Origin of the sequence: Burkholderia sp. BCC0506, assembly GCF_902833145.1 — a bacterium.
Lineage (GTDB): Bacteria > Pseudomonadota > Gammaproteobacteria > Burkholderiales > Burkholderiaceae > Burkholderia.
Genome location: NZ_CADFEN010000022.1, coordinates 1 through 54,860 on the forward strand (window position 1 = coordinate 1; position 54,860 = coordinate 54,860).

The 54,860-nt window shown below is 68.4% G+C and carries 45 protein-coding genes; 19 read left to right on the forward strand and 26 right to left on the reverse strand.

Annotated elements, in window-relative coordinates; all coding sequences use genetic code 11:
- Positions 1–159: 159 nt before the first annotated feature.
- The 5 genes from secF to queA form a co-directional block, all read right to left on the reverse strand.
- Positions 160–1,110: a protein translocase subunit SecF gene (gene secF / locus HWX62_RS31930; RefSeq protein ID WP_006482457.1), complete on the reverse strand. Its 951-nt coding sequence runs from the start codon at positions 1,108–1,110 to the stop codon at positions 160–162.
- A gap of 18 nt (positions 1,111–1,128) precedes the next feature.
- Positions 1,129–3,150 (reverse strand): protein translocase subunit SecD, encoded by a 2,022-nt coding sequence (gene secD, locus HWX62_RS31935; RefSeq protein WP_175933031.1) that lies wholly within the window; start codon positions 3,148–3,150, stop codon positions 1,129–1,131.
- Positions 3,151–3,256: 106 nt separating this feature from the next.
- A complete protein-coding gene (yajC, locus tag HWX62_RS31940) occupies positions 3,257–3,580 on the reverse strand; it encodes a preprotein translocase subunit YajC (protein ID WP_006476868.1) in 324 nt (107 codons plus the stop codon).
- 235 nt (positions 3,581–3,815) lie between these two features.
- The gene (tgt, locus tag HWX62_RS31945; RefSeq protein WP_175933030.1) at positions 3,816–5,015 is read right to left on the reverse strand and encodes a tRNA guanosine(34) transglycosylase Tgt; all 1,200 of its coding nucleotides are present in this window, start codon (positions 5,013–5,015) and stop codon (positions 3,816–3,818) included.
- 116 nt (positions 5,016–5,131) lie between these two features.
- Positions 5,132–6,199 carry a tRNA preQ1(34) S-adenosylmethionine ribosyltransferase-isomerase QueA gene (queA, locus tag HWX62_RS31950; RefSeq protein ID WP_175933029.1) on the reverse strand — a complete coding sequence of 356 codons (1,068 nt, stop codon included), beginning with the start codon at positions 6,197–6,199 and terminating at the stop codon, positions 5,132–5,134.
- A 167-nt stretch (positions 6,200–6,366) separates the two neighbouring features.
- Between queA and recG the strand changes: the two genes are divergently transcribed.
- The 7 genes from recG (at position 6,367) to ubiA (ending at position 14,515) form a co-directional block, all read left to right on the forward strand.
- Positions 6,367–8,679: an ATP-dependent DNA helicase RecG gene (recG, locus tag HWX62_RS31955; RefSeq protein ID WP_175985329.1), complete on the forward strand. Its 2,313-nt coding sequence runs from the start codon at positions 6,367–6,369 to the stop codon at positions 8,677–8,679.
- A gap of 128 nt (positions 8,680–8,807) precedes the next feature.
- A complete protein-coding gene (locus tag HWX62_RS31960; protein WP_006754461.1) occupies positions 8,808–9,767 on the forward strand; it encodes a LysR substrate-binding domain-containing protein in 960 nt (319 codons plus the stop codon).
- A 396-nt stretch (positions 9,768–10,163) separates the two neighbouring features.
- A complete protein-coding gene (locus HWX62_RS33255; protein ID WP_279610485.1) occupies positions 10,164–10,292 on the forward strand; it encodes a hypothetical protein in 129 nt (42 codons plus the stop codon).
- A gap of 101 nt (positions 10,293–10,393) precedes the next feature.
- Positions 10,394–12,580, forward strand: a complete 2,187-nt coding sequence (gene katG / locus HWX62_RS31965; RefSeq protein ID WP_175933026.1) for a catalase/peroxidase HPI — start codon at positions 10,394–10,396, stop codon at positions 12,578–12,580.
- Between the two features lie 109 nt (positions 12,581–12,689).
- Entirely contained in the window at positions 12,690–12,836 is a 147-nt protein-coding gene (locus HWX62_RS31970; protein ID WP_175933025.1) for a hypothetical protein, read from the forward strand.
- 119 nt (positions 12,837–12,955) lie between these two features.
- Entirely contained in the window at positions 12,956–13,444 is a 489-nt protein-coding gene (dpsA, locus tag HWX62_RS31975; RefSeq protein ID WP_175933024.1) for a non-specific DNA-binding protein DpsA, read from the forward strand.
- A gap of 207 nt (positions 13,445–13,651) precedes the next feature.
- Complete coding sequence (gene ubiA, locus HWX62_RS31980) at positions 13,652–14,515, forward strand: 4-hydroxybenzoate octaprenyltransferase (RefSeq protein ID WP_175933023.1); 864 nt, start codon at positions 13,652–13,654, stop codon at positions 14,513–14,515.
- A 101-nt stretch (positions 14,516–14,616) separates the two neighbouring features.
- Here the strand turns inward: ubiA and proC are convergent, their stop codons facing one another.
- The 6 genes from proC to HWX62_RS32010 all read right to left on the reverse strand — a co-directional run bounded on the left by proC (position 14,617) and on the right by HWX62_RS32010 (position 21,761).
- Positions 14,617–15,429: a pyrroline-5-carboxylate reductase gene (proC, locus tag HWX62_RS31985; RefSeq protein WP_175933022.1), complete on the reverse strand. Its 813-nt coding sequence runs from the start codon at positions 15,427–15,429 to the stop codon at positions 14,617–14,619.
- A gap of 53 nt (positions 15,430–15,482) precedes the next feature.
- Positions 15,483–16,181, reverse strand: coding sequence for a YggS family pyridoxal phosphate-dependent enzyme (locus HWX62_RS31990; RefSeq protein ID WP_175933021.1), 699 nt, complete (start codon positions 16,179–16,181; stop codon positions 15,483–15,485).
- 130 nt (positions 16,182–16,311) lie between these two features.
- Positions 16,312–17,538, reverse strand: coding sequence for a glycolate oxidase subunit GlcF (gene glcF / locus HWX62_RS31995; protein ID WP_175933020.1), 1,227 nt, complete (start codon positions 17,536–17,538; stop codon positions 16,312–16,314).
- A 7-nt stretch (positions 17,539–17,545) separates the two neighbouring features.
- Positions 17,546–18,634 (reverse strand): glycolate oxidase subunit GlcE, encoded by a 1,089-nt coding sequence (glcE, locus tag HWX62_RS32000; protein ID WP_175985330.1) that lies wholly within the window; start codon positions 18,632–18,634, stop codon positions 17,546–17,548.
- 185 nt (positions 18,635–18,819) lie between these two features.
- Complete coding sequence (locus HWX62_RS32005; protein ID WP_175933018.1) at positions 18,820–20,313, reverse strand: FAD-linked oxidase C-terminal domain-containing protein; 1,494 nt, start codon at positions 20,311–20,313, stop codon at positions 18,820–18,822.
- A gap of 38 nt (positions 20,314–20,351) precedes the next feature.
- Positions 20,352–21,761 carry an FAD-linked oxidase C-terminal domain-containing protein gene (locus tag HWX62_RS32010; protein WP_175933017.1) on the reverse strand — a complete coding sequence of 470 codons (1,410 nt, stop codon included), beginning with the start codon at positions 21,759–21,761 and terminating at the stop codon, positions 20,352–20,354.
- Between the two features lie 136 nt (positions 21,762–21,897).
- Between HWX62_RS32010 and HWX62_RS32015 the strand changes: the two genes are divergently transcribed.
- On the forward strand, positions 21,898–22,449 hold the full coding sequence (locus HWX62_RS32015) for a cob(I)yrinic acid a,c-diamide adenosyltransferase (protein WP_175933016.1): 552 nt from the start codon (positions 21,898–21,900) through the stop codon (positions 22,447–22,449).
- Between the two features lie 96 nt (positions 22,450–22,545).
- Positions 22,546–23,754, forward strand: coding sequence for an NO-inducible flavohemoprotein (gene hmpA / locus HWX62_RS32020; protein WP_175933015.1), 1,209 nt, complete (start codon positions 22,546–22,548; stop codon positions 23,752–23,754).
- 97 nt (positions 23,755–23,851) lie between these two features.
- Here the strand turns inward: hmpA and HWX62_RS32025 are convergent, their stop codons facing one another.
- The 6 genes from HWX62_RS32025 to HWX62_RS32050 all read right to left on the reverse strand — a co-directional run bounded on the left by HWX62_RS32025 (position 23,852) and on the right by HWX62_RS32050 (position 32,746).
- Positions 23,852–24,241: a type II toxin-antitoxin system VapC family toxin gene (locus HWX62_RS32025; protein ID WP_006476852.1), complete on the reverse strand. Its 390-nt coding sequence runs from the start codon at positions 24,239–24,241 to the stop codon at positions 23,852–23,854.
- The gene (locus tag HWX62_RS32030; RefSeq protein WP_059574295.1) at positions 24,238–24,507 is read right to left on the reverse strand and encodes a type II toxin-antitoxin system Phd/YefM family antitoxin; all 270 of its coding nucleotides are present in this window, start codon (positions 24,505–24,507) and stop codon (positions 24,238–24,240) included. The genes HWX62_RS32025 and HWX62_RS32030 overlap by 4 nt, the downstream gene beginning before the upstream one ends.
- A 124-nt stretch (positions 24,508–24,631) precedes the next feature.
- Positions 24,632–25,705: a 3-deoxy-7-phosphoheptulonate synthase AroG gene (gene aroG, locus HWX62_RS32035; protein ID WP_006476851.1), complete on the reverse strand. Its 1,074-nt coding sequence runs from the start codon at positions 25,703–25,705 to the stop codon at positions 24,632–24,634.
- A gap of 397 nt (positions 25,706–26,102) precedes the next feature.
- The gene (gene tldD / locus HWX62_RS32040; protein ID WP_175933013.1) at positions 26,103–27,569 is read right to left on the reverse strand and encodes a metalloprotease TldD; all 1,467 of its coding nucleotides are present in this window, start codon (positions 27,567–27,569) and stop codon (positions 26,103–26,105) included.
- An 87-nt stretch (positions 27,570–27,656) separates the two neighbouring features.
- Positions 27,657–28,484: a carbon-nitrogen hydrolase family protein gene (locus HWX62_RS32045; protein ID WP_175933012.1), complete on the reverse strand. Its 828-nt coding sequence runs from the start codon at positions 28,482–28,484 to the stop codon at positions 27,657–27,659.
- 62 nt (positions 28,485–28,546) lie between these two features.
- Positions 28,547–32,746, reverse strand: coding sequence for an AsmA-like C-terminal region-containing protein (locus tag HWX62_RS32050; protein ID WP_175933011.1), 4,200 nt, complete (start codon positions 32,744–32,746; stop codon positions 28,547–28,549).
- 234 nt (positions 32,747–32,980) lie between these two features.
- On the opposite strand from HWX62_RS32050, the gene glnE reads away from it, so the two are divergent.
- Positions 32,981–35,785, forward strand: coding sequence for a bifunctional [glutamate--ammonia ligase]-adenylyl-L-tyrosine phosphorylase/[glutamate--ammonia-ligase] adenylyltransferase (glnE, locus tag HWX62_RS32055; protein WP_175933010.1), 2,805 nt, complete (start codon positions 32,981–32,983; stop codon positions 35,783–35,785).
- A gap of 141 nt (positions 35,786–35,926) precedes the next feature.
- Here the strand turns inward: glnE and recN are convergent, their stop codons facing one another.
- Both recN and HWX62_RS32065 read right to left on the reverse strand, forming a co-directional pair.
- Positions 35,927–37,576 carry a DNA repair protein RecN gene (recN, locus tag HWX62_RS32060; RefSeq protein ID WP_175933009.1) on the reverse strand — a complete coding sequence of 550 codons (1,650 nt, stop codon included), beginning with the start codon at positions 37,574–37,576 and terminating at the stop codon, positions 35,927–35,929.
- A 19-nt stretch (positions 37,577–37,595) separates the two neighbouring features.
- Positions 37,596–38,498, reverse strand: a complete 903-nt coding sequence (locus HWX62_RS32065; RefSeq protein ID WP_006492558.1) for an NAD kinase — start codon at positions 38,496–38,498, stop codon at positions 37,596–37,598.
- Positions 38,499–38,629: 131 nt separating this feature from the next.
- Here HWX62_RS32065 and hrcA point away from each other — a divergent pair, with 131 nt between their 5' ends.
- The 3 genes from hrcA (at position 38,630) to HWX62_RS32080 (ending at position 41,261) form a co-directional block, all read left to right on the forward strand.
- On the forward strand, positions 38,630–39,652 hold the full coding sequence (hrcA, locus tag HWX62_RS32070; protein ID WP_059451324.1) for a heat-inducible transcriptional repressor HrcA: 1,023 nt from the start codon (positions 38,630–38,632) through the stop codon (positions 39,650–39,652).
- 134 nt (positions 39,653–39,786) lie between these two features.
- A complete protein-coding gene (hemH, locus tag HWX62_RS32075; RefSeq protein WP_175933008.1) occupies positions 39,787–40,851 on the forward strand; it encodes a ferrochelatase in 1,065 nt (354 codons plus the stop codon).
- Positions 40,852–40,853: 2 nt separating this feature from the next.
- Positions 40,854–41,261 (forward strand): RNA-binding S4 domain-containing protein, encoded by a 408-nt coding sequence (locus HWX62_RS32080; protein ID WP_175933007.1) that lies wholly within the window; start codon positions 40,854–40,856, stop codon positions 41,259–41,261.
- Here the strand turns inward: HWX62_RS32080 and HWX62_RS32085 are convergent.
- Entirely contained in the window at positions 41,233–41,394 is a 162-nt protein-coding gene (locus HWX62_RS32085) for a hypothetical protein (RefSeq protein ID WP_175933006.1), read from the reverse strand. The two genes, HWX62_RS32080 and HWX62_RS32085, sit on opposite strands and share 29 nt — an antisense overlap.
- 353 nt (positions 41,395–41,747) lie before the next feature.
- Here HWX62_RS32085 and grpE point away from each other — a divergent pair, with 353 nt between their 5' ends.
- From grpE to HWX62_RS32110, 5 genes are all read left to right on the forward strand, one after another.
- The gene (grpE, locus tag HWX62_RS32090) at positions 41,748–42,293 is read left to right on the forward strand and encodes a nucleotide exchange factor GrpE (RefSeq protein ID WP_175933005.1); all 546 of its coding nucleotides are present in this window, start codon (positions 41,748–41,750) and stop codon (positions 42,291–42,293) included.
- A 10-nt stretch (positions 42,294–42,303) separates the two neighbouring features.
- Positions 42,304–42,735, forward strand: a complete 432-nt coding sequence (locus tag HWX62_RS32095; RefSeq protein WP_175933004.1) for a thioredoxin family protein — start codon at positions 42,304–42,306, stop codon at positions 42,733–42,735.
- A gap of 148 nt (positions 42,736–42,883) precedes the next feature.
- Entirely contained in the window at positions 42,884–44,836 is a 1,953-nt protein-coding gene (gene dnaK, locus HWX62_RS32100; protein ID WP_175933003.1) for a molecular chaperone DnaK, read from the forward strand.
- A 264-nt stretch (positions 44,837–45,100) separates the two neighbouring features.
- Positions 45,101–46,237, forward strand: a complete 1,137-nt coding sequence (gene dnaJ, locus HWX62_RS32105; protein ID WP_175933002.1) for a molecular chaperone DnaJ — start codon at positions 45,101–45,103, stop codon at positions 46,235–46,237.
- Between the two features lie 4 nt (positions 46,238–46,241).
- Entirely contained in the window at positions 46,242–48,152 is a 1,911-nt protein-coding gene (locus tag HWX62_RS32110) for a bifunctional anthranilate synthase component I family protein/class IV aminotransferase (RefSeq protein ID WP_175933001.1), read from the forward strand.
- A 130-nt stretch (positions 48,153–48,282) separates the two neighbouring features.
- Here the strand turns inward: HWX62_RS32110 and panB are convergent, their stop codons facing one another.
- Genes panB through hda form a run of 6 tightly spaced genes read right to left on the reverse strand, consistent with a single transcriptional unit; the run spans position 48,283 to position 53,392 of the window.
- Positions 48,283–49,098, reverse strand: a complete 816-nt coding sequence (gene panB, locus HWX62_RS32115) for a 3-methyl-2-oxobutanoate hydroxymethyltransferase (RefSeq protein WP_175933000.1) — start codon at positions 49,096–49,098, stop codon at positions 48,283–48,285.
- Positions 49,099–49,145: 47 nt separating this feature from the next.
- Positions 49,146–49,832 (reverse strand): deoxynucleoside kinase, encoded by a 687-nt coding sequence (locus HWX62_RS32120; RefSeq protein ID WP_175932999.1) that lies wholly within the window; start codon positions 49,830–49,832, stop codon positions 49,146–49,148.
- Positions 49,829–50,371, reverse strand: a complete 543-nt coding sequence (gene folK, locus HWX62_RS32125; protein ID WP_175932998.1) for a 2-amino-4-hydroxy-6-hydroxymethyldihydropteridine diphosphokinase — start codon at positions 50,369–50,371, stop codon at positions 49,829–49,831. The genes HWX62_RS32120 and folK overlap by 4 nt, the downstream gene beginning before the upstream one ends.
- A 35-nt stretch (positions 50,372–50,406) precedes the next feature.
- Complete coding sequence (gene pcnB / locus HWX62_RS32130) at positions 50,407–51,963, reverse strand: polynucleotide adenylyltransferase PcnB (protein WP_175932997.1); 1,557 nt, start codon at positions 51,961–51,963, stop codon at positions 50,407–50,409.
- A 5-nt stretch (positions 51,964–51,968) separates the two neighbouring features.
- Complete coding sequence (locus tag HWX62_RS32135; protein WP_175932996.1) at positions 51,969–52,646, reverse strand: HAD family hydrolase; 678 nt, start codon at positions 52,644–52,646, stop codon at positions 51,969–51,971.
- 11 nt (positions 52,647–52,657) lie between these two features.
- The gene (gene hda / locus HWX62_RS32140) at positions 52,658–53,392 is read right to left on the reverse strand and encodes a DnaA regulatory inactivator Hda (RefSeq protein WP_012327945.1); all 735 of its coding nucleotides are present in this window, start codon (positions 53,390–53,392) and stop codon (positions 52,658–52,660) included.
- A 250-nt stretch (positions 53,393–53,642) separates the two neighbouring features.
- Between hda and purM the strand changes: the two genes are divergently transcribed.
- A complete protein-coding gene (gene purM / locus HWX62_RS32145; protein WP_175932995.1) occupies positions 53,643–54,698 on the forward strand; it encodes a phosphoribosylformylglycinamidine cyclo-ligase in 1,056 nt (351 codons plus the stop codon).
- The last annotated feature ends 162 nt before the right edge of the window (positions 54,699–54,860 follow it).

A 54,860-nucleotide genomic window follows, 5' to 3' on the forward strand; every position in this document is an offset into this window, starting at 1 on the left:
AACACCATCAAGGTCATCAAGCGTCGAGCTTACGGGTACCGCGACGACGAATACTTCTTCCTCAAGATTCGCGCCGCGTTCCCCGGTAATCCTCGATGAACCTAAAAAAAGCCGGCCCGAACGGGCCGGCTGTGCGTCGATGCCGAAACGGCGTGGCGCTCAGACCTGCGCGCCGGCGTTCGGATCGTCCGGATCGTGCGCGGTCTTCTTTTCCTTGATCAGGTCTTCGCGCTTGATGCCGAGCCACATCGCGAGCGAGCCCGCGACGAACACCGACGAGTAGATGCCGAACATGATGCCGACCGTCAGCGCGAGCGCGAAGTAGTGCAGCGTCGGGCCGCCGAAGAAGAACATCGACAGCACCATCATTTCCGTCGACGTGTGCGTGATGATCGTGCGCGACATCGTGGTCGTGATCGCGTGGTTGATCACTTCCTGCACGCTCATCTTGCGTTCGCGGCGGAACGTTTCGCGGATCCGGTCGAAGATGACGACCGACTCGTTGACCGAGTAGCCGAGCACCGCGAGGATCGCCGCGAGCACCGCCAGCGAGAACTCCCACTGGAAGAACGCGAAGAAGCCGAGAATGATCACGACGTCGTGCAGGTTGGCGATGATGCCCGCCACCGCGTACTTCCATTCGAAGCGGAACGACAGGTAGATCACGATGCCGATCACGACGCACGCGAGCGCGAGCAGGCCGTCGGTCGCGAGCTCGCGGCCGACCTGCGGGCCGACGAACTCGACGCGCTGCAGCGTGACGTCCGGGCTCTGCGCCTTCAGCGCGCCCATCACCTGGTCGCTCTGCTGCGCGGACGTGAGGCCTTCCTTCAACTGCAGGCGGATCAGCACGTTGCGCGACGTGCCGAAGTTCTGCACCTGCGCGTCGGCGTAGCCGAGCTTGCCGAGCGTCGCGCGCACGGGTTCGAGCTCCGCGGCCTGCTGGTACTGGACCTCGATCACCGTACCGCCGGTGAATTCGACGGACAGGTGCAGCCCGCGGTGGAACAGGAAGAACACGGCGGCGAGGAACGTGACCAGCGAGATCACGTTGAACACCAGCGCGTGCCGCATGAACGGAATGTCTTTACGGATGCGGAAAAATTCCATGGCTTCGTCTCCGGGGCCTTATTGGGTCGAGCCCGGTTTCTTCGGCGACACGCCCTGCTGCGCGCGGTTGCGCAGTTGCGGCTTGCCGGCGCGCGGTGCGTTGCCCTTCGCCGGGGCGGCGAGCTTCGCGGCGCGCGCGGTGTCGGTCGATTCGTCCGCGTCGGCGAACGACGCGGCGGCAGCGGCGCCTTCCGGCTTCCACACCTGGCCGATCGCGAGCGACTTCAGCTTCTTGCGGCCGCCGTACCAGAGGTTGACGATCCCGCGCGAGAAGAACACCGCCGAGAACATCGACGTCAGGATACCGAGGCAGTGCACGATCGCGAACGCGCGAACCGGGCCCGAGCCGAACGCGAGCAGCGCGAGGCCGGCGATCAGCGTCGTGACGTTCGAGTCGAGAATCGTCGCCCACGCGTGCGCGTAGCCGGACTGGATCGCGAGCTGCGGCGGCTGGCCGGCGCGCAGTTCTTCACGCACGCGCTCGTTGATCAGCACGTTGGAGTCGATCGCCATGCCGAGCGCGAGCGCGATTGCCGCGATACCGGGCAGCGTGAGCGTCGCCTGCATCAGCGACAGCACCGCGACGAGCAGCAGCAGGTTCACCGACAGGCCGATCACCGAGATCACGCCGAACAGCATGTAGTACGCGATCATGAACACGGCGATCGCGCAGAAGCCCCAGATCACCGAGTGCACGCCCATCTTGATGTTGTCGGCGCCGAGGCTCGGGCCGATCGTGCGTTCCTCGATGATGTCCATCGGCGCCGCGAGCGAGCCGGCGCGCAGCAGCAGCGCGAGGTCGGCCGCGGCCTGCGGCGTCGGCTGGCCCGTGATCTGGAAGCGGTCGCCGAGTTCGGACTGGATCGTCGCGACCGTCAGCACTTCGCCCTTGCCCTTCTCGAACAGCACCATCGCCATCGGCTTGCCGATGTTCTCGCGCGACACCGCGCGCACCGAGCGGCCGCCCGCCGAGTCGAGGCGGATGTTGACCGACGGACGCTGGTGTTCGTCGAAGCCGGCGGACGCGTCGATGATGCGGTCGCCGGTGAAGATCACGTCCTTCTTCAGCAGCACGGGCGCCTGGTTGCCCTGCGTGAACAGCTCCTCGCCCGGCGGCACGGGGTCGTTCGGGTTCGGGTGCGTGTTGATCGGGTCGGCCAGGCGCGCCTCGAGCGTCGCGGTGCGGCCGATGATGTCCTTCGCCTTCGCGGTGTCCTGCACGCCCGGCAGTTCGACGACGATGCGGTCGTTGCCTTGCTGCTGCAGGATCGGCTCGGACACGCCGAGCTCGTTCACGCGGTTGTGGAGCGTCGTCAGGTTCTGCTTGAGCGCGGCGTCCTCGACGGACTTCTGCACGGCCGGCGTGAACGTGCCGACCACCTGCGTGCCGCCGCCGCCGGGCTGCGTCGCCCATTGCAGCTCGGTGATCGACGCGGCGAGCACCTTGCGGGCGTCTTCGGCCGTCTGCGCATCGCTGAAGTTGACGACCACGGATTGCTCGACGCGGCTCACGCCGCCGTCGCGGATGTTCTTGTCGCGCAGCAGCGAGCGCGCGTCGGACGCGTCGGAGTCGAGCTTCTTCGTGAGCGCGCCCGTCATGTCGACCTGGAGCAGGAAGTGCACACCGCCGCGCAGGTCGAGGCCGAGATACATCGGCAGCGCGTGCAGCGCGGTCAGCCAGCGCGGCGACGCGCTCTGCAGGTTCAGTGCGACGACGTACTGCGGATCGTTCGGGTCGGCGTTCAGCGACTTCTGCAGCAGGTCCTTGACGCGCAGCTGCGTATCGGTGTCCTTCAGGCGCACGCGGATGTTCGCGTTGGTCGCCGTGTTCTCGAAGGTGACGTCGTCCGGCTTGATCTGCGCGGCGGCGAGCGCCGATTCGACCTGGGTCAGCGTGGTCGAGTCGAGCTTGACCGTGGCCTTGCCGCTCGACACCTGCACCGCCGGCGCTTCGCCGAAGAAGTTGGGCAATGTGTACAGAAGGCCGATGGCGAGCGCCACGACCATCACGACATATTTCCAGAGTGGATAACGATTCATGAGGGGGCCGAACGGGTGGTTGGCGTGAAAGCGTCGCGTCCGGCGCCGCGGCGGCCCGCTCTCTCAGGCGGGCACGGCGCGGGGAGCCGGACGCTCGGTGAAAGCCTTACAGCGACTTGATCGTGCCCTTCGGCAGAATGGTCGTGACGGCAGCCTTCTGCACGGTGATTTCGGTGCCTTCGGCGATTTCGACGCCGATGTAGCCTTCGGTGACCTTCGTCACCTTGCCGACGAGGCCGCCGCTCGTGACGACTTCGTCGCCCTTCGCCATGGCCGCGAGCATGTTGCGGTGTTCCTTCTGGCGCTTCATCTGCGGACGGATCATGATGAAGTACAGCACCGCGAACATCAGGATGAGCGGCAGGAAGCTCATCAGGCTCGATTCGGCGCCACCGGCACCTTGCGCGAAGGCATTGGAAATGAACGGCACGTTGGTCTCTCCGTAGGGGAAGATCGAAAAATAAGCCGGTTATTCTACCACCGGCCCCATGCGCAAACGGCTCGGCAAATGCGCTTTCGGATCAAGCTGTTAAAGCATGATCCGATACCGTTGCGACTTGTATGGAAAGGCAATTGTAATGTTTGGCGCCGGCAACCGGCACCCGGAACCCGTTTTTTAGTACTCGTCCTATGCGGCCGGCCGCCGCGCGCGGGCTGCCGCCCCGTCAGTCGACCCCGCTCGCGCGATCCTCCGCGAAGCGCTGCCGGAATGCGTCGAACGTGTGCGTTTCGATCGCGTCGCGGATCTCGCTCATCAACTGCAGGTAGTAGTGCAGGTTGTGAATCGTGTTCAACTGCGCGCCGAGGATCTCGCCGACCCGGTGCAGGTGATGCAGGTAGCCGCGCGAGAAGTTCCGGCACGTGTAGCAGGTGCAGGTCGGATCGAGCGGCTTCAGCGAGTTCTTGTGCGTCGCGTTGCGGATCTTCACGTCGCCGAAGCGCGTGAAGAGCCAGCCGTTGCGCGCGTTGCGGGTCGGCATCACGCAGTCGAACATGTCGATGCCGTTCGCGACGCCCTCGACCAGATCCTCCGGCGTGCCGACGCCCATCAGGTAGTGCGGCTTGTCGGCCGGCAGCTTCGGGCCCACGTGGCGCAGCACGCGCATCATGTCTTCCTTCGGCTCGCCGACCGACAGCCCGCCGATCGCGAGGCCGTGGAAACCGAGTTCCGCGAGGCCCGCGAGCGATTCGTCGCGCAGGTCCTCGAACATCCCGCCCTGGACGATCCCGAACAGCGCGTTCGGGTTGCCGAGCCGGTCGAATTCGTCGAGCGAGCGCTTCGCCCAGCGCAGCGACATGCGCATCGAATCGGCCGCTTCCTTGTGCGTCGTCGGCACGCCGTCGGTCGCGTACGGCGTGCATTCGTCGAACTGCATCACGACGTCGGAATTCAGCACCTTCTGGATCTGCATCGACACTTCCGGCGACAGGAACAGCTTGTCACCGTTGATCGGCGACGCGAACGTGACGCCGTCCTCGGTGATCTTGCGCAGGTCGCCGAGCGAGAACACCTGGAAGCCGCCCGAGTCGGTCAGGATCGGCTTGTTCCAGCCCATGAAGCCGTGCAGGCCGCCGTGCGCGTCGATCGTGTCGAGGCCCGGGCGCAGCCACAGGTGGAACGTGTTGCCGAGGATGATCTGGGCCTTGATTTCGTGCAGCTCGCGCGGCTGGATCGCCTTCACGGTGCCGTACGTGCCGACCGGCATGAAGATCGGCGTTTCGACCGTACCGTGGTTGAGCTTCACGCGGCCGCGGCGCGCGTGGCCGTCGGTCGTCAGCAGTTCGAATTCGAGCCCGTTCGCCGGGCGGTCCTGGACGGGGGTGTGCGCATCAGCGTGCGTATCGTGGGATGAACCGTCGGTCATCGCGTCATTCTCCTTGCCACCGGAAAACAGTCCGGCGCATGTTTGAAACGCCGCCGGGAAGCCGGCGGCAGTGAAAAAGCGGGTGACGTGCGCGGCGGACGAGCCGCCTGCCGGGCTTACGCGCCCGCCGCCTCCGGCGTGTCGCGCCGCGTGAGCAGCATCGCGTCGCCGTAGCTGAAGAAGCGGTAGCGTTCGGCGATCGCGTGCCGGTATGCGGCGCGGATCGTCTCGACGCCCGCGAACGCGGACACCAGCATCAGCAGCGTCGATTTCGGCAGGTGGAAGTTCGTCACGAGCCGGTCGACCACGCGGAAACGGTAGCCGGGCGTGATGAAGATGTCGGTCTCGGCCTGCGTCGCCGCGAGCGGGCGGCCCGCTTCGTCGGCCGCGCGCGCGGCGGCTTCGAGCGCGCGCATCGACGTCGTGCCGACCGCGATCACGTTGCCGCCGCGCGCGCGGGTCGCGGCGATCCTGTCGACGAGCGACTGCGGCAGGTCGTACCACTCGCTGTGCATCTTGTGCTCGGCGATGTTCTCGACGCGCACCGGCTGGAACGTGCCGGCGCCCACGTGCAGCGTGAGCGTCGCGCGCTCGACGCCCAGTGCGTCGAGCTTCTCCAGCAGCGGCTCGTCGAAATGCAGCCCGGCCGTCGGTGCCGCGACCGCGCCCGGATGGCTCGCGTAGACGGTCTGGTAGCGCGTTTCGTCGGTCGCATCGGGATCGTGCTCGATATACGGCGGCAGCGGCAGGCGGCCGTACTGTTCGATCAGCTCGAGGCACGGCGCGGGGAAATGCAGCGTGAAGAACGGCTCGACGCGCTCGCCGACCGTCACGTCGAACGCGTCGGCCAGGCGCAGCGTCGTGCCGGCGCCCGGCGACTTGCTCGCGCGGATCTGCGCGAGCGCCGTGTGCGTGCCGGTCACGCGCTCGATCAGCACCTCGATCCTGCCGCCGCTGGCCTTCTGGCCGAAGAAACGCGCCTTCAGCACCTTGGTGTCGTTGAACACGAGCAGGTCGCCGGGCGCGATGCACGACGGCAGTTCGACGAAATGGCGGTCGACGAGGCGGGCGGGCGCGACGCCGCCGTCGACCTCGAGCAGGCGGCTCGCGGTGCGATCGGGCAGCGCGGTCTGGGCAATCAGCTCGGGCGGCAGATTGAAATCGAAATCGGAAAGCGTGAACATGCGGGCTGGTTCGAAGCGGCCGGCGGGCGCCGCCGGCAGGGCGGAAACGCGTAATCGGCGCGCGCGAGCCGCTATGATGACGGGATGCGCGGCCTGGCCGGCGTCGTTCGTTCGGACGACGTGAAAGCCGCTATTGTACTTGCCTTGCGAAGCACCCAGACGATCCGATGCCTGTGTCACCACGCCGTTCCCCCGCTGCCGTTGCCGATTCCGCCGATCCGTTCGACGCGGACGATGCCGCCACGCCCGCGCCGTCCGCGGCTGGCCCCGGCGTGCGCCGCGCCGGCCCGAAGCGCGGCGCCGACGGACGGCTCGCGCAGCCCGCGGCCGCCGCGCCCGAGGCCGACGGCGCCGCCGCGAGCGACGAAGCAGGTGCACCGGGCACGAAACGCAAGAAGAAGCCGGCCGCCGACAAACCGGTGAAAACCGCCGACAAGCTCGCGAAGCTCGGCCTCACGCGTTCGATCGATCTCGTGCTGCATCTGCCGATGCGCTACGAGGACGAAACCACGCTCACGCCGATCGGCGAGCTGCTGCCGGGCGGCATCGCGCAGACCGAAGGCGTCGTGTTCGACAACGAGGTCGCGTACCGGCCGCGCCGCCAGCTCGTCGTGAAGATCCGGGACGACGACGGCGAGCAGCTCGTGTTGCGCTTCCTGAATTTCTACGGGTCGCAGGTCAAGCAGATGGCCGTCGGCCAGCGGCTGCGCGTGCGCGGCGACGTGCGCGGCGGCTTCTTCGGGATGGAGATGGTGCATCCGGCCGTGCGCGTCGTCGAGGCCGACGCGCCGCTGCCGCAGGTGCTCACGCCGGTCTACCCGAGCACGGCCGGCGTGTCGCAGGCGTATCTGCGCAAGGCGATCGAGAACGCGGTCGAGCGCACGTCGCTGCCCGAACTGCTGCCGCCCGAGATCCAGCGCGATTACCTGAAGCCGCTCGACGTGCCGTCGCTCGAGCAGGCCGTGCGCATCCTGCACCACCCGGGCGTCGATTCCGACGAAGCCGCGTTGATGGACGGCTCGCATCCGGCGTGGACGCGCATCAAGTTCGAGGAGCTGCTCGCGCAGCAACTGTCGCTCAAGCGGGCGCACGAGGAGCGCCGCACGCGCGCGGCGCCCGCGATGCCGCGCCGCGCCGCGAGCGACGCCGACGCGCTGACCACGCGCCTTTACGCGGCGCTGCCGTTCACGCTGACGGGCGCGCAGGCGCGCGTCGTCGACGAGATCGCGCACGACCTCACGCTCGCGCACCCGATGCAGCGCCTGCTGCAGGGCGACGTCGGCAGCGGCAAGACGGTCGTCGCGGCGCTGGCCGCCACGCAGGCGATCGACGCCGGCTACCAGGCCGCGCTGATGGCGCCGACCGAAATCCTCGCGGAACAGCACGCGCGCAAGCTGCGCGCGTGGCTCGAGCCGCTCGGCGTCACGGTCGCGTGGCTCGCCGGCAGCCTGAAGGCGAAGGAGAAGCGCGCGGCGATCGAGGCGGCCGCGCTCGGTACCGCGCAGCTCGTGATCGGCACGCACGCGATCATCCAGGACACGGTCGAATTCGCACGGCTCGGCCTCGTGATCGTCGACGAGCAGCATCGCTTCGGCGTCGAGCAGCGTCTCGCGCTGCGCGCGAAGGCCGCGAACGCGGCCAACGGCGCGCGCGACTTTCAGCCGCACCAGTTGATGATGTCGGCCACGCCGATCCCGCGCACGCTCGCGATGACGTACTACGCGGATCTCGAAGTGTCGACGATCGACGAACTGCCGCCCGGCCGCACGCCCGTGCTGACGCGCCTCGTCGGCGACGCGCGGCGCGACGAGGTGATCGCCCGCGTGCGCGAGGCCGCGCTGACCGGGCGCCAGGTGTACTGGGTGTGCCCGCTGATCGAGGAGAGCGAGACGCTGCAGCTGCAGACGGCCGTCGAAACCTACGAGACGCTCGCCGCGGCGCTCCCCGAGCTGAAGGTCGGCCTCGTGCACGGCCGGCTGTCGCCGGCCGACAAGGCGGCCGTGATGGACGCGTTCACGCGCAACGAAGTGCAACTGCTCGTCGCGACGACCGTGATCGAGGTCGGCGTCGACGTGCCGAACGCATCGCTGATGGTGATCGAGCACGCGGAGCGTTTCGGCCTCGCGCAGTTGCACCAGCTGCGCGGCCGCGTCGGGCGCGGCACCGCCGCGTCGGTGTGCGTGCTGCTGTACACCGGGCCGCTGTCGATCGCCGGCCGCGAGCGGCTGAAAACGATGCGCGAGACGACCGACGGCTTCGAGATCGCGCGGCGCGACCTCGAGATCCGCGGCCCCGGCGAATTTCTCGGCGCGCGCCAGTCGGGCGCGGCGATGCTGCGCTTTGCGAACCTCGAGACCGACGGCTGGCTGATCGAGCCGGCCCGCGAGGCCGCGGCGCGGCTGATTGCCGCGTATCCGGAGGTGGTCACGCAGCATCTGGCGCGCTGGCTCGGCGCGCGCGAGCAGTACCTGAAGGCGTGATCCGACCCATATGGGGCCGGATCGAAGAACCGCCGGTCGATGCAGCGCGATGCAGAGAAAGTTGGCGAACCGGGGCCAACAGGTGTATAAATTAAACCTATCGCCTGTATATCTCTGATTGACCCACAATGACGCTGACTGAACTGAAATACATCGTCGCGGTTGCGCGCGAGCGGCATTTCGGCCGCGCGGCGGAAGCGTGCTTCGTGAGCCAGCCGACGCTGTCGGTGGCGATCAAGAAGCTCGAAGACGAGCTCAACGTGCAGATTTTCGAGCGCGGTGCGAGCGAAGTGAGCGTGACGCCGATCGGCGACCAGATCGTGACCCAGGCGCAGCGCGTGCTCGAGCAGACCTTCGCGATCAAGGAGATCGCGAAGCAGGGCAAGGATCCGCTCGTCGGCCCGTTCCGCCTCGGCGTGATCTACACGATCGGGCCGTACCTGCTGCCCACGCTCGTCAAGCAGATGATCCAGCGGGTTCCGCAGATGCCGCTGATGCTGCAGGAGAACTACACGCTGAAGCTACTCGAACTGCTGAAGCAGGGCGAGATCGACGCCGCGATCATGGCGCTGCCGTTCCCCGAAACCGGCCTGATGGTGCGGCCGCTGTACGACGAGCCGTTCGTCGTCGCGCTGCCGGCCGGCCATCCGTGGGAGAAGCGTGACGAAATCGACGCCGAGGACCTGAAGCAGGAAACCATGCTGCTGCTCGGCAACGGCCACTGCTTCCGCGATCACGTGCTCGGCGTGTGTCCGGAACTGATGCGTTTCTCGCAGACGGCCGACGGCATCCAGAAGACCTTCGAGGGCTCGTCGCTCGAAACCATCCGCCACATGGTCGCGAGCGGCGTCGGCATCACCGTGCTGCCGCGGATGTCCGTTGCCGAGATCGGCCCGCGCGCGAACGGCCCCGATGCCGAGCTGCTGTCGTACGTGCCGTTCAACGAACCGGTGCCCGATCGCCGCGTGGTGCTCGTGTGGCGCAAGAGCTTCACGCGCATGCCCGCGATCGACGCGATCAGCGACGCGATCGCCGCGTGCGAACTGCCGGGTGTCGCGAAGCTCGACATGCCGGCCACGATGAACTGACACGGGCACGCCCGAGCACGCCTGGTGGCAGCGTAATGAACGGGGTCTTGCGACCCCGTTTATTTTTCCCTATCGCATAGATGAAATTTATCAAATTCAAATAATTGATAGATATAGATAGAATCCTCTACATGGATCGGCGTCGAGCCGACGTGCGGGATGCACGGTGAATGCAAGCGTCAAAGGAGGATGTTATGATGCGGTCGGTATGGCAGCACGCGCAGCGGAACATCCCGTCGCGCGACACGGTCGTACATCGCGCCAGGGCCGCGGTTCGCAGCCTGCGCCCGATTGCGTTCGCGTACCTGGCGGACCGTGTGCATGGCGGATGAGTGCCGCCGCACCGGCCCGGTGTTCCCCCGATTCACCTGTCGTCGAGCCATGAGCGAGCATTGCATGTCCGATCCCCGACAAACCGCCCGCCTCGCCGGCACGATGCTCGCCGGTAGCCGCTTGCGCGAGCGCCCCGCCTGCGGCGCGTTGCGTCGGGAATGCGTGCCGCAGGCCGCGCACGACCACCCCTAGTACGACAGGAGGACCCGCCTGTTCCGTTTCTTACCCCCCGCAATGCACCACGAACCGCGCCCGGCACGTGGGGGCCTACGAGCAAGTAAAGGAGAAAAAGCATGTCGAACGAAACGAAGTGCCCGTTCAACCACACCGCAGGCAGCGGCACGACGAACAAGGACTGGTGGCCGAATCAGCTGAACCTCAACGTCCTGCATCGGCATTCGGCGCTGTCCGATCCGATGGACCCGGATTTCGACTATGCCGAGGCATTCAAGAAGCTGGATCTCGCCGCGGTGAAGCGGGACCTGCACGCGCTGATGACGACGTCGCAGGACTGGTGGCCGGCCGACTTCGGCCACTACGGCGGCCTGTTCGTGCGCATGGCGTGGCACAGCGCCGGCACGTACCGCACGGCCGACGGCCGCGGCGGCGCGGGCGGCGGGCAGCAGCGCTTCGCGCCGCTCAACAGCTGGCCGGACAACGTGAGCCTCGACAAGGCGCGCCGCCTGCTGTGGCCGATCAAGCAGAAGTACGGCCGCAACATCTCGTGGGCCGACCTGCTGATCCTGACCGGCAACGTGGCGCTCGAATCGATGGGCTTCAAGACGTTCGGCTATGCCGGCGGCCGCGTCGACACGTGGGAACCGGACGACGTCTACTGGGGCTCGGAAAAGATCTGGCTGGAACTGAGCGGCGGCCCGAACAGCCGCTACACGGGCAAGCGCGAGCTCGAAAGCCCGCTCGCCGCGGTGCAGATGGGCCTCATCTACGTGAACCCGGAAGGCCCGGACGGCAACCCCGACCCGGTCGCCGCCGCGCACGACATCCGCGAGACGTTCGCGCGGATGGCGATGAACGACGAGGAAACGGTCGCGCTGATCGCGGGCGGCCACACGTTCGGCAAGACGCACGGCGCCGGTCCGGCCTCGAACGTCGGCCCCGAGCCGGAAGCCGCGGGCCTCGAAGAGCAGGGCCTCGGCTGGAAGAGCACGTTCGGCACGGGCAAGGGCAAGGACACGATCACGAGCGGCCTCGAAGTCACGTGGACGTCGACGCCGACGAAGTGGAGCAACGACTTCTTCAAGCACCTGTTCAGCTACGAGTGGGAGCTCACGAAGAGCCCGGCCGGCGCGCACCAGTGGGTCGCGAAGGATGCCGACGAAGTGATTCCCGATGCGTACGACGCGTCGAAGAAGCATCGCCCGACGATGCTGACGACCGACCTGTCGCTGCGTTTCGACCCGGCCTACGAAAAGATCTCGCGCCGCTTCTACGAGAACCCGGCCGAATTCGCCGACGCATTCGCGCGCGCGTGGTTCAAGCTCACGCACCGCGACATGGGCCCGCGTGCACGCTATCTCGGCCCGGAAGTGCCGGCCGAGGAACTGCTGTGGCAGGACCCGATCCCGGCCGTCGATCACCCGCTGATCGACGAGGCCGACGTCGCCGCGCTGAAGGCGAAGGTGCTGGCAACGGGGCTGAGCGTGTCGCAGCTCGTGTCGACCGCATGGGCGTCCGCATCGACGTTCCGCGGGTCGGACAAGCGCGGCGGCGCGAACGGCGCGCGCATCCGCCTGGCCCCGCAGAAGGACTGGGAAGTGAACCAGCCGGCGGCGCTCGCGGCGGTGCTCGAAACGCTCGAAGGCGTGCAGAAGGCGTTCAACGATGCGCAGACGGGCGGCAAGAAGGTGTCGCTGGCCGATCTGATCGTGCTGGCCGGTGCCGCCGGCGTCGAGCAGGCCGCGAAAAACGCGGGTGTCGCGATCACGGTACCGTTCGCACCGGGCCGGATGGATGCGTCGCAGGAGCAGACCGACGTCGACGCGATGGCCGTGCTCGAGCCGCTCGCCGACGGGTTCCGCAATTACCTGAAGCGCGCGTACAAGACGCCGGCCGAGGCGCTGCTGGTCGACAAGGCGCAACTGCTGACGTTGACGGCGCCGGAGATGACCGTGCTGGTCGGCGGCCTGCGCGTGCTCGGCGCGAACGTCGGCGACTCGAAGCACGGCGTGTTCACCGATCGTCCGGGCTCGCTGACGAACGACTTCTTCGCGAACCTGCTCGACATGGGTACGGAGTGGAAGCCGGTGTCGGCCGCGAACGACGTGTTCGAGGGGCGCGACCGCGCGACGGGCCAGGTCAAGTGGACCGGCACGCGCGTCGACCTGATCTTCGGCTCGCACTCGCAGTTGCGCGCGCTGGCCGAGGTGTACGGCAGCGCGGATGCGCAGGAGAAGTTCGTGCGCGATTTCGTCGCCGCGTGGAACAAGGTGATGAACCTCGATCGCTTCGACCTCGCATGAACCCGGCCGCAGGCTGATGCAGTAGCGCAGTAACGCAGTACGTGAAGCGGCCGGCCGAACGACCGGCCGCTTCTTTTCTGAACGATGTCTTGTCCAAGGAGTGACGACCATGACGCAAATGATGCTCAACATGCGTGCCGCAGCGTCGCCCATTCTGCGATCGCCGCTCGAGCTGGCGCGCTACGCCGTCGGCTTCGCGATCGTCGCCGGCGGGGCGGCGGAGCTGCTCTCGCAGGCGCTGCACGCGCTCGCGTAGGGCGACGACGGCTTCGCGACGCTCGACTGGCGAGTCGCGAACGGATGCCGGACGATGCGGCATGCGGATTGCTCGACACATTTTCGCCGGTTCAACATTTCGAATGAGGAGTCCCGAAGATGGCCAAGAAAGGCAACGCCACGCAGATCAACATCGGTATCAGCGACAAGGACCGCAAGAACATCGCGGACGGCCTGTCGCGCCTGCTCGCCGATACGTTTTCGCTGTACCTGAAGACCCACAATTTCCACTGGAACGTGACCGGACCGATGTTCAACACGCTGCACCTGATGTTCGAGGAGCAGTACAACGAACTGTGGCTCGCGGTCGATTCCGTCGCCGAGCGCATTCGCACGCTGGGCGTCGTCGCGCCCGGCACGTTCGCCGATTTCGCGAAACTGTCGTCGGTGCCGGAAGCGAAGGGCGTGCCGGCCGCCGAGGAGATGATCCGCCAGCTCGTCGAAGGGCACGAGACGGTCGTGCGCACCGCGCGCGAAATCTTCCCGATCGCCGACGCGGCGAGCGACGAGCCGACCGCGGACCTGCTGACCCAGCGCCTGCAGACGCACGAAAAGACCGCATGGATGCTGCGGTCGCTACTGGCGTAAGCCCGGGCGCGGCGAAGCCGGCAGGCTGGCTCGCACCGGCCCGTATTTGACCCTGTCCCCCGATTGATGCGCGTCGCCGTGCAGCCGCGTGCAGCGGGCCGCCGCGGCTGCACGGCCCGCCGCGGCCACCGGCCGCGGGTCGCACCGACATGACGCGGAGCGCCGCTCGGCTCTAAAATGCCGGGATTCCGTTCCCGGTGCTTCGCCATGCTTGCCCGCTTTCCCCTGTATCTGCGGCTCGTCCGGATGGACAAGCCGATCGGCAGCCTGCTGCTGCTGTGGCCGACGCTCAACGCGCTGTGGATCGCGTCGGACGGCCACCCGCGCTGGCCGCTCGTCGTGATCTTCATGCTCGGCACGCTGCTGATGCGCTCGGCCGGCTGCGCGATGAACGACTACGCCGACCGCGATTTCGACCGCCACGTAAAGCGCACGGCCGACCGGCCGCTGACGTCGGGCAAGATCCGCGCATGGGAAGCCGTCGCGATCGCGGTCGGGCTGTCGTTCATCGCGTTCCTGCTGATCCTGCCGCTCAATACGCTGACGAAGGAACTGTCGGTGGTCGCGCTGTTCGTCGCCGGGTCCTATCCGTTCATGAAGCGCTTCTTCGCGATTCCGCAGGCGTATCTGGGCATCGCGTTCGGCTTCGGCATCCCGATGGCGTTCGCGGCCGTGCAGGACACGGTGCCGGCGCTCGCCTGGGTGATGCTGGTCGCGAACATCTTCTGGTCGGTCGCGTACGACACCGAATATGCGATGGTCGATCGCGACGACGACATCAAGATCGGCATCCGCACGTCCGCGCTGACGTTCGGCCGGTTCGACGTCGCGGCCGTGATGGCGTGCTACGCGGTGACGCTCGGCATCTACGTGTGGATCGGCGTGACGCTCGGCTTCGGCCTCGCGTACTGGGCGGGCTGGGCGGCGGCGGTCGGCTGCGCGCTGTATCACTACACGCTGATCAAGGATCGCGAACGGATGCCGTGCTTCGCGGCGTTCCGCCACAACAACTGGCTCGGCGGCGTGCTGTTCGCGGGCATCGCCGCGCATTACCTGCTGGCGGGCAGTTGAACGACACCCCGCGCGTTCTTGCGCGCGGCGCCAACGACAAAGCGACCTGACGGTCGCTTTTTTTACGTCCGGCGCCGGTTGTGCCGGCGCCGCTGCCGCGCTTACGCGCGGCCGAGCTCGTCGCCCATCTCCTTCGCGCGCGCTTCGGCCGCGAGCGCGCCGCGCACGATCGCTTCCTTCACGCCTTGCGCATCGAACGCCGCGAGCGCGGCGGCCGTCGTGCCGCCCTTCGACGTCACGCGTTCGCGCAGCACGCTCGCCGGTTCGCCCGACTGCGCGGCGAGTTGCGCGGCGCCCGCGAACGTCGCGACGGCGAGCGCGCGGCCCTGCTCGTCGTTCATGCCGAGGCGGCGTGCGGCCTCCTGCAGCGCTTCGATGAAATAGAACACGTACGCGGGGCCGCTGCCCGAAATCGCGGTGACCGCGTCGAGCTGCGATTCGTCGTCGAACCAGACGATCTCGCCGACCGCGCCGAGCACGCTCGACGCGAGTTCGCGGCCTGCGGCGTCGACGCCCGGCAGCGCGGCGAGGCCCGTCACGCCCATGCCGACCAGCGCGGGCGTGTTCGGCATCGTGCGCACGACGCGCGCGTAACCGCCGAGCCAGCGGGCGAGATCCGTGCCGCGGATGCCGGCCGCGATGCTGACCACGAGCTGCGACGTCAGGTGCGGCGCGAGCGCCCGCGCGACGTCGTGCAGCACCTGCGGCTTCACCGCGAGCACGATCGCGTCGTAATCGGCGAGCGTCGCGTCGATCGCCGCGCCGGTGCGCACGCCGAATTGCTGCGCCGCGCGCGTGCGGACCTCTTCGTTGACGTCGATGGCATACAGGCCGTCCGCGGCGACGCCGCGCTTGATCAGGCCGCCGATCAGGGCCGCGGCCATGTTGCCGCCGCCGATGAATGCGATTTTCATGATGTCGGGAATGAGCGAGTGAGTGAACGGAAAGGCGGAACAGGGCGCGGTGGTCAGTGCGCGTAATCGCGCGCGCCGAAGATCGCGGTGCCGACGCGCACGATCGTCGCGCCTTCGAGCACGGCCGCCTCGAGATCGGCGGACATGCCCATCGACAGCGTGTCGAGCGGCAGGCCGCCGGCGCGCAACGTGTCGAACAACGCACGCAGCGCGCGATGCGGCGCGCGTTGCGCGTCGGTGTCGTCGGCCGGTTCGGGAATCGCCATCAGGCCGCGAAAGCGCAGCGACGGCAGTGCGGCGACCGCACGCGCGACCTCGGCCACGTCGGCCGGCGCGACGCCGCTCTTCGACGCCTCGCCGCTGATGTTTACCTGCACGCACACGTTGAGCGGCGGCAGGTGCGCGGGGCGCTGTTCCGACAGGCGCTGGGCGATCTTCAGCCGGTCGACCGAATGGACCCAGTCGAAGCGCTCGGCGACGGGGCGCGTCTTGTTCGATTGCAGCGGGCCGATGAAATGCCATTCGAGGCTCGCGCGCAGGTCGGCGAGCGCGTCGATCTTGTCGACCGACTCCTGCACGTAGTTCTCGCCGAACGCACGCTGCCCGGCCGCATGCGCGGCGCGCACGTCGTCGGCCGGAAACGTCTTCGACACGGCGAGCAGCGAGACGGTGGCGGGATCGCGGCCGGCCGCGCGGGCGGCGTCGGCGATGCGGCGATGAACGGAGTCGAGGCGGGCGGCGAGATCGGACATGACGGGCACGAAAGCAGGCACGGAAGCAGCACGGAAGCGGGCATGAAACCGATGCGCCGCGATACGCGGCGCATCGATCCGCTCATTATACGGACGCCGCGCGCCCGCCCGTTGTTAGCGGGAACCGGCGCTAGCCGTACAGCAAATGCTCGACGAGCTGGACCCAGTGGGCGACCGGCACCTGCGTGCCGCTTTGCAGGTGCGCGATGCAGCCGATGTTGCCGGACACGATCATCTGCGGCTCGAGCGCCTGCAGCTTCAGCAGCTTCTGCTTGCGCAACCGGTACGACAGCGACGGCTGCGTCAGCGAGTAGGTGCCGGCCGAGCCGCAGCACAGGTGGCTGTCGGCCGGCAACCGCACGTCGATGCCGAGCGTCTCCAGCAGGCGCTCGACCTTGCCGCGCGACTGCTGGCCGTGCTGCAGCGTGCACGGCGGGTGGTAGGCGACCGTATGGATCGCGCGGCGCCGTGCGATCGTCGCGAGTTCGGCCTCGAACGCGAGCAGCACGTCGGAGATGTCGCGCGTCAGCGACACGATGCGCTGCGCCTTCTCCGCGTAGGCCGGATCGTCGCGCAGCAGGTGCGCGTACTCGAGCACCGTCGCGCCGCAGCCCGACGCGTTCATCACGATCGCCTCGACGCCCTGTTCGACGTGCGGCCACCACGCGTCGATGTTGCGGCGCGCATCGTCGAGCGCTTCGTCGTGATAGTTCAGGTGCAGGCGGATCGCGCCGCAGCAGCCCGCGTCGGGTGCGACGACCGTCTCGATGCCGAGCGCGTCGAGCACGCGTGCGGTCGCGATGTTGATGTTCGGCAGCATCGACGGCTGCACGCAGCCGCCGAGCATCAGCATCTTGCGCGTATGCGTGCGGTGCGGCCATTCGAGCAGCCGCGTGCGCGGCGGCACCTTGTCGCGCAGCCGCTTCGGCAGCAGCGGCCGCACGTGCTGGCCGAGCCGCATCATCGGCGAGAACAGCGCGGCGTTCGGCACGAGGCTCGCGAGCACGCGGCGCATCAGCCGCTGCTGCGCGGGGCGCTGCACCTGCGCCTCGACGTGCTTGCGGCCGATCTCGACGAGCCGGCCGTACTGGACGCCGGACGGGCAGGTCGTCTCGCAACTGCGGCACGTGAGGCAGCGGTCGAGATGCTGTTGCGTGCTGCGCGTGACGGCCGCGCCCTCGACCATCTGCTTGATCAGGTAGATGCGGCCGCGCGGGCCGTCGAGTTCGTCGCCGAGCAGTTGATAGGTCGGGCAGGTCGCGGTGCAGAACCCGCAGTGCACGCACTTGCGCAGGATCGCGTCGGCCTCGTCGCCGTCGGGCGTGTTGCGGATGAAATCGGCGAGGTTCGTTTGCATCCTGCCCTCAGAGCTCGGGGTAAAGCCAGCCGCGGTTGAAGATGCGCGCGGGATCGAACGCGCTCTTCAGCCCGCGATGGATCTTCATCATCGGCGCGGGCAGCGGCGTGAACACGCCCGCGCTCCGGTCGTAGGTGTCGCCCGCGCGGAACAGCGTCGCATGGCCGCCGGCCTGCTTCGCGCTCATGCGCACGGTTTGCGCGTCGGCGTCGGTGATCCACCAGCGCTGCGCGCCGCCCCATTCCATCAACTGGGTGCCGGGCAGGTGCATCGGTTCGGTGATCGACGGCAGCGACAGACGCCACAGCGCATAGCCGGGCGGGATGCCGTTGAAGAACGGATCGGTGTGCTCGCGCAGGCCGGACCAGAAGCGCTCGGCCTCGACCGCGTCGACGACTTCGCCGCCGAGCAGCGTTTTCGCGGATTTGACGGCGGCTTCCGCGCCCGACAGGCGCAGCACGAGCGTGCCGTTGCGCCACGCGCTCGCGCTGAGCGGCAGCGGATGGCCGCCCCATTCGTTGAGCTTGCGTACCGCGTCGGTCGCGCTCATCTCGAACTTCAGCGTGACTTCGGCGACGGGCATCGGCAGCACCTTGATCGACAGGTCGAGCATCAGCCCGAGCGTGCCGAGCGCGCCGGCCATCAACCGCGACACGTCGTAGCCGGCGACGTTCTTCACGACCTGCCCGCCGAAGCGCAGCATTTCGCCGCGGCCGTTCATCAGCGTCGTGCCGAGCACGAAATCGCGCGGTGCGCCGCAAGTGGCGCGGCGCGGGCCCGCGAGGCCGGCCGCGATGCAGCCGCCGACGGTGGCCGCCCGGCCGAAATGCGGCGGCTCGAACGGCAGCATCTGGCCGCACTCGGCGAGGACGGTTTCAAGCTGCGCGAGCGGCGTGCCCGCGCGGACCGTGACGACGAGTTCGGCCGGGTCGTACGACACGACGCCCTGAAACGCGCGCGTGTCGAGTATTTCGCCCTCGAGCGCCTGGCCGTACCAGTCCTTGGTGCCGCCACCCCGAATCCGCAGCGGCCGGCCGTCGGCACTGGCGGCACGGATGCGCTCGGCCCATCCGGCGACGATGTCGTCCTCTTCCATGTTCCGTTGCTTTCTCGTTTCGTTGTCCGGTCGATTGTACCGGGGTGGCGCGATTCCACATCGCGACTATCCCTAAGCCCGGTATCGCGGGCGGCAAGCGCGCCCGGCGTCCGGCACGCGCCGCGCAGGCACGGCCGACCCGCCGCCCCGCGGCGGCCGGTGCGGGGCGCGACCCGCCGCGCCGCTCAGAAGCGCGGCAGGTCGGGGTGCGGCAGCAGCCCGCCGCGCACGTGCTGGCGGCCGTATTCGGCGCAGCGCGCGCGCGTCGGGATGCCCTTGTCCGGGTTCAGCAGCCCGGCCGGATCGAACGCGCGCTTGACCGCGAAGAACGCATCGCGCTCCTGCGGCGAGAACTGCACGCACATCGAATTGAGTTTTTCGATGCCCACGCCGTGTTCGCCCGTCACGCTGCCGCCGAATTCCACGCAGCATTCGAGGATTTCCGCGCCGAACTGCTCGGCGCGGTGCAACTCGTCCGGATCGTTCGCGTTGTACAGGATCAGCGGATGCATGTTGCCGTCGCCCGCATGGAACACGTTGATGCAGCGCAGCCCGTAGCGCGTTTCGAGCTGCTCGATGCGCGCGAGCAGCGGCCCGATCGCGCGGCGCGGCACGGTGCCGTCCATGCAGTAGTAATCGGCGGAAATGCGCCCGGCGGCCGGAAACGCGTTCTTGCGGCCGGACCAGAAGCGCAGCCGCTCGTGTTCGTTGCGCGACACCTGGATGCGCGTCGCGCCGTGTTCGCGCAGCACGGCCGTCATCCGCACGATTTCCTCGGCGACTTCTTCCGGCGTGCCGTCCGATTCGCACAGCAGGATCGCCTTCGCATCGAGGTCGTAGCCCGCGTGCGTGAACGCCTCGACCGCCTGCGTGGCCGGCTTGTCCATCATCTCGAGCCCGGCCGGGATGATGCCCGACGCGATGATCGCGGCCACCGCCTCGCCGCCTTTCACGACGTCGTCGAAGCTCGCCATCACGAGCTGCGCGGTCTGCGGCTTCGGGATCAGCCGCACCGTGACCTCGGTGACGATCGCGAACATCCCTTCGCTGCCGATCATCACGGCGAGCAGGTCGAGGCCCGGCATGTCGAGCGCGAGCGAGCCGAATTCGACGATCTCGCCGTCGATCGTCACCGCGCGCACGCGCATCACGTTGTGCACGGTCAGCCCGTATTTCAGGCAGTGGACGCCGCCGGAATTTTCCGCGACGTTGCCGCCGATCGTGCAGGCGATCTGCGACGACGGATCGGGCGCGTAATACAGGCCGTACGGCGCGGCCGCCTCGGAGATCGCGAGGTTGCGCACGCCGGGCTGCACGGTGGCCGTGCGCGCGTACGGGTCGACTTCGACGATGCGCGTGAAGCGCGCGAGCGACAGCACGACGCCGAGCGCGATCGGCAGCGCGCCGCCCGACAGGCTCGTGCCGGCGCCGCGCGGCACGATCGGCACTTCCATGCGGTGGCAGATCTGCACGATCCGCTGCACCTGCGATTCCGTCTCGGGCAGCGCGACCGCGAGCGGCAGCCGGCGGTACGCGGACAGGCCGTCGCATTCGTACGGCGCCGTGTCCTCGTCGCGGTACAGCAGGCAGTGCGTCGGCAGCACGGCCATCAGCGCCTGCACGACTTCGCGCTGGCGCTGCGCGCGGGCCGCGCTCGACAGTTCGACGGGAGCGTTCATGAGGTCTGTCTCCTGCGCGAGGCGCGACGTCCGCCGGGTCAGCACGTGAAAATCTTGCCGGGATTCATCAGGTTGCGCGGATCGAGCGCGAGCTTGATCGCGCGCATCGTGTCGATCGCGTTGTCGCCGTGCTCCTTCGGCAGGAAGCGCATCTTGTGCAGCCCGACGCCGTGTTCGCCGGTGCAGGTGCCGCCCAGGCGCAGCGCGCGCTCGACGATCCGGTCGTTGATGTGTTCGGCCTCGGCGAGCTCCTCGGGCTGGTCGGGATCGATCAGGATCGCGACGTGGAAATTGCCGTCGCCGACGTGGCCGACGATCGGGCAGGGCAGCGACGACGCGCGCAGGTCGGCCTCGGTTTCCTCGACGCATGCGGCGAGTTGCGAGATCGGCACGCACACGTCGGTGGTCACCGCGCGGCAGCCGGGTTTCAGCTGCAGCATCGCGAAATACGCGTTGTGGCGCGCGGACCAGAGCCGGCTGCGGTCCTCGGGGCGTGTCGCCCATTCGAAGCCCTGGCCGGCGTTCTGGGCGGCCAGCGCCTGCACGAGTTCGGCCTGCTCCTTCACGCCGGCGTCGGTGCCGTGGAATTCGAAGAACAGCGTCGGCGCTTCGGTCAGCGTCAGGTTCGAGTGGCGGTTGATCGAGCGCACCGCGAGCGCATCGACGAATTCGACGCGCGCGATCGGCACGCCGATCTGGATCGTCTCGATCACGGTGCGCACCGCGTCGCCCATCGTCGGGAACGTGCAGATCGCGGCCGACACGGCCTCGGGCAGCGGGTGCAGGCGCAGCGTGATCTCGGTGATCACGCCGAGCGTGCCTTCGGAGCCGACGAACAGGCGCGTGAGGTCGTAGCCGGCCGACGACTTGCGCGCGCGCGAGCCGGTCTTGACCACGCGGCCGTCCGCGAGCACCGCGGTCAGGCCGAGCACGTTCTCGCGCATCGTGCCGTAGCGCACGGCGTTGGTGCCCGATGCGCGGGTCGCGGTCATCCCGCCGATGCTGGCGTCGGCGCCCGGATCGATCGGGAAGAACAGGCCGGTGTCGCGCAGCGCTTCGTTGAGCGCCTTGCGCGTGATGCCCGGCTCGACCGTCACGGTCAGGTCTTCGGCGTTGATCGACAGCACGCGGTTCATTTCCGACAGGTCGAGCGACACGCCGCCGCGCACCGCGAGCAGGTGGCCTTCGAGCGACGAGCCGGCGCCGTACGGGATCAGCGGCACGCTGTAGAGCGAGCACAGCGACACGACTTCGCGCACCTCGTCGGTGTTGTGCGCGAACACGACGGCGTCGGGCAGTTGCGGATCGAACGGGGATTCGTCGCGGCCGTGATGGGCGCGGATCGCGTCGGCGGTCGACACGCGCTCGCCGAAGGCGGCGCGCAGCGCATCGAGCATGGCGGGGGGCAGCGGGCGGCGCATGGCGGCCGGCGGGGCAGGGTGATTCACGAATGTCTCCTGACTGCTTGTCGAACTGTCGGCTCATTCTACGCCGTAACGTCCGCTGCGCCTTGCGCCGCGGGCTGCGATAATCGCGTTCCAGCCAACCGGGCCGCGCGGCGGCCGCGCACGAGAGGACATTCGCATGGGCAACCGCTTGAGCAAGATCGCGACGCGCACGGGCGACGACGGCACCACGGGCCTCGGCGACGGGCGGCGCATCGGCAAGGACGACGCGCGGATCGCCGCGATCGGCGACGTCGACGAACTGAATTCGAATCTCGGCGTGCTGCTGGCCGAGACGCTGCCGGACGACGTGCGCACGGCGCTCGTGACGATCCAGCACGACCTGTTCGATCTCGGCGGCGAACTGTGCATTCCCGGCCATACGGTGATCGACGACACGCATCTTGCCCGCCTCGACCAGTGGCTCGCCGACTACAACGCGACGCTGCCGCCGCTGAAGGAATTCATCCTGCCGGCCGGCTCGCGCGCGGCGTCGCTCGCGCACGTCTGCCGGACCGTGTGCCGCCGCGCGGAGCGCGCGATCGTCGCGCTCGGGCGCGGCGACACGCTCAATGATGCGCCGCGGCGGTACGTGAACCGGCTCTCCGACCTGCTGTTCGTGCTGGCGCGCGTGCTGAACCGCGCCGACGGCGGCGCCGATGTGCTGTGGGAGCGCGGGCGCGTCCGCTAGGGCCTGCCGTCGCGTTTTTGCGCACTGCGACAATTTGCCCGGCAGGTGCGCGCGTTTAAACATGTATCGTATGTGCATGTTTAACGGAGAACGAACATGACCCACCTCACCGCTGACCAGATGGCCCGTGTGAAGGCCACCGCCCCCGTCCTCGCCGAGCACGGCGCGACGATCACGAAGCACTTCTATCAGCGCATGTTCGCGCGTCATCCGGAACTGAAGAACCTGTTCAACCAGACGCACCAGCAGACCGGCAGCCAGCCCGAGACGCTCGCGAAGGCCGTCTATGCGTATGCGGCGAACATCGACAACCTCGGCGCGCTGGGCGGCGCGGTGTCGCGCATCGCGCACAAGCACGCGAGCCTGAACATCCGTCCCGAGCATTACCCGATCGTCGGCGAGAACCTGCTCGCGTCGATCGTCGAAGTGCTCGGCGACGCGGTGGATGCCGACACGCTGGAAGCCTGGCGCGTCGCGTACGGCCAGCTCGCGCAGATCATGATCGGCGCGGAGGCCGACCTGTACGCGAACGCCGCGTGGAGCGGCTACCGCCCGTTCAAGGTCGCACGCAAGGTGCGTGAAAGCGACGAGATCACGTCGTTCTACCTGACGCCCGCCGACGGCGGACAAGCACCGACGTTCGAGCCGGGCCAGTACGTCACGGTGAAGCGCTTCGTCGGCGATCTCGGCGTCGACCAGCCGCGCCAGTACAGCCTGTCCGATGCACCGCACGGCAAGTGGCTGCGCATTTCGGTGAAGCGCGAAGCCGGCAAGCCGGAAGCGATCCCGGCCGGCAAGGTGTCGACGCTGATGCACGACGGGGTGGAAGAGGGCGCGATCGTCGAGGTGACCGCGCCAATGGGCGACTTCGCGCTGAAGCGCGATGCCGATACGCCGGTCGTGCTGATTTCGGGCGGCGTCGGCATCACGCCGATGATGTCGATGGCGTCGACGCTGATCGCCGAAGGCAGCAAGCGCGACGTGCGATTCGTCCATGCGTGCCGTTCGGGCGCGGTGCACGCGTTTCGCGACTGGCTGAACGACGCGGCGCGCGAGCACGCGAACGTCAAGCGTACGGTGCTGTACGAAGTGGTCGGCCCGGACGATCGCGTCGGCATCGACCACGACCTCGAAGGGCGCCTCACGTCGGAACGCGTGCAGCAGTACGCACTGGTGCCGGAAGCCGATTACTACATCTGCGGGCCGGTCGCGTTCATGAAGGCGCAGCGCGACGCGCTCGTCGCGCTCGGCGTCGCGCCGGAACGCGTGCACACCGAGATCTTCGGGTCGGGTGCGATCGAGTGATGTGCTGACGGCCGGTCCCTGCCAGTGCAACGACGCAAGCAAAAAGCCCGGCGCGAGCCGGGCTTTTTGCTTGCTTGCGGCGCCGTGGGGGGCGACTTCAGGCGCGCAACATCAGCGTTGCGTGGTAGCGCCACACCTTCGGATCGGCACTGACGAGCGGCATGCCTTCATGCAGTGCCTGCGCGACCATCATGCGGTCGAACGGATCGGCATGGTCCGGGAAATCCGGCAACGCGGCGACTGCCTCGGCGTGATCGCTGCTGATCGGCAACTCCGCAAAACCTGCAAGCCGAAATGCCGAACGCGCATCTCTCGGATGGACGGGCAGATTGCCTTTGCGGTATTTGATCGCGATTTCCCAAATCGACGCGGCGCTGACGTACAGCGTGTTTTGGGGATGTTCGATCAATGCGGCCGCGGTTGCCGAAAGTTGCGGCGCGCCTTCAGCCGCCCAGAGCGCGATGTGCGTATCGAGCAGCAGCTTCACGGTGCAAGCCCTTGGTCCGAGCTGGCATCGAAGTCGGCGGCGATCGATTCATCGCCGGCATTGAATGCCTCGACGCTTGTCGGAATGTTCAGTCCGGCAAGCAATTGACGGGCTGCGCCGATCCGCTTCGGCGCGGTGTACGGAACGATCCGGGCGACCGGATGACCATTGCGGGCGATCACGACTTCGGCTTCGCGCCCCGACTCAAGCGCTTCCACGAGGCTGGAAAGCCGCGACTTGGCATCGTGCATGTTGACGGTCGACATGGTCGATCCCCTGGTTAGCTAGATGATGTTAGCTAGTCTAGCAGAGCGACACGCCGACCGCAGGCTGGCCGCATGGCCATTTCGCCGCCAGGCGGGGCCATACGGTCAGCCTGTTGACGTTCGATCAGTTACCGCTGCCGCGCGCGACGCGGCGCGCCTTCACCGATTCCGCGAGGCCTTCGAGCACCTTCACGCTGTCGTCCCACGCGATGCACGCGTCGGTGATGCTCTGGCCGTAAGTCAGCGCGCAGCCTTCCTTCAGGTCCTGGCGGCCCTCGACGAGGTGCGACTCGATCATCACGCCGACGATGCGCTCGTCGCCGGCCGCGATCTGGCGGCCGATGTCGGCGCACACGGGAATCTGGTTCTCGTGCTTCTTCGAGCTGTTCGCGTGGCTCGCGTCGATCATCAGGCGCGCGGCGAGGCCGGCCTTGCCGATGTCCGCGCAGGCGGCGTTCACGCTGTCCGCGTCGTAGTTCGGCGCCTTGCCGCCGCGCAGGATCACGTGGCAGTCCTCGTTGCCGGCCGTCGACACGATCGCCGAATGGCCGCCCTTCGTCACCGACAGGAAATGGTGCGGCTGCGACGCGGCCTTGATCGCGTCGACCGCGATCTTCACGTTGCCGTCGGTGCCGTTCTTGAAGCCGACCGGGCACGACAGCCCCGACGCGAGTTCGCGGTGCACCTGCGACTCGGTCGTGCGCGCGCCGATCGCGCCCCACGAGATCAGGTCGGCGATGTACTGCGGGCTGATCATGTCGAGGTATTCGGTCGCGGCCGGCAGCCCCATTTCGTTGATCTGCAGCAGCAGCTCGCGCGCGGTGCGCAGCCCTTCGTTGATCTTGAAGCTGTTGTCGAGGTGCGGATCGTTGATGAGCCCCTTCCAGCCGACCGTCGTGCGCGGCTTCTCGAAGTACACGCGCATCACGATTTCCAGTTCGCCCTTGAAGCGCTCGCGCTCCTTGACGAGCCGGCCCGCGTATTCGATCGCCGCCTTCGTGTCGTGGATCGAGCACGGCCCGATCACGACGATCAGCCGGTCGTCCATCCCGTGCAGGATGCGGTGCATCGACTGACGCGAGTGATAGATCAGCTCGGACGCGGCTTCGGAGCACGCGAATTCGCGGATCAGGTGGGCGGGCGGCGTCAGTTCCTTGAGTTCGCGAATGCGGACGTCGTCGGTATTGTGCGGGGGCATGCTGTTTCTCCTTGGTTCCGGGCGCCGTTCGGTCAGCGGGCGTGCGGCAGATGCATCGATTCAGGTCGTTCAGTGGTGTCGGTCGGGGCTGCGGTGCGGCTTGCGGCGTCGACCGGCTGGCGAAGGGCGAAAAAAAACCGCCGGGTTCGCCGGCGGTTTTTTCGGGAATTTCGGTTGCGCTTTGCGCGCCATCAACCCTCTCGATCCGCCAGCGGTCTGAGATACCAAAAAAAGTAAAAGTAAAACTTGGCGGACATGACGGAAATTCGGCTCGTCAAAAAAGTTGATTCGGAATTTATACCGCGTCCCCGCACGGCTGGCAACCGGGGGCGGTCAAAAATGCGGACAATCCGCGCGTTTTAGTCGAAATGCGCGGATTGTCTGCGCTGCGATGCGGTTATGCCGTACCGCCGACCGTCATCTTGTCGATCCGCAGGGTCGGCTGGCCGACGCCGACCGGCACGCTCTGGCCCTCTTTGCCGCATACGCCGACGCCCGTGTCGAGCGACATGTCGTTGCCGATCATGCTCACGTACTTCAGCGATTCCGGGCCGCTGCCGATCAGCGTCGCGCCCTTCACCGGGTAGGTGACCTTGCCGTTCTCGATCATGTAGGCCTCGGACGCCGAGAACACGAACTTGCCGTTCGTGATGTCGACCTGGCCGCCGCCGAAGTTCACCGCGTACAGGCCGTTCTTCACCGATGCGATGATTTCCTGCGGATCCTTGTCGCCGTTCAGCATGTACGTGTTCGTCATGCGCGGCATCGGCAGCGCCGCGTACGACTCGCGCCGCGCGTTGCCCGTGACCGGCATCTTCATCAGGCGCGCGTTCAGCGTGTCCTGGATGTAGCCCTTCAGGATGCCGTCCTCGATCAGCGTCGTGCACTGCGTCGGGTTGCCTTCGTCGTCGATGTTCAGCGAGCCGCGGCGGTTCGGCAGCGTGCCGTCGTCGACGACGGTCACGCCCTTCGCGGCGACCTGCTCGCCGATCCGGCCCGCGAACGCGGACGAGCCCTTGCGGTTGAAGTCGCCTTCGAGGCCGTGGCCGATCGCCTCGTGCAGCAGCACGCCCGGCCAGCCCGGCCCGAGCACGACCGTCATCGCGCCGGCCGGCGCGGGGCGCGCGTCGAGGTTGACGAGCGCCGCGTGCACGGCGTCGTCGACATAGCGCGCCAGCACTTCGTCGGTGAAGTAGCCGTAGTCGAAGCGGCCGCCGCCGCCGCCCGAGCCGATCTCGCGGCGGCCGTTCTGCTCGGCGATCACCGTGACCGACACGCGCACGAGCGGGCGGATGTCGGCCGCGAGCGCACCGTCGCTGCGCGCGACCAGCACGACGTCGTATTCGCCGGCGAGGCCCGCCATCACCTGCGTGACGCGCGGGTCGCGCCCGCGCGCCATCTGCTCGATGCGTTCGAGCAGCTTGACCTTGGCCGTCGCGTCGAGCGACGCGAGCGGATCGGACGGCAGGTACAGGTCGCGGCCCGAGATGCCCGTCAGCGACGTGGCTGCCTTGATCTTCTGGCGGCCGCCGCCGGCCGCCGCGATCGCCTTGGTCGCGGCGGCGGCTTGCGCGATCGCTTCGGGCGACAGGTCGTCCGAGTACGCGAACGCGGTGCGGTCGCCCGCGACCGCGCGCACGCCGACGCCCTGGTCGATGCTGAAGCTGCCCGATTTGACGATGCCTTCCTCGAGGCTCCACGCTTCGCTGCGGGTCGCCTGGAAGTACAGGTCCGCGTAGTCGACGCGATGCGTGAAGATGTCGGCGATCGTGCGCGTGAGCAGGCTTTCGTCGAGGCCGTACGGCGTGAGCAGGATGTCCTTCGCCAGCGCGAGGTTGCGGATGCCGGGTTCGATGATGTTCATGCGGATATCGGGGGTTCTCAAAAGGTTGTCGGGTGCTGCCGCGCAGATGGGTGGGCCGCGCGGCGTTTCAAGCGGTTCGGGGCGGATTCAGGTCAGCACGCGGTGCCGCCACGCGGGCAGGCTCTGGCGTACGTCGGCGATGCGTTGCGGATCGATCGTGCCGAGCACGACGCTCGCGCCCTCGTCGCGCACCGCGACGATGTCGCCCCACGGGTCGATCAGCATGCTGTGGCCCCACGTGCGCCGGCCGTTCTCGTGCTTGCCGCCCTGCGCGGCCGCGAGCACGTAGCACTGGTTCTCGACGGCCCGCGCGCGCAGCAGCATGTCCCAGTGCGCGCGGCCCGTCGTATACGTAAACGCCGACGGCACGACCATCAGCGCGCAGTCGCCCATGCGGCGATACAGCTCCGGAAAGCGCAGATCGTAACAGACCGACAGGCCGACCCGCCCGAACGGCGCGTCGAACGCGACGACCGTGTCGCCCGCGCGGATCGTGCGCGCCTCGTCGAACGATTCGTCGCCTTTCTCGAAGTTGAACAGGTGGATCTTGTCGTAGCGGGCGGCCTCTTGGCCGGACGGATCGAACACGAGCGTCGTGTTCAGCACGCGATCGGGTTCCGGCGCCTTCAGCGGCAGCGTGCCGCCGATCACCCAGATGCCGTGGCGGCGCGCGGCGTCGGCGAGGCACTGCTGGATCGGGCCGTCCCGGTACGGTTCGGCGAGCGCGAGCTTGTCGGTGTCGCGGTGGCCCATGAAGCAGAAATACTCGGGCAGCAGCACGAGCTGCGCGCCTTCGCCGGCGGCCTCCGCGATCAGGCGGCGCGCTTCGGCGAGATTGCGGGTGACGTCCGGCGTGCTCACCATCTGCAGCGCGGCGACCTGGAAGGGCGTGGCGGATCGGGCGTGGTCGGTCATCGCGGAATCGGTTGCGTCATAAATGGGGTGCGGCCCGGCGCCTTGCACGGTTCGATGCGCGCTCAATGGCTCGATGCATCGGCCGGACCGTGATCCATCTTACCCTGATCGCCCCGCACCCGCTTGATGTGCGGGTGCGCCCACGAGCCGGTGATCGCGTAGTCGAGCGCGAACGCGTGCGACAGCGTCTCGGACAGCGCGTAGTTCGCCGCCAGCACGCCGACGCCGAGCAGCGGGTTGATGATGGCCGCGCCGATCGCGGCCGCGCCCGCGCTGATTTTCGGCGCGACGTGCGCATGCAGGTCCTGCGTCTCGGCGCCGAGATCGACCGCGCCGCGCACGGTGACGTTCGCGGGGCCCGTCATCATCGAGAAGTCGTCGGTGCGCGCGATCCCGTTCGAAATCCGGCCGGTCCCGGTGATCTTGTCGAACGGCAACCCCTTGCCGACCACGTCGCGGAAGTTCAGCGTCAGGAAGCGCGCGAGGCTCTGCAGGCTCAGCACGCCGAGCAGTTTCGCCGCGCCCGGGTCGACCTTCAGGATCTTGCCGTGCTCGAGGTCGAGCGCGACCTGGCCGCCGAGCGACGGGAAGTCGAGCGCGGTCGGGCCGCCGCGCCAGCCGACCTTGCCCGTGACCGAGCCGTGCCCGTCCGCGAGCGTGCGCGGCAGGCCGACGCGATCGAGCAGCGCGCCCGCGTTGTCGATGTCGAGCTTGAAGTCGAACACGGTGCGGCGCGGCGCGTCGCTTTCGTCGGCGCCGCGGGCGAGCGCGCGGCGCGACGTGCGCCAGTTGCCGGTCGCCGTCAGCTTCGCGGCCGGGTTCGACAGCTCCAGCTTGTCCAACTGCCACACGGGCGTGCCGTCTTCGTCGATGTTGCGCGCGTTGACGACGAGCCGGCCGATGTCGTGATCGCGCGCGACGACCTGGTCGACGATCAGGTCGATCGACGGCATCGGGCGGTCGGTCGGCGTCGGCAGGTTCATCGCGCGGCCGACGAGATCGTGCTGCGCACTCTGCGGCACGACGAGTTTCGCGAGCCGTGCATTCAGCACGCCCGCGCCGTTGTGACCGCCGCCCGGCGCCCACGACAGGTAGCCCGACACCTGGTTCGACGCGATGTTCGCCTGCCAGAGATCGTCGACGTGCGATGCGCCGACGATCACGTTCTCCCAGTTGCGCTTGAGCAGCTTCAGCGTGCCGAAATGGAACGCGAAGCGCTTCGGCGCGAAGCTCGCGAAATCGACGCGCGGCGCGGCCGGCGGCGCGGGCGCGCGCGGCGTGTCGGGCTGCAGCGTGCGGGCGAGGGCGAGCCACGCGTCGGCGTCCAGCTCGGCGACGTCGACGGCCGCGCTCACGCCGTCCTGCGGCATGTCGGGCATCCGGTGGATGCCCATCGCGCCGCGCACCGCGCGCAGCGGCTGGCCGGGCGTCGCGTCGAGCAGGTAGGTCGCGGCCACCGGGCCGAGCGTCAGGTCGGCGTGTTCGAGGCGCTTGCCGTCCGCCTGCGGCGCCGGCTGCAGCGTGAAGCGGAACGGCATCGGCGTGCCGGCCGCTTTCGCGAACGGCGCCGGGAAGTTCAGCGCGACGCCCGTCAGGTCGGATTGCGCGCTGACGTCGGGCAGGTGGCCCGGCGCGCCGCGCACCGCGACCGTGTACGGCGCGTCGCCGACCACGTGCTCGAGCAGCGCGGCGGCCGTGCCGTGCAGGTTCAGGCCGCGCGCCGCGTCGAGCGCGAGCCGGCCGTCGACGTCCACCGCGTACGGGCCGTGCGACTGGAAGGTGCCGTTCGCGCGCACCGGGCCGCCGAGGAAGCGCCCCGACAGCGCGTGCAGCGACGCGCCGGCCTCGGTGAAGCGGACGCTGCCGCGCAGGGCCGACAGCGGCGGCACGCCGCTCGTCGACAGCGTGTTGCCGCCGAATGCGAGCGTGCCTTCGACGTGGGTGTGCGGATGGGCGACGTGCTGCGGAATCGTGATCTTGAGCGCGAGCGACGCGGGGCCCTGCGCATCGATCCGCTCGCCGATGTGGTGGCTCATCGTGCCGAGCGAGCTGTTGTCCGCGTAGTCGATCAGGTCGGCGAGCGGGCCCTGCGCATGGCCGTCGATGATCAGCGGCGAGTGCGACGGATTGCCGAGATCGTCGATGCGGCCCGCGACCTTCGTCACCGCGACGCGCTTGTAGTGCCCGCGCTCGATGTCGAAGCGCAGCTTGTTCTGCGCGAGCTCGAACACGCCGTCGATCCCGTCGAGCGCCGGCCAGACGCTCGGCGTGCCGTTCGCGAGCTTGCGCGGCGGGTACGGCGTCGGCTCGAAGCGCCCGCCGGTGAACGGCGCGACGATGTGGAACACGCCGGCGTCCGGCTCGTGCTCGAACGGGAATTTCTCGAGCGGGCCGCGCGCGACGATCGACGCGCCCTTGGTCACCTTGCCGTCCTGCAGCGCGTGGCCCAGATAGTCGCGCAGGTGCTCGGACATCCCGGTCGGCAGGTAGCGCGGAATGCGCGCGACCGACGCGCGCGCGAAATCGGCGCGCAGGTCGAGCGAGCCGCGGCCGTGGCCGGGGTTCGTGTACGAGCCCGACACCGCGATTTCGGCATCGGGGTTCGACACGAGCAGGTCGGGCAGCGACACGTCGACGCGCGCATGCTTGTCGCCGGGCGCGGGCGTGATCGTCCATCTGGCGTTGCCGCGCAGCCGGTCGAACGTCAGGCGCGGCTCGTCGAATTCGCCGGGCACGGTGACGGCCGCGTTCACGGTGTCGATATGCGCGGCGCCGCCCGTCTCGGTCGCATCGACGCGGCCCCACAGGTTCTCGACGCCCGGCCAGCCGGCGCGCGGGTGGCCGCGCGGCGAGAGCCCGGGCGGCGGCTCCTGCGCGGCGAAGCTGATGCCTTGCAGATCGCCGAGGAAGCGGTAGCGGACGATCGGCGCGGCGCCCATGCGCCGCTCCTCGTCGGCGAGATCGGCGTGCGCGGGCTTCGCGCGCTCGACCTCGATGTGATAGTTCGACACCATCCCGCGCGGGTCGAGCTTGACCAGTTCGTTGCGCAGCCGCGCCGGCAGCGGCAGCCCGCGGATGAATTCGCTGAGGATGCCGAGGTCGACGCGGTCGCCGACGACGCTCAGCAGTTGCCCCTGGTTCGCGGTCGGCACGCGGTAGCGGGCCGTCAGCGTCGACAGCGCGAGCGAGCGGGCGAGCGGCGTGCCGTCCGGCAGCGGCGGCTGGCCGAGCTCCGCGTTGAAGCGCGTCAGGTGCAGCGTGTAGTCGTGGCCCGCGTCGAGCACCATGTCCCAGCCGAAGCCGACCGTCGGCACGTCGAGCCGCGGCTGCGTCGGGCGCACGCGCAGCGCGACGTCGGCGCCTTGCAGGTCGCCGCCCGCCGAGCGCAGGTGGCCGTCGCCGAAGGTCGCCCAGATCGCGTTGTCGATCCGGCCCGCGTGGATCGTGAGCGGCACGTCGAGATAGCGCGTGAGCGTCTGCAGGTCGACGGGGCCGGTCGACAGGTACGCGTCGCCGGTCCAGTTCGCCGGCTTGCCGATCGGCGCGAGCGGCTTGTGCCGGAAGTGCGTGCGGAAATCGAGCGGGCCGAGCAGCAGCGTGCCGTTCGCGGGCGCCTGCAGCGCGGCCTTGTGCACGCGGCCGTCGTTGAGCACCGCGAGCCGGATGCCCGACAGCACGAGCTCCGGCGCATCGTGCTGCGCGTCGCGCCAGCGCAGCGTGCCGCCGCGCAGCACGATCGCCTCCTGCTTCAGCAGCCAGGTGCCGAACGTGTCGTTGCCGCCGTGGGTGGTGGCGACGCCGACGCCCGCGACGCTCAGCGAGCCGTCGGCCGCCCGCGCGACGACGAGGTCGGGCTGGTCGACGATCAGGCTCGACAGCGCGGGCGATAGCCGCAGCAGCGACATCCACGACAGCGCGGCCGTCGCATGCGGCACCGACAGCGCGACCTTGCCGTCACGGCCGCGGATCGTCAGGTTCGTGAGCTCGACGCCCGGCTGCATGCCGGACCAGTTCGGGGAAAGCTTGCCGATCGAAAGCTGCGCATGGAGCTTGTCGGACACGGTGCGCTCGATGCGCGGGCGGAATTCGTCGATGCGGGGCAGCAGCACGTAGCGCAGCCCGAGGAGGGCGCCGGACGCGACGAAGTAGGTGCCGATCCCGACTGCCAGCGTCACCCTGAACACGCGACGCAGGACCGGATGATCGTGCTTCGGAGGTCCCGCTTCGGGCGCAGCTACGGCGGATTCCTGACGGTCGGACATGCGGCGGACGGGCGGCGATATGGTAGTTTTGCAGACTGACGTTGAAATGTATCACACGGGTCCGTGCCGGCGGCCGTCGCGGCTGTACGGCACGGGCTTTCCGGCGCGCGGCGTCGCGACGGGCGCACGGGCGTCCGGCGACGCCGCGCCGAGTCCATGAGGCCGGTCGGCCGCGGGGGTGCGCGCACGTGCCGGCCCGCTGCCGGCCAGCCTTTCCGCCAGGCCCGCTTCTCGATGACCGACGCTTCCGCCCTGATCAGCACGTCCTATTCCCGATATCTTGCCCGCGCGGCAGCCGCGCGGCCCGCGCTGGCTGAGCAGGTCGCCGCGTGGGCGGCCGCGCCGCTCGGCCGCGCGCAGCTCGATGCGCGCCTCACCGAGCTGCTCGCGACGCCGGCCGGCGCGGCCGCGCCGAGCGAGGAGCAACTGAAGCGCGCGCTGCGGCAATTGCGCACCGAGGCGTTCGGCGCGGTCGCGGAGCGCGACCTGCGCGGGCTGGCGGACGTCGCCGAGGTCACGGGCGCGATGACCGACCTCGCCGAGGTGGCCGTGCAGCGCTCGCTCGCGCTGCTGTCGGCCGAACTCGAGGCGCTGTACGGCGAGCCGCGCGGCGCCGACGGCCAGCGCGTCGTGCTCGGCGTGGTCGGGATGGGCAAGCTCGGCGGCCGCGAGCTGAACGTGTCGTCGGACATCGACCTGATCTTCGTCTACGAGGACGACGGCGAGACCACCGGCGGCACGCGTTCGCCGCTGTCCACGCAGGAATACTTCACGCGGCTCGGCCGGCGCCTGATCGGCGTGCTGTCCGAGGTCACCGCCGACGGCTACGTGTTTCGCGTCGACATGCGGCTGCGCCCGAACGGCGATTCGGGGCCGCTCGTCTGCAGCATCGGGATGCTCGAGGAATATTTCTACGTGCAGGGGCGCGAGTGGGAGCGCTATGCGTGGATCAAGGGGCGGCTCGTGTCGGAAGGCGACAGCGACGCGGCGCAGCGGCTCGCGGCGCAGCTGGAGTCGATCGTCAAGCCGTTCGTCTACCGTCGCTATCTCGATTTCGGCGTGATCGGCGCGATTCGTTCGCTGCACCAGCAGATCCGGCACGAAGCCGCGCGGCGCGCGTCGATGCGGCCCGACAAGGCCGACGACATCAAGCTCGGGCGCGGCGGGATCCGCGAGATCGAGTTCAGCGCGCAGGTGTTCCAGTTGATCCGCGGCGGCCAGGATGCGGAGTTTCGCGTACGGCCGACGCTCGCGGTGCTGCGGCATGCGCAGGCGCGCGGGCTGATCGGCGACGACGTGTGCGCGCGCCTGACCGCTGCCTACCATTTCCTGCGCACGCTCGAGCACCGGCTGCAGTACCGCAACGACGCGCAGACCCACGCGATGCCGGTCGAGCCCGATGACCGCGCGGCGCTGGCCGCGTCGCTCGGGTTTGCCGACTACGCGGCGCTGATGGCGGTGCTGGACGAGCACCGGAACTTCGTCGAGGCGCAGTTCGACCAGATCTTCGCGGACAAGGTGAAGGGCGGCGGCCCTTGCACGGCGGGCGACGACACGGCGGCCGCGTGGATCTGGAGCGGCGCGCTGGCCGACGACGGCGAGGACGATGCGCTGGTCGCGCGCCTCGACGGCCTGGGCTTCGCCGATCCGGCCGCCGTGCTCGCGCGGCTGCGCGCGATCTGGCAATCGTCGCGCTACACCGGGCTGCCGGAAAAGAGCCGGCAGCGCTTCGACAGTGTCGCGCAGCGCGCGCTCGACGCCGCGCCGACGATCGACGCCGCGCGCCGCGACGACACGATCGTGCGCCTGTTCGACCTGCTGGAGACGGTGAGCCGGCGCGGCGTCTATCTCGCGCTGCTGACCGAATATCCGGCCGCGCTCGACCGCGTGCTGTCGGTGCTCGGCGCGACGCGCTGGGGCGGCGGCTACCTGATCCGCCACCCGCAGCTGCTCGACGAGCTGCTCGACGACGAGGCGATCGCGAGCCCGTTCGACTGGCCTGCGTTCAAGGATGCGCTGCGCGCGCGGCTCGCGGCGGCCGACGGCCCCGAACAGCAGATGGACCTGCTGCGCCATGCGCAGCACGCGGAGGTGTTCCGGATCCTGCTGATCGATCTGGCCGGCCAACTGTCGGTCGAGCATGTCAGCGACCGGCTGTCGGAGCTCGCCGATGCGGTGCTCGACGTGACGATCGAAGTCGTCTGGTCGCAGCTCGCGAAGCGCCATCGCGACGTGCCGAAATTCGCGGTGATCGCGTACGGCAAGCTGGGCGGCAAGGAGCTCGGCTATGCGTCGGATCTCGACCTGATCTTCCTGTACGACGACCCGGACGAGCGTTCGGCGGACGTCTACACGACCTTCACGCGGCGCCTGATCACGTGGCTCACGACGGCGACCGGTGCGGGCGCGCTGTTCGACATCGACCTGCGGCTGCGGCCGAACGGCGAGGCCGGGCTGCTCGTCACCGATCTCGACGCGTTCCGCCGCTATCAGCTGCGCGAGGGCGACGCCGCGAACACCGCGTGGGTGTGGGAACACCAGGCGCTGACGCGCGCCCGCTACAGCGCGGGCGACGCGCAGATCGGCGCGGCGTTCGAGGCGATCCGCCGGCAGGTGCTGACGACGCCGCGCGACGCGGCGGTACTCGCGAAGGAGATCGTCGACATGCGCGGCAAGGTGTTCGCCGGCCACCCGAACCAGACCGCGCTGTTCGACCTGAAGCACGATCGCGGCGGGATGGTCGACATCGAGTTCATCGTCCAGTACTGGGTGCTGCTGCATGCGTCGAGCGACGCCGAGCTGATCCGCAATACCGGCAACATCGCGCTCTTGCGCGAGGTCGCGCGCTTCGGGCTGATGGGCGCGGACGAGGCCGAGCGCGTCGGCGCGGCCTACCGCCAGTACCGGAAGCTGCAGCACAAGCTGCGGCTCGACGGGATGGAGAAGGCGCGTGTGGACCCCGCGGTGGTCGCCGACGAGCGGGCGGCCGTGACGGCGCTGTGGGAGCGCGTGTTCGGCGCGGTCGAAACGGGCGTTTGAGTCGCCCGTTCGAATCCGGCCGTACGATCCGGCGGCGCGGGGCGGGTGCGAGCGAGCGGCCGTGCGTCCGTAACAAAAAAGACCGGCGCATGCGCCGGTCTTCTTGCATTCGGCCAACGTGCGGTCAATGCGGTGCCGGCGTCAGGCCGCCAGCATTTCCTTCGCGTGCTTGCGTGTGGTGGCGGTGATTTCGAGCCCGCCGAGCATCCGCGCGACTTCCTCGACGCGGCTCGCCTTGTCGAGCGCGACGACCGACGACACGGTGCCGCCGCGCTCGTCGGCCCCCTTCGCCACCTGGAAATGATGGTCGCCGCGCGCGGCGACCTGCGGCAGGTGCGTCACGCACAGCACCTGGCGTTCGCGCCCGAGCTGGTGCAGCAGGCGGCCGACCACTTCGGCGACGCCGCCGCCGATCCCCGTGTCGACTTCGTCGAAGATCAGCGTCGGCGTCGGGCTCGCGGCGCTCGCGATCACCGCGAGCGCGAGACTGATCCGGGCGAGTTCGCCGCCCGACGCGACTTTCGCGAGCGGCCGCAGCGGCACGCCCGGGTGCCCGGCCACGCGGAATTCGACCTGCTCGAGCCCGTGCGGGCCGCCGTCGGCGAGCGGCACGAGCGCGACTTCGAAGCTCCCGCCCGCCATCGACAGTTCCTGCATGCCGGCCGTGACGGCCGTGCCGAGCGCCTTGGCGGCCTGCGCACGCGCCTTCGACAGGTGTTTCGCGTCGGCGAGATACGCGTCCCATGCCTTCGCCTGCGCGGCTTCGAGCGCGCCGAGGTCGGCCGCCGCGTCGAGCGCGGCGAGCTGGGCGCGCCGCGCCGCGTGTTCCTCGTGCAGCGTGTCGGGCGGCAGCCGGAACTTGCGGGCGGTCGAATGCAGCGCGTCGAGACGCGCCTCGACCTGCGCGAGTCGCGCGGGGTCGAGATCGAGGCGCTGCGCGTAGTGCGACAGCGAATAGACGGCTTCCTGCAACTGGATCTCGGCCGGCTCCAGCGACGCGAGCGCGTCGCCGAGCCCGGCGTCGTAATCGGCCAGGCTGCGCAGCTTGGACACGATCGCGCCCAACTGCGGCAGCATCGCATCGTCGGCCTCGGACAGCGCGTTGAGCGCGCCCTGCACGCCGGCGATCAGGTTCGCCGAATGCGACAGCCGCTTGTGCTCGCTGCCGATTTCGTCCCATTCGCCGGGTTGCGGCGCGAGCTTGTCGAGTTCGGCGAGCTGCCACGCGAGCTTTTCGCGTTCGAGCTGCAACTCGCGCTCGTGCGCCTTCGCGGCGTCGATCGCCTGCGTCGCGTCGCGCCACACGCGCCACGCGCGCGCGACGTTCGCGGCGTCGGCGACGAGCCCCGCGTGCGTGTCGAACAGCTCGCGCTGCGCGTCGGGCCGCATCAGCAGCTGGTGCGCATGCTGGCCGTGGATGTCGACGAGCATCTCGCCGAGCTCGCGCAGTTGCGCGAGCGTCGCGCTGGTGCCGTTGATGAAGGCGCGCGAGCGGCCGTTCGCGTCGATCACGCGGCGCAGCATCACGGTGTCCTCGGCGTCGAACGCATGTTCGTCGAGCCAGCGCGCGACGCGGTCGTGCGGCGTGAATTCGGCCGTGATGTCGGCGCGGCCGCAGCCGGTGCGCACGACGCTCGCGTCGGCGCGCTCGCCGAGCGCGAGCGCGAGCGCGTCGATCAGGATCGATTTGCCGGCGCCGGTTTCGCCGGAAAAGACGGAAAAGCCGCTGTCGAATTCGAGATCGAGCGCGGCGACGATGACGAAGTCGCGGATCGAGAGGTGGCGGAGCATGGTGTCGGGGGCAGCGGTGTCAGGACGCCTTGTCGTCTTCGTTCGATGCGTGTTCGTTCCAGTGCAGCTTCTTGCGCAGCGTCGTGTAGTAGCTGTAGCCGATCGGGTGCAGGAACGGCACCGTGTGCTTCGAGCGGCGCACCTCGATCGTATCGTTCAGTTCGAGCGACGTGAACGACTGCATGTCGAAGTTCACGTTGACGTCGCGGCCGCCGACGATCTGGATCGCGATCTTCGAATCGTCGGGCAGCACGATCGGCCGGTTCGACAGTGCGTGCGGCGCGATCGGCACGAGCACGATGCCCGCCAGCTGCGGATGGAGGATCGGGCCGGCCGACGACAGCGCATAGGCGGTCGAGCCGGTGGGCGTCGCGACGATCAGGCCGTCCGAGCGCTGGTTGTACATGTAGCGGCCGTCGACCGACGCGCGCAGCTCGACCATCCCGGAGAAGCCGCTGCGGTTCACGACGACGTCGTTGAACGCGAGCGCGTGGTAGATCGGTTCGCCGTCGCGCACGATCCGCGCCTCCAGCAGCGAGCGCTCCTCGCGCTCGAACTTGCCGGCCAGCATCACGGGCACGAGCGCCTGCATGTCGGATGCCGCGATGTCGGTGATGAAGCCGAGCCGCCCGTGGTTGATCCCGATCAGCGGTGTCCGGTACGGCGCAAGCTGGCGGCCGATGCCGAGCATCGTGCCGTCGCCGCCGAGCACGATCGCCACGTCCGCTCGCGCCCCGATTTCGGCCGGGGTGAGCGCCGGGTAGCCGGCGATGCCGATTTCCCGCGCGGTATCGCCTTCGAACACGACCTCGAAGCCGAGCGTGGCGATGCTGTCCGCCAGCGTGGCGAGCGGCTCGGCGATGCCGGGCGTGTTGCTCCGGCCGACGAGCGCGACAGTATTGAACTGATTACCGGTTTTCATGCCGGCATTACACCATAGCTCGTTGACGAAAAGAACCGGCTGTGCGCCGACGGGGCCGGATCGGGCCGGCCCGTGCAACGGTGGCGGACGCCACTCGCCGTGCTCGCACGGTTGCGCTAAAATTTTCCACCATGCTAGATCCTCGCGCACGAACCCTCCTGAAAACCCTGATCGAACGGTATATCGCCGACGGTCAGCCGGTCGGATCGCGCACGTTGTCCCGTTACTCCGGGCTCGAGTTGAGCCCGGCGACGATCCGCAACGTGATGTCCGACCTGGAGGAGCTCGGCCTCGTGTCGAGCCCGCACACGTCGGCCGGCCGCGTGCCGACGCCGCGCGGCTACCGGCTGTTCGTCGATACGATGCTGACGGTCGAGGCGCCGATCGACGCCGAGGCCGTCGCGCGCCAGGTACAGAACACGCTGCAGGCCGGCGAGCCGCAGCAGCGGGTGGTCGCGGCCGCCGCGAGCGTGCTGTCGAACCTGTCGCAGTTCGCGGGCGTCGTGCTGACGCCGCGCCGCAGCCACGTGTTCAAGCAGATCGAGTTCATGCGGCTGTCCGACAAGCGGATCCTGCTGATCATCGTCACGCCCGAGGGCGACGTGCAGAACCGCATGCTCGCGACGCCGCGCGACTATTCGCCGTCGCAGCTCACCGAGGCGTCCAACTACATCAATGCGCATTTCGCCGGCCTGTCGTTCGACGAGGTGCGCCGCCGCCTGCGCGACGAGATCGACCAGCTGCGCGGCGACATGACGACGCTGATGCACGCGGCCGTGACGGCCAGCACCGAGGTGCCCGACACCGAGGACACCGTGCTGATTTCCGGCGAGCGCAACCTGCTCGAAGTGGCGGATCTCTCGTCCGACATGGCGCGGCTGCGCAAGCTGTTCGACGTATTCGACCAAAAGACGGGCCTCCTGCAACTGCTCGACGTATCGAGCCACGCCCAGGGCGTGCAGATCTTCATCGGCGGCGAATCGACGCTCGTGCCGATCGAGGAAATGAGCGTCGTGACCGCACCATACGAGGTGAACGGCAAGATCGTCGGCACGCTCGGCGTGATCGGCCCGACCCGCATGGCGTACAACCGCGTGATACCGATCGTCGACATCACCGCGCGCTTGCTGTCGCTCACGCTGAGCCAGCAATAGCCCGCGTCGCCAGCCCGATCCCGCCCCGCTATCGTGCCGCGTCGCCGCGCGCGGCGACAGTCGGCCGAACGGCACGGGGCGGCCCGCTATAATTGAGGGCCGTCCGGTCCCGTGCCCCGAGCACGTTCTTGCCCATGCGTTTCGATCTTGAGCCGCCTTCGAGCGTCGCGGCCGCCCATCGCATCGGCGTGCTGCTGATCAACCTCGGCACGCCCGACGCCCCGACACCGCGCGCGGTGCGGCGCTATCTGGCCGAATTCCTGTCGGATCCGCGCGTCGTCGAAATCCCGCAGGCCGTCTGGCAGGTGCTGCTGCGCACGCTGATCCTGCCGCTGCGCGGCCGCGCGTCCGCGAAGAAATACGCGGCCGTCTGGATGCCCGAGGGTTCGCCGCTGCGCGTGTACACCGAGCGCCAGACCGACAGCGTGCGGCATCTGCTCACGTCGAACGGTTATCACGTGATGGTCGACTACGCGATGCGCTACGGTAGCCCGAACATTGCCCAGGCACTCGCGCAGTTCAAGCGCGCGGGCGTCGAACGCGTGCTGCTGATGCCGATGTATCCGCAGTATTCGGCATCGACCACGGCCACCGCGTTCGATGCCGCATTCGACGCGCTCGCGCGCATGCGCAATCAGCCGGAAGTACGCACGGTGCGGCACTACGCCGACCATCCGGCCTATATCCACGCGCTGGCCGAACAGGTGCGCCAGTACTGGGCGCAGCACGGCCGCCCGGATTTCGCGGCCGGCGACAAGCTCGTGCTGAGTTTCCACGGCGTGCCGAAGCGCACGCTCGACCTCGGCGACCCGTACCACGACCAGTGCCAGCAGACGGGCGCCTTGCTGATGGCCGCGCTCGGGCTGTCGGCCACCGAGTGCCGCGTCACGTTCCAGTCGCGTTTCGGCAAGGCCGAATGGCTGCAGCCGTACACCGCGCCGACGCTGCGCGAATTCGGCGAGGCCGGCGTGCGGCGGGCCGACGTGTTCTGTCCCGGCTTCACGGCCGATTGCCTGGAGACGATCGAGGAAATCGGCATGGAAGTGCGCGACGAATTCCTCGCCGGCGGCGGCAAGACCTTCCACCGGATTCCGTGCCTGAACGGCGCGTCCGCGTGGATCGGCGCGCTCGGCGAGATCGTCGCGGAGAATCTGCAGGGCTGGCCCGTCAAGGCCGCGCAGCCCGAACCGGTAAACTGATCATGAACTACAGGATTTCGACCGAGCCGGGCGCGAAGCTGCGCATCGACAAGTGGCTGTGGGCGGCCCGGTTCTTCAAGACGCGCTCGCTCGCGGCCGACGCGGTCGACAAGGGGCACGTGAAGATCGGCGGCGCGGCGGTCAAGCCGGCGAAGGACGTGCGGGTGGGCGACGAGGTCGAGATTGCGATCGACGGCATCGTCTGGCACATTGCCGTGCTGGGCGTGTGCGACGTGCGCGGGCCCGCGAGCGTCGCGCAGACGCTCTACGCGGAAACGGAAGCGGGGCGGGCCGCGCGGCTCGCCGAACTGGAGCGGCGCCGCACGTATCGCGAGCCGGCGGCCGAACTGCACGGCCGGCCGACGAAGCGCGACCGGCGCATCATCGACAGATTTTCTGGTGGGCGCTGAACATCTGGTCGAACGTCGCGCGCGCGCTGCCGTATTCGGTCGTGCGGTCGGTGACGGCTCCCGACAGGCAGATGGTGGTGGTGCCGGCAATGAGTACCAGCGCGACCACCGATATCGCAAAGGTCAGTTTCACGGTACTCCCCTCGAGAACAAGGGTGAAAACGGCGCCAGGTGGATGTCGGGCGACGGTCAGCTAGGGGTAAACACGCTTTTCCGACGCGTGAGTGGAGTGTAGTGCAGCGGGCCCGCGCGGAGCTAGTCTCTGCCCGGTAAGCGTTGTTACAGGCCGTTTCGCGCGAACCGGCCAACTATGCGGCGCCCGCACCGGAAAACGCGCGGTTGTTTCGCGGCATTGGCGAATGCCGGCGAATGACCCTCTTGAAATCGTAGTTTTCGCCCTTATTTGCACCAGTAATGTGCGGTGCCGCCGGGTATACGTCCGGCGGTTGCCGATTTGGCTTCAACCTCTAATCGACTTTCAGCGACATGGAAAACACGCAAGAGAACCCGGCTACCCAATCGGCCGACGACATCGGCAGCGAAAAGCAGGCGGCGCAAGGCGCCGCACCCGCTGCCGAAGCTGCCGACGCGGCGCTCGCGGAGGCTCAAGCCAAGGTCGCCGAGCTCCAGGAAAGCTTCCTGCGGGCGAAGGCCGAGACCGAGAACGTGCGCCGGCGCGCGCAGGACGACGTGTCGAAGGCGCACAAGTTCGCGATCGAGAGCTTCGCGGAACACCTGCTGCCGGTGCTGGACAGCCTGGAAGCGGCCGTCAGCGATACCTCCGGCGACATCGCGAAGGTGCGCGAAGGCGTCGAGCTGACGCTGCGTCAGCTGACGAGCGCGCTCGAGAAGGGCCGTGTCGTCGCGATCAACCCGGTCGGCGAGAAGTTCGATCCGCACCAGCACCAGGCCATTTCGATGGTCCCGGCCGAGCAGGAGCCGAACACCGTCGTCACGGTGCTGCAAAAGGGTTACATGATCGCCGACCGCGTGCTGCGCCCGGCGCTCGTCACCGTCGCGCAGCCGAAGTAAGGCGGCCGCCATGGTGCCCGCCGGCATCGATCCGGCCGCGTTCGACGCGTTCGACATGCAGGCGCTCGACGCCGGCACGTTCGACGCGGCCGTCGACGGTGCGGGCGACGCGCTGGCCGTGGTGTTCTTCTGGGGCGTCGACTGCTTCAACTGCGAGATCGCGAAGAAGGCGATGCTCGCGCAGCCCGACGCGATCCGCGCGCTGGGCCTGAAGTGGTTCCATTGCAACGTGTACGAACACCGCGAGCTGGGGCGCCGCTTCGGGCTGCACGGCGTGCCGACGTGGTTCTTCTTCCATCGCGGCAAGCGGCTGGGCCGCGCGACCGGCTGGCATGGCCTCGCGCAGTTCCAGGCCGCCGTCGCGGCGGCGCGCGCGAAGATCGCCGCGGCGGCCGGTGCGCCGTCCGGCGGCGCGCACGATCCGCTGGCCGGCGGCGATTGAAAAAATTTAATATCCGCATCGCTCGTCGGGTCTTGAAAACGGATCGGGCGGACGCATTTCGGGAACAGCGTTGAATTCTGGCGTGCGAAACCGCCCAAAAACGTGGCGTTTCGTGCAGCAAACAAGCATTTCTGGAGATTAGGAAAAAATGGGAAAGATCATCGGTATTGACCTCGGCACCACGAACTCGTGCGTCGCCATCATGGAAGGCAACCAGGTCAAGGTCATCGAGAACTCGGAAGGCGCGCGCACCACGCCGTCGATCATCGCGTACATGGACGACAACGAAGTGCTCGTCGGTGCGCCGGCCAAGCGCCAGTCGGTGACCAACCCGAAGAACACGCTGTTCGCCGTGAAGCGCCTGATCGGCCGCCGCTTCGAAGAGAAGGAAGTCCAGAAGGACATCGGCCTGATGCCGTACTCGATCATCAAGGCCGACAACGGCGATGCATGGGTCGAAGCGCACGGCGAGAAGCTCGCGCCGCCGCAAGTGTCGGCCGAAGTGCTGCGCAAGATGAAGAAGACCGCCGAAGACTACCTCGGCGAGCCGGTCACGGAAGCCGTGATCACGGTGCCGGCGTACTTCAACGACAGCCAGCGCCAGGCGACCAAGGACGCCGGCCGCATCGCGGGCCTCGAAGTCAAGCGGATCATCAACGAGCCGACCGCGGCCGCGCTCGCCTTCGGCCTCGACAAGGCCGAGAAGGGCGACCGCAAGATCGCCGTGTATGACCTCGGCGGCGGTACGTTCGACGTGTCGATCATCGAGATCGCGGACGTCGACGGCGAAATGCAGTTCGAAGTGCTGTCGACCAACGGCGACACGTTCCTCGGCGGCGAAGACTTCGACCAGCGCATCATCGATTACATCATCGGCGAGTTCAAGAAGGAACAGGGCGTCGACCTGTCGAAGGACGTGCTCGCGCTGCAGCGCCTGAAGGAAGCCGCGGAAAAGGCGAAGATCGAGCTGTCGTCGAGCCAGCAGACCGAAATCAACCTGCCGTACATCACGGCGGACGCGTCGGGCCCGAAGCACTTGAACCTGAAGATCACCCGCGCGAAGCTGGAAGCGCTGGTGGAAGACCTCGTCGAGCGCACGATCGAACCGTGCCGCATCGCGATCAAGGACGCCGGCGTCAAGGTGTCGGACATCGACGACGTGATCCTGGTCGGCGGCCAGACGCGCATGCCGAAGGTCATGGAGAAGGTGAAGGAATTCTTCGGCAAGGATCCGCGCCGTGACGTGAACCCGGACGAAGCCGTCGCGGTCGGCGCGGCGATCCAGGGCCAGGTGCTGTCGGGCGACCGCAAGGACGTGCTGCTGCTCGACGTGACCCCGCTGTCGCTCGGCATCGAGACGCTCGGCGGCGTGATGACGAAGATGATCAGCAAGAACACGACGATCCCGACGAAGCACTCGCAGGTGTATTCGACGGCGGACGACAACCAGTCGGCCGTGACGATCAAGGTGTTCCAGGGCGAACGCGAAATGGCAGCGGGCAACAAGCTGCTCGGCGAGTTCAACCTCGAAGGCATCCCGCCCGCACCGCGCGGCGTGCCGCAGATCGAAGTGACCTTCGACATCGACGCGAACGGCATCCTGCACGTCGGCGCGAAGGACAAGGCGACCGGCAAGGAAAACAAGATCACGATCAAGGCGAACTCGGGCCTGTCCGAGGCTGAAATCGACCAGATGATCAAGGACGCGGAAGCGAACGCAGCGGAAGACCACAAGCTGCGCGAGCTGGCCGATTCGCGCAACCAGGGCGACGCGCTGGTCCACAGCACGAAGAAGGCGCTGACCGAGTACGGCGACAAGCTCGACGCCGGCGAGAAGGAAGCGATCGAAGCGGCGCTGAAGTCGCTCGAGGACGTGCTGAAGGATACGTCGGCCGACAAGGCTGCGATCGACGCGAAGGTCGAGGAGCTCGGCAAGGTCTCGCAGAAGCTCGGCGAGAAGATGTACGCCGACATGCAGGCCCAGCAGGCGGGTGCGGCCGGCGCGGCCGGTGCGGCGGAAGGCGCGGCCCACGCGGGCGGTGCGCAACAGACGGCCGACGACGTCGTCGACGCCGAGTTCAAGGAAGTGAAGAAGGACTAAGCCAGGTTGCAATGGCACCGCATGCCGCGCGCGAAACGCGCGCGGCGCGACTGACCAGCGGCTGAAAAGCGGTCTGTCTTTCCTTCCGGATGGCCGGATCGACTCCACGCCTGGCGGGCCTTGCGGCCCTCCGGGCACATTTGTTTTTTGGCGGGTGCTGCGCGAGCCGTCCGCGGACGGTGCAGCGCCAGACGAGTCGAGAGACTTTACTGCGGGCGAAAGGAGCCGCCGCGTGCGCGATGCGTGGCGGCACAGTGAATCGATATGGCGAAACGGGATTACTACGAGGTTCTGGGCGTCGCGAAGAATGCGAGCGACGACGAAATCAAGAAGGCATATCGCAAGCTTGCGATGAAGTATCACCCTGACCGCAATCCGGACAACAAGGATGCGGAAGAGCATTTCAAGGAGGCGAAGGAAGCCTATGAAATGCTGTCGGACGGTCAGAAGCGGGCGGCGTACGACCAGTACGGCCACGCGGGCGTCGATCCGAACATGGGCGGTGCGGGCGCACAGGGCTTCGGCGGCTTCGCGGATGCATTCGGCGACATCTTCGGCGACATCTTCGGCCAGGCCGCGGGCGGTGCCGCGCGCGGCGGCCGCGGCGGCCCGCAGGTGTACCGCGGCGCCGACCTGCGCTACAGCATGGAAATCACGCTCGAGCAGGCCGCGCACGGCTACGACACGCAGATCCGCGTGCCGAGCTGGGTGTCGTGCGAAGTCTGCCACGGGTCGGGCGCGAAGCCCGGCACGAAGCCGGAAACCTGCCCGACCTGTCACGGCCAGGGCACGGTGCGCATGTCGCAGGGCTTCTTCAGCATCCAGCAGACCTGCCCGAAGTGCCACGGCACCGGCACCTACATCCCCGAGCCGTGCGTGCATTGCCACGGGTCGGGCAAGGTGAAGGAAACCAAGACGCTCGAAGTGAAGATCCCGGCCGGGATCGACGACGGGATGCGGATCCGCTCGGCCGGCAACGGCGAGCCGGGCATCAACGGCGGGCCGCCGGGCGACCTGTACGTCGAGATCCACATCAAGCCGCACGCGGTGTTCGAGCGCGACGGCGACGATCTCCACTGCCAGATGCCGATCCCGTTCACGACCGCCGCACTCGGCGGCGAGATCGAGGTGCCGACGCTGGCCGGCCGTGCGTCGTTCCCGGTGCCGGAAGGCACGCAGTCGGGCAAGACGTTCCGCCTGCGCGGCAAGGGCATCAAGGGGCTGCGTTCGAGCATCGCGGGCGATCTGTACGTGCACGTGCAGGTCGAGACGCCCGTGAAGCTGACCGACCAGCAGCGCGACCTGCTCAAGCAGTTCGAGAAGTCGCTGGCCGAAGGCGGCGCGCGTCACAGCCCGCAGAGCAAGAGCTGGTTCGACCGGGTGAAGAGCTTCTTCGAGTAACGGCATGACTGAAGGCAACGAGAGCGCGTCGTTCGCGCTCTTGGACGATTGCGACTCGACCGCGTCCGCGCGGTCGAGTCGTTTGTATTCGGGCTTCGTGCGCGAACGCGTGTGCACGGACCCGGTGCAGCTCGACGCCGTCGATGCGGCGCTCGCGCAGGACCTGCGCGACGGGCTGCATGCGGTCGTCGTCGGCGATTACGAATTCGGACGCAACCTGCAACGGGCGCAGCCGGGCGATGCCCCGCTGCGCTTTTTGCTGTATGCGCGCTGCGAGCGCCTGTCGCGCGACGAAGTCGACGCGTGGCTCGCGCGGCAGGACGGCGGCGGCCCGCCGTCGATCGCGGGTGTCGCGCATGTCGCGAAGAGCGTGTCGCGCGACGCGTTCGACGCGGCGATCGGCGCGGTGCACGACGCGCTGCGCGCCGGCGATTCGTATCAGGTCAACTACACGTACCGGCTGAATTTCGACGTGTTCGGCACGCCGCTCGCGCTGTACCGGCGGCTGCGCGCGCGTCAGCCGGTGCGCTACGGCGCGCTGATCGCGCTGCCCGGCGGCGTGTGGGTCGTCTCGTGCTCGCCCGAGCTGTTCGTCGAGAAGCACGGCGACGTGCTGCGCGCACGGCCGATGAAGGGCACCGCGCCGCGTTCGGCCGACCCGCGCGACGACGCGGCGGCCGCCGCGTTCCTCGCGAGCGATCCGAAGAACCGCGCGGAAAACGTGATGATCGTCGATCTGCTGCGCAACGACGTGTCGCGGATCGCGCGCACGGGCACCGTCAAGGTGCCGGCGCTGTTCTCCGTCGAGCCGTATGCGTCCGTGTGGCAGATGACGTCGACGGTCGAGGCCGGCTGGCGCGACGGCACGACGTTCGCGCAGATGCTGCGCGCGCTGTTTCCGTGCGGATCGATCACCGGCGCGCCGAAGCACAAGACGATGGAATTGATCGACGCGATCGAATCGACGCCGCGCGGGCTCTATACGGGCGCGATCGGCTGGCTCGATGCGCCGAAGGCGGCGGCCGCGCACGCCGGTGCGGCCGCGCCCGGCGCCGCGGCCGGTTGCGGCGATTTCTGCCTGTCGGTCGCGATCCGGACGCTGACGCTCGATCCGGCCGGCGTCGACAACGACGCGGACGGCACGCATACCGCCACCGCCGGCCGGCGACGCGGTACGATGGGCGTCGGCGCGGGCATCGTGCTCGACAGCGTCGCGGCCGACGAATATGCGGAGTGCGAATTGAAAGCGCGATTCCTGACGGACGCCGACCCCGGCTTCCAGTTGTTCGAAACGACGGCCGCCACGCGGGCGGACGGCATCCGCCATCTCGATCGCCACCTCGCGCGGCTGCAGCGCAGCGCCGATGCATTCGGTTTTCGCTTCGACGCCGACGCGCTGCGCCGCGAGATCGATGCGCGCTGCGCGGCGCTCGACGGCGACGGCGCGTACCGGATGAAGCTCGCATTGGCGAAGGACGGCACGGTCGAGATCGTCGCGGCGCCGCTCAAGCCGCTGCCGGCGGGGCCGGTCGGCGTGCTGCTGGCCGCCGGGCACGGCTTCGCGCCGACCCGCGCGAGCGATGCGCTGTTGCTGCACAAGACCACGCGCCGCGCCGAATACGACCGTGCGTGGCAGGCGGCGGAGGCGCTCGGCGGGTTCGACATGCTGTTCGTCAACGAGCGCGGCGAGGTGACGGAAGGCGGGCGCTCGAACCTGTTCGTGAAGCTCGATGGTCAGTGGGTGACGCCGCCGCTGGCGTCCGGCGTGCTGCCGGGCGTGATGCGCGGCGTGCTGCTCGACGATCCGGCATTCGGGGCCGTGGAGCGCGTCGTGACCCGCGACGATCTGGCCCGCGCGCAGGGGCTGCTGCTGACCAATGCGCTGCGCGGTGCACTCGACGCGGTGCTGAAGTGACGGTGTGACGGAGCCGGCGCCCGTATGCTTGCTCCGGTGCTGCAAACCCGGTCATTCCACGCGGAGACCCCACAAAAAAGCGCGGCGCCCCGCACAGGGCGCCGCGCTTTTTTACATCCGGCGTTCTACGTCAGAACGAATGCTCCGGCCCCGGGAACGAGCCGTCCTTCACCGCACGCACGTACGCTTCGACGGCCGCCTGAATGTTCGGCTGTCCCTGCATGAAATCCTTCACGAAACGCGGCCGCTTGCCCGGGAAAATGCCGAGCATGTCGTGCAGCACGAGCACCTGCCCCGAGCAGTCGGCGCCCGCGCCGATGCCGATCGTCGGAATCTTCAGCATGTGCGTGACTTCGGACGCGACGAGCGTCGGCACGGCTTCGAGCACGACGAGCTGCGCACCGGCATCCTCGATCGCGCGCGCATCGCGCAGCAGTTGCGCGGCGCCGGCTTCGGTCTTGCCCTGGACCTTGAAGCCGCCGAACGCATGCACCGACTGCGGCGTGAGGCCGAGGTGCGCGCAGACGGGCACCGAGCGTTCGACGAGGAAGCGGATCGTATCGGCGAGCCATTCGCCGCCTTCGAGCTTGACCATCTGCGCGCCCGCGCGCATCAGCTTGACCGCATTCGCGAACGCGTCGACCGGCGTTCCGTACGTGCCGAACGGCAGATCGGCGACGACGAGCGCGCGCGGCTGGGCCCGTGCGACACAGGCGGTGTGGTACGCGATGTCGTCGAGCGACACGGGCAGCGTGGTCGTGTGGCCCTGCAGCACGTTGCCGAGCGAATCGCCGATCAGCAGCACGTCGGTGCCGGCGCGATCGAGCAGCGCGGAAAAGCTCGCGTCGTAGCAGGTGAGCATCGCGATCTTCTCGCCGGCGTCGCGCATCGCCTGCAGCTTGGGTACCGTCACGGCAGGCCGGCTCGATTCCTGGAGATAGGTCATGGGAAATCCGGGTCGATGGGTGAGGAACGACAGGCGAGGAGGACGCGTCAGCGCGTCGTCTCGCCCTTGACGAAGAATTCCTTGCGGCCGCGCATCGTCTCGATGCGCTCGACCAGCAGGGCGAGATCTTCGGGGGAATCCAGCGGGTTCAGGTGTTCGGCTGCGACCGTCAGCACCGGCGTGCGGTCGTAGTGGTAGAAGAATTCGTTGTACGCGTCGACGAGCGAGCGCAGGTACGCGTCGCTGATCTGCAGCTCCATCGGCAGCCCGCGCTTCTGGATGCGCGAGAACAGCACTTCGGGGCTCGCCTGCAGGTAGACGACGAGGTCGGGCGACGGCGCCTGCGGCACGTCGACGTGCGCGGCGACCGAGCGGTACAGCTGCCACTCGTCTTCCGGCAGGTTCAGCCGCGCGAAGATGTCGTTCTTCTGCGTCATGAAATCGGCGATGACGGGGCGGCCCGTGTCGAGCGCGCCGATCAGTTCGCGCGCCTGCTGCGCGCGCTGCAGCGCGAACGACAGCTGGACCGGCAGCGCGTAGCGCGCGGTGTCGCGGTAGAAGCGTTCGAGAAACGGGTTGTCCTGCGGACGCTCGAGCAGCATCTGCATCGACCAGCGCTCGCCGAGCAGCCGTGCGAGCGTCGTCTTGCCGACGCCGATCGGGCCTTCGATCACGAGATAGCGGTGCGGGGCGCGCAGGTCGGGCGCGGTGACGGTCAGCGGAGTCGAGTTCATCGGCAGCGGGTCTTGTCGGCGTCTTCGCCGGCAGCGAGCGCCTTCTGCATCAGGCACTGGCAGGTCTGCACCTTTTCGACGCGCTGATCCGCGACGGCGGCGAGAAAGGCGTCGGCCCGGCCGCGCGCGGGGATGTCGAGCGTCGGCTCGATCTCGACGAGCGGCACGAGCGCGAATGCGCGGTCGGTGAGGCGCGGGTGCGGGACGATCAGGTCGGGTTCGTCGATCGAATCGGCGCCGTACAGCAGGATGTCGAGGTCGAGCGTGCGCGGCGCATTGCGATACGGGCGCTCGCGGCCGAAGTGATGTTCGATCTTCTGGCAGAGCGCGAGCAGCTCGCGGGCCGACAGCGTCGTGTCGAGCTTGACGACGCAGTTGTAGTAGTCGTCGCCGCCCGCTTCGAAAGGCGCCGTGCGATACAGGCTCGACTTGCCGAGGATCGAGATGGTGCGCTGCTGCGCGAGGCACACCACCGCGTCCTTCAGCGTCTGGCGCGCATCGCCGAGATTCGCCCCCAGTCCGATATATGCAACCGTCATGGCATCACTTCCTACGTCGTTCGCCGGCGCGCGCGTCAGTCGTCGGAACCGCTCGCGGTATCGCTCGCGGTATCCGGCGCCTGCTCGGCGGCACCTTCACCCGGCTTGCGGTTTCGCGCACCGCCGCGGCGGCGCCGTTTGCGGGGCGATTTTTCCTTCGAGCCGCCCTGCGTGAGCAAGGCCTCGCGAGCGGCCGCGTCGCCTTCGATGAAATCCGTCCACCACTGTCCGACTTCCGCATCGAGCTCGCCGGATTCGCAGCGTAACAGGAGGAAATCATACCCCGCTCTAAACCTTTGGTGTTCCAGCAGCCGCATCGCGCTGCGGCCCGAGCGTTTCTCGAGGCGCAGCTGCAGGCCCCAGATCTCGCGCATGTCGGCCGAATAACGCTTGTGGATCGCGAGTTTCTCGGTCTGCATGTCGAGCACGTCGTCCATCGCGCGATGGAGCGCCGGCACCGGGATTTCGCCCGCGGCCGTGTATTGCTCGAAGCGCTGGCGCATGTCGTGCCACAGCAGCGTCGCGAACAGGAAGCCCGGCGACACCGGCTTGCCGGCGCGCACGCGCGCGTCGGTGTTGTTCAGCGCGAGCGTGATGAACTTCTCGCCCTGCGGCTGTTCGAGCACGACGTCGAGCAGCGGCAGCAGCCCGTGGTGCAGCCCTTCCTTGCGCAGCCGCTGCAGGCACGCGAGCGCGTGGCCCGACAGCAGCAGCTTCAGCATTTCGTCGAACAGGCGTGCGGCCGGCACGTTGTTGATCAGGTCGGCGAGCGCGTGGATCGGCTCGCGCGTATGCGGCTCGATCTCGAAGCCGAGCTTCGCCGCGAAACGCACGACGCGCAGCATCCGCACCGGATCCTCGCGAAAGCGCGTGGCCGGATCGCCGATCATCCGCAACAGGCGGGCGCGCACGTCGGCCATCCCGTCGTGATAGTCGAGCACCGTCTGCGTCGACGGGTCGTAGTACATCGCGTTGATCGTGAAGTCGCGGCGCGCGGCGTCCTCGTGCTGCTCGCCCCACACGTTGTCGCGCAGCACGCGGCCGCTCGCGTCGACCGCGTGCGTGCGGCGATCGAGCTCGTCGCGCTTCAGGCGACGCGGCGGCTCGGCCGTGGCCGCGGCCGCCTCGGGCGGCGCGTCGACCAGCGCGCGGAACGTCGACACCTCGATCAGCTCCTGGCCGAACTGCACGTGGACGATCTGGAAGCGGCGGCCGATCAGGCGCGCGCGGCGGAACAGGCGCTGCACCTCGGTCGGCGTCGCGTCGGTCGCGACGTCGAAGTCCTTCGGCGCGATGCCGAGCAGCAGGTCGCGCACCGCGCCGCCGACGATGAACGCGCGAAAGCCCGCCTGCTGCAGCGTGTCGGTCACGCGCACCGCGTTCTTCGAGATCAGCGCCGGGTTGATGCCGTGCACGCTGGCCGGCACGACGGTCGGCTCATGGTTGCTGCGCGGTTTCTTCGCGCCGCCGCCGCGGGCGCCCTTCGGCGCGCGCGGGGCAGCAGGGGCCGCTTCGTCGGCGAGGGCCGCGGCGGGAGGCGTTTGCTCGGTTTCGTCCTGGCCGAGCAGCTTGCGGATGAATTTTTTGATCACGACGTTCAGAAGAGATCGAGGATGCGCCAGCCGCGCGCGTTTGCATGCGCGCGCAGCGTGTCGTCGGGGTTGGTCGCGATCGGGTCGGTGACTTTCTCGAGCAGCGGGATGTCGTTGTGCGAGTCGCTGTAGAAGTAGCTGTGTTCGAAGTCGTCCCAGTGCTTGCCGAGCGACGCGAGCCATGCTTCGGTGCGCACGATCTTGCCTTCGCGATAGCTCGGCGTGCCGGTCGGCCGGCCCGTGTACGGCGAATCGGGATGCCCGTCGGTCGTTTCGACCTCGCACGCGATCAGCGTGTCGACGCCGAACGCGGTCGCGATCGGACGCGTGATGAATTCGTTGGTGGCCGTCACGACGCAGCACAGGTCGCCCGCATCGAGGTGCTTGCGCACGAGTTCGAGCGCCGCGGGCGTCATCGCGGGGCGGATCACCTCGTGCATGTACTGCTCGTGCCATTCGGCCAGTTGCGCGCGCGAATACTTCGCGAGCGGCGTGAGCATCGCGCACAGGTACGCGTGGATGTCGAGCTTGCCGGCCTTGTAGTCGGCGAAGAACTGGTCGTTCTGACGCGAGAAGCTTTCCGCGTCGACGATGCCGAGCTTCACCATGAAGCGGCCCCATTCGTGGTCGCTATCGGTCGGGATCAGCGTGTGATCGAGGTCAAAGAGTGCCAGATTAGTCATGGAAGCGCATTTTACTCGAAGCGGTTCGGGCCCGTGCCCGGTGGGGTGATGTCGTCGCCCGGACGCGCGAGCATCCGGCGCAGCAGCGGCAGCGTGACCGCGCGTTTCTGCTCGAGCGAGAAGCGGTCGAGTGCGTCGAGCAAGGCCATCAGGCTCGGCATGTCGCGGCGGAAATGGGTCAGCAGGTACGCGGCGATGTCGTCGGTGAGCGCGATCCCGCGCTCCTTCGCCGCGAGCTTGAGCACCGCGATCTTGCCGGCGTCGGACGGCGGCGACAGGTGGAACACGAGCCCCCAGCCGAGGCGCGTGCGCAGATCCTCGCGCACGTCGAGCGCGAGCGGCGCCGCCGGGCCCGCCGCGACGAACGCGCTCGACGGGTGCGCGCGCACTTCGTTGAACAGGTTGAACAGCGCGACCTGCTGCGTGTCGCTCATCCGGTCGCAGTCGTCGATCGCATAGATGCCGATGCGCGGGTCGAACGTGAACGCGCCGAGCGGGCTCTGCGGCGTCAGGTAGCGCGCATAGCCGTACGACGCGTCGCTCACGAGCGCCTGCAGCAAGTGGGTGCGGCCGCTGCCGGGCTCGCCCCAGATATAGAACGACCGGTCCGGCACCGGGCCGGCCGCGAGCGCGAGATCGAGCTTCTGCAGGCGCGTGACGAGCTCGTCGTTCTCGTCGCTCATGATGAAGTTGTCGAACGTGGCGGGCGGCGGCGTGCCGAGATCGAGCGTCAGTTGACGGGACACAGCAGTCACAATGCGGATCGGTTGAAAAAACGCGTGCCGTACGCCGGGCACGCGCGGGGGACGGCGCCTCGGCGGGCTTCACGCGCGACCGTACGCACGGCGCGGCGCGGGTTTCGGCGCGCCTCGCCCGGCGATGAAAACGGGGACGTGTTGACCAAGATGCAATCCCTGACGATTCGGTGCTGGGAATTCCGGCCAACGGGCCGGCTTCGGGTAAAATCGCATTTTACCGACCTTCTCGCATTCCCCCATGAATCCTCCGAAATCCGCTCCCGACGCTCAGGGTCTGTCCTATCGCGACGCAGGCGTCGACATCGACGCAGGCGACGCGCTCATCGACAAGATCAAGCCTTTTGCGAAGAAAACCCTGCGCGACGGCGTGCTCGGCGGCATCGGCGGGTTCGGCGCGCTGTTCGAAGTGCCGAAGAAGTACCAGGAGCCCGTGCTCGTGTCGGGCACCGACGGCGTGGGCACCAAGCTCAAGCTCGCGTTTCATCTGAACAAACACGACACCGTCGGCCAGGATCTCGTCGCGATGAGCGTGAACGACATCCTCGTGCAGGGCGCCGAGCCGCTGTTCTTCCTCGACTACTTCGCGTGCGGCAAGCTCGACGTCGACACGGCCGCCACCGTCGTCAAGGGCATCGCGCAGGGCTGCGAACTGTCGGGCTGCGCGCTGATCGGCGGCGAAACGGCCGAAATGCCGGGCATGTACCCGGACGGCGAATACGACCTGGCCGGCTTCGCGGTCGGCGCGGTCGAGAAGAGGAAGATCATCGACGGCAGCACGATCGCCGAGGGCGACGTGGTGCTGGGCCTCGCATCGAGCGGCATCCACTCGAACGGCTTCTCGCTCGTGCGCAAGATCATCGAGCGCGCGAACCCGGACCTGTCGGCCGATTTCCACGGCCGCTCGCTTGCCGACGCGCTGATGGCGCCGACGCGCATCTACGTGAAGCCGCTGCTCGCGCTGATGCAGAAGCTGACGGTGAAGGGCATGGCGCACATCACCGGCGGCGGGCTCGTCGAGAACATTCCGCGCGTGCTGCGCGAAGGCCTCACCGCCGAGCTCGACCAGCACGCATGGCCGCTGCCGCCGCTGTTCAAGTGGCTGCAGGAGCACGGCGGCGTCGCCGACGCGGAAATGCACCGCGTGTTCAACTGCGGGATCGGCATGGCCGTGATCGTGTCGGCGGCCGATGCCGACGCGGCGATCGCCGACCTGACCGCCGCCGGCGAACAGGTGTGGAAGATCGGCACCGTGCGTGCGACCCGCGAAGGCGAGGCGCAGACGGTCGTGGTCTGACGCATCGCCGCAGCAGAATGCAGTACGGAAAGCCGCCCGGAATCGCTCCGGGCGGCTTTTTTTTGGTTCATCGCAGGAAACCGTGGAGGGTTTGAGAGCAATTGCGTAACCTGACGCCTGACTTTAAGGACGTCAGGAGAGGCAATTGCTCGATCGCAAGGC

What these genes read in the sequence shown, in the direction of transcription:
- secF (WP_006482457.1), bottom strand. Translation starts at nt 1,110, where the DNA reads ATGGAATTTTTCCGCATCCGTAAAGACATTCCGTTCATGCGGCACGCG.
- secD (WP_175933031.1), bottom strand. Translation starts at nt 3,150, where the DNA reads ATGAATCGTTATCCACTCTGGAAATATGTCGTGATGGTCGTGGCGCTC.
- tgt (WP_175933030.1), bottom strand. Translation starts at nt 5,015, where the DNA reads ATGACCGACGGTTCATCCCACGATACGCACGCTGATGCGCACACCCCC.
- queA (WP_175933029.1), bottom strand. Translation starts at nt 6,199, where the DNA reads ATGTTCACGCTTTCCGATTTCGATTTCAATCTGCCGCCCGAGCTGATT.
- recG (WP_175985329.1), top strand. Translation starts at nt 6,367, where the DNA reads ATGCCTGTGTCACCACGCCGTTCCCCCGCTGCCGTTGCCGATTCCGCC.
- HWX62_RS31960 (WP_006754461.1), top strand. Translation starts at nt 8,808, where the DNA reads ATGACGCTGACTGAACTGAAATACATCGTCGCGGTTGCGCGCGAGCGG.
- HWX62_RS33255 (WP_279610485.1), top strand. Translation starts at nt 10,164, where the DNA reads ATGTCCGATCCCCGACAAACCGCCCGCCTCGCCGGCACGATGCTCGCC.
- katG (WP_175933026.1), top strand. Translation starts at nt 10,394, where the DNA reads ATGTCGAACGAAACGAAGTGCCCGTTCAACCACACCGCAGGCAGCGGC.
- HWX62_RS31970 (WP_175933025.1), top strand. Translation starts at nt 12,690, where the DNA reads ATGACGCAAATGATGCTCAACATGCGTGCCGCAGCGTCGCCCATTCTG.
- dpsA (WP_175933024.1), top strand. Translation starts at nt 12,956, where the DNA reads ATGGCCAAGAAAGGCAACGCCACGCAGATCAACATCGGTATCAGCGAC.
- ubiA (WP_175933023.1), top strand. Translation starts at nt 13,652, where the DNA reads ATGCTTGCCCGCTTTCCCCTGTATCTGCGGCTCGTCCGGATGGACAAG.
- proC (WP_175933022.1), bottom strand. Translation starts at nt 15,429, where the DNA reads ATGAAAATCGCATTCATCGGCGGCGGCAACATGGCCGCGGCCCTGATC.
- HWX62_RS31990 (WP_175933021.1), bottom strand. Translation starts at nt 16,181, where the DNA reads ATGTCCGATCTCGCCGCCCGCCTCGACTCCGTTCATCGCCGCATCGCC.
- glcF (WP_175933020.1), bottom strand. Translation starts at nt 17,538, where the DNA reads ATGCAAACGAACCTCGCCGATTTCATCCGCAACACGCCCGACGGCGAC.
- glcE (WP_175985330.1), bottom strand. Translation starts at nt 18,634, where the DNA reads ATGGAAGAGGACGACATCGTCGCCGGATGGGCCGAGCGCATCCGTGCC.
- HWX62_RS32005 (WP_175933018.1), bottom strand. Translation starts at nt 20,313, where the DNA reads ATGAACGCTCCCGTCGAACTGTCGAGCGCGGCCCGCGCGCAGCGCCAG.
- HWX62_RS32015 (WP_175933016.1), top strand. Translation starts at nt 21,898, where the DNA reads ATGGGCAACCGCTTGAGCAAGATCGCGACGCGCACGGGCGACGACGGC.
- hmpA (WP_175933015.1), top strand. Translation starts at nt 22,546, where the DNA reads ATGACCCACCTCACCGCTGACCAGATGGCCCGTGTGAAGGCCACCGCC.
- HWX62_RS32030 (WP_059574295.1), bottom strand. Translation starts at nt 24,507, where the DNA reads ATGTCGACCGTCAACATGCACGATGCCAAGTCGCGGCTTTCCAGCCTC.
- aroG (WP_006476851.1), bottom strand. Translation starts at nt 25,705, where the DNA reads ATGCCCCCGCACAATACCGACGACGTCCGCATTCGCGAACTCAAGGAA.
- tldD (WP_175933013.1), bottom strand. Translation starts at nt 27,569, where the DNA reads ATGAACATCATCGAACCCGGCATCCGCAACCTCGCGCTGGCGAAGGAC.
- HWX62_RS32045 (WP_175933012.1), bottom strand. Translation starts at nt 28,484, where the DNA reads ATGACCGACCACGCCCGATCCGCCACGCCCTTCCAGGTCGCCGCGCTG.
- HWX62_RS32050 (WP_175933011.1), bottom strand. Translation starts at nt 32,746, where the DNA reads ATGTCCGACCGTCAGGAATCCGCCGTAGCTGCGCCCGAAGCGGGACCT.
- glnE (WP_175933010.1), top strand. Translation starts at nt 32,981, where the DNA reads ATGACCGACGCTTCCGCCCTGATCAGCACGTCCTATTCCCGATATCTT.
- recN (WP_175933009.1), bottom strand. Translation starts at nt 37,576, where the DNA reads ATGCTCCGCCACCTCTCGATCCGCGACTTCGTCATCGTCGCCGCGCTC.
- HWX62_RS32065 (WP_006492558.1), bottom strand. Translation starts at nt 38,498, where the DNA reads ATGAAAACCGGTAATCAGTTCAATACTGTCGCGCTCGTCGGCCGGAGC.
- hrcA (WP_059451324.1), top strand. Translation starts at nt 38,630, where the DNA reads ATGCTAGATCCTCGCGCACGAACCCTCCTGAAAACCCTGATCGAACGG.
- hemH (WP_175933008.1), top strand. Translation starts at nt 39,787, where the DNA reads ATGCGTTTCGATCTTGAGCCGCCTTCGAGCGTCGCGGCCGCCCATCGC.
- HWX62_RS32080 (WP_175933007.1), top strand. Translation starts at nt 40,854, where the DNA reads ATGAACTACAGGATTTCGACCGAGCCGGGCGCGAAGCTGCGCATCGAC.
- grpE (WP_175933005.1), top strand. Translation starts at nt 41,748, where the DNA reads ATGGAAAACACGCAAGAGAACCCGGCTACCCAATCGGCCGACGACATC.
- HWX62_RS32095 (WP_175933004.1), top strand. Translation starts at nt 42,304, where the DNA reads ATGGTGCCCGCCGGCATCGATCCGGCCGCGTTCGACGCGTTCGACATG.
- dnaK (WP_175933003.1), top strand. Translation starts at nt 42,884, where the DNA reads ATGGGAAAGATCATCGGTATTGACCTCGGCACCACGAACTCGTGCGTC.
- dnaJ (WP_175933002.1), top strand. Translation starts at nt 45,101, where the DNA reads ATGGCGAAACGGGATTACTACGAGGTTCTGGGCGTCGCGAAGAATGCG.
- HWX62_RS32110 (WP_175933001.1), top strand. Translation starts at nt 46,242, where the DNA reads ATGACTGAAGGCAACGAGAGCGCGTCGTTCGCGCTCTTGGACGATTGC.
- panB (WP_175933000.1), bottom strand. Translation starts at nt 49,098, where the DNA reads ATGACCTATCTCCAGGAATCGAGCCGGCCTGCCGTGACGGTACCCAAG.
- HWX62_RS32120 (WP_175932999.1), bottom strand. Translation starts at nt 49,832, where the DNA reads ATGAACTCGACTCCGCTGACCGTCACCGCGCCCGACCTGCGCGCCCCG.
- folK (WP_175932998.1), bottom strand. Translation starts at nt 50,371, where the DNA reads ATGACGGTTGCATATATCGGACTGGGGGCGAATCTCGGCGATGCGCGC.
- HWX62_RS32135 (WP_175932996.1), bottom strand. Translation starts at nt 52,646, where the DNA reads ATGACTAATCTGGCACTCTTTGACCTCGATCACACGCTGATCCCGACC.
- purM (WP_175932995.1), top strand. Translation starts at nt 53,643, where the DNA reads ATGAATCCTCCGAAATCCGCTCCCGACGCTCAGGGTCTGTCCTATCGC.